Annotated in this window: 57 protein-coding genes (1 of these 57 running past the window's edge); 32 read left to right on the forward strand and 25 right to left on the reverse strand. The window is 70.0% G+C overall.

Annotated elements, in window-relative coordinates; genetic code table 11:
* The 4 genes from HQQ79_RS03995 to HQQ79_RS18560 all read right to left on the reverse strand — a co-directional run.
* On the reverse strand, positions 1 to 116 hold the start of the coding sequence (locus tag HQQ79_RS03995) for a PLP-dependent aminotransferase family protein (RefSeq protein WP_071248622.1). The gene continues 1,189 nt to the left of window position 1, outside the view; the window shows 116 of its 1,305 coding nt (coding positions 1-116); its start codon is at positions 114 to 116; its stop codon lies beyond the left edge, outside the window.
* 150 nt (positions 117 to 266) lie between these two features.
* A complete protein-coding gene (gene trxA / locus HQQ79_RS04000) occupies positions 267 to 593 on the reverse strand; it encodes a thioredoxin (RefSeq protein ID WP_017887828.1) in 327 nt (108 codons plus the stop codon).
* A gap of 66 nt (positions 594 to 659) precedes the next feature.
* Positions 660 to 1,658 carry a thioredoxin-disulfide reductase gene (trxB, locus tag HQQ79_RS04005; RefSeq protein WP_071248620.1) on the reverse strand — a complete coding sequence of 333 codons (999 nt, stop codon included), beginning with the start codon at positions 1,656 to 1,658 and terminating at the stop codon, positions 660 to 662.
* A gap of 94 nt (positions 1,659 to 1,752) precedes the next feature.
* Positions 1,753 to 5,877, reverse strand: coding sequence for a DUF6049 family protein (locus HQQ79_RS18560; RefSeq protein ID WP_254066061.1), 4,125 nt, complete (start codon positions 5,875 to 5,877; stop codon positions 1,753 to 1,755).
* 127 nt (positions 5,878 to 6,004) lie between these two features.
* Here HQQ79_RS18560 and HQQ79_RS04015 point away from each other — a divergent pair, with 127 nt between their 5' ends.
* The 8 genes from HQQ79_RS04015 to HQQ79_RS04050 all read left to right on the forward strand — a co-directional run bounded on the left by HQQ79_RS04015 (position 6,005) and on the right by HQQ79_RS04050 (position 15,047).
* A complete protein-coding gene (locus HQQ79_RS04015) occupies positions 6,005 to 7,444 on the forward strand; it encodes a CCA tRNA nucleotidyltransferase (RefSeq protein ID WP_173032566.1) in 1,440 nt (479 codons plus the stop codon).
* A 191-nt stretch (positions 7,445 to 7,635) separates the two neighbouring features.
* On the forward strand, positions 7,636 to 8,019 hold the full coding sequence (rpsF, locus tag HQQ79_RS04020) for a 30S ribosomal protein S6 (RefSeq protein ID WP_027466903.1): 384 nt from the start codon (positions 7,636 to 7,638) through the stop codon (positions 8,017 to 8,019).
* A gap of 3 nt (positions 8,020 to 8,022) precedes the next feature.
* On the forward strand, positions 8,023 to 8,592 hold the full coding sequence (locus HQQ79_RS04025; RefSeq protein WP_027466902.1) for a single-stranded DNA-binding protein: 570 nt from the start codon (positions 8,023 to 8,025) through the stop codon (positions 8,590 to 8,592).
* 50 nt (positions 8,593 to 8,642) lie between these two features.
* On the forward strand, positions 8,643 to 8,900 hold the full coding sequence (gene rpsR / locus HQQ79_RS04030; protein ID WP_017887834.1) for a 30S ribosomal protein S18: 258 nt from the start codon (positions 8,643 to 8,645) through the stop codon (positions 8,898 to 8,900).
* 14 nt (positions 8,901 to 8,914) lie between these two features.
* A complete protein-coding gene (gene rplI / locus HQQ79_RS04035) occupies positions 8,915 to 9,367 on the forward strand; it encodes a 50S ribosomal protein L9 (protein WP_027466901.1) in 453 nt (150 codons plus the stop codon).
* A gap of 619 nt (positions 9,368 to 9,986) precedes the next feature.
* The gene (gene dnaB / locus HQQ79_RS04040; protein WP_017887836.1) at positions 9,987 to 11,300 is read left to right on the forward strand and encodes a replicative DNA helicase; all 1,314 of its coding nucleotides are present in this window, start codon (positions 9,987 to 9,989) and stop codon (positions 11,298 to 11,300) included.
* 197 nt (positions 11,301 to 11,497) lie between these two features.
* Positions 11,498 to 12,547, forward strand: a complete 1,050-nt coding sequence (locus HQQ79_RS04045; RefSeq protein ID WP_173032567.1) for a hypothetical protein — start codon at positions 11,498 to 11,500, stop codon at positions 12,545 to 12,547.
* Between the two features lie 94 nt (positions 12,548 to 12,641).
* Positions 12,642 to 15,047 (forward strand): AAA family ATPase, encoded by a 2,406-nt coding sequence (locus HQQ79_RS04050; protein ID WP_216852166.1) that lies wholly within the window; start codon positions 12,642 to 12,644, stop codon positions 15,045 to 15,047.
* 444 nt (positions 15,048 to 15,491) lie between these two features.
* Here the strand turns inward: HQQ79_RS04050 and HQQ79_RS04055 are convergent, their stop codons facing one another.
* Entirely contained in the window at positions 15,492 to 15,659 is a 168-nt protein-coding gene (locus HQQ79_RS04055; RefSeq protein WP_173032568.1) for a hypothetical protein, read from the reverse strand.
* 51 nt (positions 15,660 to 15,710) lie between these two features.
* Positions 15,711 to 16,550, reverse strand: coding sequence for a hypothetical protein (locus tag HQQ79_RS04060; RefSeq protein ID WP_173032569.1), 840 nt, complete (start codon positions 16,548 to 16,550; stop codon positions 15,711 to 15,713).
* A gap of 375 nt (positions 16,551 to 16,925) precedes the next feature.
* Between HQQ79_RS04060 and HQQ79_RS04065 the strand changes: the two genes are divergently transcribed.
* From HQQ79_RS04065 to HQQ79_RS04080, 4 genes are all read left to right on the forward strand, one after another.
* Positions 16,926 to 17,396: a hypothetical protein gene (locus HQQ79_RS04065; RefSeq protein ID WP_173032570.1), complete on the forward strand. Its 471-nt coding sequence runs from the start codon at positions 16,926 to 16,928 to the stop codon at positions 17,394 to 17,396.
* A gap of 54 nt (positions 17,397 to 17,450) precedes the next feature.
* Positions 17,451 to 17,870: a MauE/DoxX family redox-associated membrane protein gene (locus HQQ79_RS04070; RefSeq protein WP_173032571.1), complete on the forward strand. Its 420-nt coding sequence runs from the start codon at positions 17,451 to 17,453 to the stop codon at positions 17,868 to 17,870.
* A 71-nt stretch (positions 17,871 to 17,941) separates the two neighbouring features.
* Positions 17,942 to 18,502, forward strand: coding sequence for an MOSC domain-containing protein (locus tag HQQ79_RS04075; RefSeq protein WP_250897974.1), 561 nt, complete (start codon positions 17,942 to 17,944; stop codon positions 18,500 to 18,502).
* A gap of 11 nt (positions 18,503 to 18,513) precedes the next feature.
* Positions 18,514 to 19,470 carry an NAD-dependent epimerase/dehydratase family protein gene (locus tag HQQ79_RS04080; RefSeq protein ID WP_367948052.1) on the forward strand — a complete coding sequence of 319 codons (957 nt, stop codon included), beginning with the start codon at positions 18,514 to 18,516 and terminating at the stop codon, positions 19,468 to 19,470.
* A 23-nt stretch (positions 19,471 to 19,493) separates the two neighbouring features.
* Here HQQ79_RS04080 and HQQ79_RS04085 read toward each other — a convergent pair whose 3' ends face one another.
* Positions 19,494 to 19,940: a MarR family winged helix-turn-helix transcriptional regulator gene (locus HQQ79_RS04085; protein ID WP_071248606.1), complete on the reverse strand. Its 447-nt coding sequence runs from the start codon at positions 19,938 to 19,940 to the stop codon at positions 19,494 to 19,496.
* A gap of 175 nt (positions 19,941 to 20,115) precedes the next feature.
* Here HQQ79_RS04085 and HQQ79_RS04090 point away from each other — a divergent pair, with 175 nt between their 5' ends.
* From HQQ79_RS04090 to HQQ79_RS04105, 4 genes are all read left to right on the forward strand, one after another.
* On the forward strand, positions 20,116 to 20,769 hold the full coding sequence (locus HQQ79_RS04090) for a hypothetical protein (protein WP_027466885.1): 654 nt from the start codon (positions 20,116 to 20,118) through the stop codon (positions 20,767 to 20,769).
* A 161-nt stretch (positions 20,770 to 20,930) separates the two neighbouring features.
* Positions 20,931 to 21,815, forward strand: coding sequence for a S26 family signal peptidase (locus tag HQQ79_RS04095; protein ID WP_173032573.1), 885 nt, complete (start codon positions 20,931 to 20,933; stop codon positions 21,813 to 21,815).
* Complete coding sequence (locus HQQ79_RS04100) at positions 21,812 to 22,666, forward strand: LamG domain-containing protein (RefSeq protein WP_173032574.1); 855 nt, start codon at positions 21,812 to 21,814, stop codon at positions 22,664 to 22,666. Before HQQ79_RS04095 ends, HQQ79_RS04100 begins: the two co-directional genes overlap by 4 nt.
* A gap of 230 nt (positions 22,667 to 22,896) precedes the next feature.
* Positions 22,897 to 23,466, forward strand: a complete 570-nt coding sequence (locus tag HQQ79_RS04105) for a manganese efflux pump MntP family protein (RefSeq protein ID WP_111056467.1) — start codon at positions 22,897 to 22,899, stop codon at positions 23,464 to 23,466.
* A gap of 82 nt (positions 23,467 to 23,548) precedes the next feature.
* Here the strand turns inward: HQQ79_RS04105 and HQQ79_RS04110 are convergent, their stop codons facing one another.
* Positions 23,549 to 23,872 carry a DUF4190 domain-containing protein gene (locus HQQ79_RS04110; RefSeq protein WP_173032575.1) on the reverse strand — a complete coding sequence of 108 codons (324 nt, stop codon included), beginning with the start codon at positions 23,870 to 23,872 and terminating at the stop codon, positions 23,549 to 23,551.
* 88 nt (positions 23,873 to 23,960) lie between these two features.
* Here HQQ79_RS04110 and HQQ79_RS04115 point away from each other — a divergent pair, with 88 nt between their 5' ends.
* Positions 23,961 to 24,317 (forward strand): hypothetical protein, encoded by a 357-nt coding sequence (locus HQQ79_RS04115; protein ID WP_173032576.1) that lies wholly within the window; start codon positions 23,961 to 23,963, stop codon positions 24,315 to 24,317.
* A gap of 29 nt (positions 24,318 to 24,346) precedes the next feature.
* Here the strand turns inward: HQQ79_RS04115 and HQQ79_RS04120 are convergent, their stop codons facing one another.
* Positions 24,347 to 25,759, reverse strand: coding sequence for a hypothetical protein (locus HQQ79_RS04120; RefSeq protein WP_173032577.1), 1,413 nt, complete (start codon positions 25,757 to 25,759; stop codon positions 24,347 to 24,349).
* 138 nt (positions 25,760 to 25,897) lie between these two features.
* Here HQQ79_RS04120 and HQQ79_RS04125 point away from each other — a divergent pair, with 138 nt between their 5' ends.
* The 10 genes from HQQ79_RS04125 (at position 25,898) to HQQ79_RS04170 (ending at position 37,047) form a co-directional block, all read left to right on the forward strand.
* Positions 25,898 to 26,620, forward strand: coding sequence for an SDR family NAD(P)-dependent oxidoreductase (locus HQQ79_RS04125; protein WP_173032578.1), 723 nt, complete (start codon positions 25,898 to 25,900; stop codon positions 26,618 to 26,620).
* A gap of 96 nt (positions 26,621 to 26,716) precedes the next feature.
* Entirely contained in the window at positions 26,717 to 27,409 is a 693-nt protein-coding gene (locus HQQ79_RS04130) for a DUF6766 family protein (RefSeq protein ID WP_367948054.1), read from the forward strand.
* Positions 27,410 to 27,538: 129 nt separating this feature from the next.
* Positions 27,539 to 28,882, forward strand: coding sequence for a sensor domain-containing protein (locus HQQ79_RS04135; protein WP_173032579.1), 1,344 nt, complete (start codon positions 27,539 to 27,541; stop codon positions 28,880 to 28,882).
* Positions 28,879 to 29,523, forward strand: coding sequence for a response regulator transcription factor (locus HQQ79_RS04140; RefSeq protein ID WP_071248572.1), 645 nt, complete (start codon positions 28,879 to 28,881; stop codon positions 29,521 to 29,523). Before HQQ79_RS04135 ends, HQQ79_RS04140 begins: the two co-directional genes overlap by 4 nt.
* A 165-nt stretch (positions 29,524 to 29,688) precedes the next feature.
* Positions 29,689 to 30,699 carry a LacI family DNA-binding transcriptional regulator gene (locus HQQ79_RS04145; RefSeq protein ID WP_111056473.1) on the forward strand — a complete coding sequence of 337 codons (1,011 nt, stop codon included), beginning with the start codon at positions 29,689 to 29,691 and terminating at the stop codon, positions 30,697 to 30,699.
* Between the two features lie 134 nt (positions 30,700 to 30,833).
* Positions 30,834 to 32,099, forward strand: coding sequence for an ABC transporter substrate-binding protein (locus tag HQQ79_RS04150; protein ID WP_173032580.1), 1,266 nt, complete (start codon positions 30,834 to 30,836; stop codon positions 32,097 to 32,099).
* 25 nt (positions 32,100 to 32,124) lie between these two features.
* Positions 32,125 to 33,078 carry a carbohydrate ABC transporter permease gene (locus HQQ79_RS04155; RefSeq protein WP_173032581.1) on the forward strand — a complete coding sequence of 318 codons (954 nt, stop codon included), beginning with the start codon at positions 32,125 to 32,127 and terminating at the stop codon, positions 33,076 to 33,078.
* A complete protein-coding gene (locus HQQ79_RS04160; protein WP_173032582.1) occupies positions 33,075 to 33,947 on the forward strand; it encodes a carbohydrate ABC transporter permease in 873 nt (290 codons plus the stop codon). The genes HQQ79_RS04155 and HQQ79_RS04160 overlap by 4 nt, the downstream gene beginning before the upstream one ends.
* Positions 33,948 to 34,000: 53 nt before the next feature.
* Entirely contained in the window at positions 34,001 to 35,278 is a 1,278-nt protein-coding gene (locus tag HQQ79_RS04165; RefSeq protein WP_173032583.1) for a family 1 glycosylhydrolase, read from the forward strand.
* Positions 35,279 to 35,364: 86 nt separating this feature from the next.
* Positions 35,365 to 37,047, forward strand: a complete 1,683-nt coding sequence (locus HQQ79_RS04170) for a CBM35 domain-containing protein (protein WP_173032584.1) — start codon at positions 35,365 to 35,367, stop codon at positions 37,045 to 37,047.
* 93 nt (positions 37,048 to 37,140) lie between these two features.
* On the opposite strand, the gene HQQ79_RS04175 is transcribed toward HQQ79_RS04170, so the two are convergent.
* Positions 37,141 to 37,536, reverse strand: coding sequence for a MerR family transcriptional regulator (locus tag HQQ79_RS04175; RefSeq protein WP_027466874.1), 396 nt, complete (start codon positions 37,534 to 37,536; stop codon positions 37,141 to 37,143).
* Positions 37,537 to 37,631: 95 nt separating this feature from the next.
* On the opposite strand from HQQ79_RS04175, the gene HQQ79_RS04180 reads away from it, so the two are divergent.
* A complete protein-coding gene (locus tag HQQ79_RS04180) occupies positions 37,632 to 38,333 on the forward strand; it encodes an SDR family oxidoreductase (RefSeq protein ID WP_173032585.1) in 702 nt (233 codons plus the stop codon).
* A gap of 84 nt (positions 38,334 to 38,417) precedes the next feature.
* On the opposite strand, the gene HQQ79_RS04185 is transcribed toward HQQ79_RS04180, so the two are convergent.
* A complete protein-coding gene (locus HQQ79_RS04185) occupies positions 38,418 to 39,068 on the reverse strand; it encodes an NAD(P)H-binding protein (protein WP_027466872.1) in 651 nt (216 codons plus the stop codon).
* A gap of 129 nt (positions 39,069 to 39,197) precedes the next feature.
* Between HQQ79_RS04185 and HQQ79_RS04190 the strand changes: the two genes are divergently transcribed.
* Both HQQ79_RS04190 and HQQ79_RS04195 read left to right on the forward strand, forming a co-directional pair.
* A complete protein-coding gene (locus HQQ79_RS04190; protein ID WP_051597019.1) occupies positions 39,198 to 39,683 on the forward strand; it encodes a DUF4126 family protein in 486 nt (161 codons plus the stop codon).
* A 120-nt stretch (positions 39,684 to 39,803) separates the two neighbouring features.
* Positions 39,804 to 40,775, forward strand: coding sequence for an NAD(P)-dependent oxidoreductase (locus HQQ79_RS04195; RefSeq protein WP_173032586.1), 972 nt, complete (start codon positions 39,804 to 39,806; stop codon positions 40,773 to 40,775).
* A gap of 9 nt (positions 40,776 to 40,784) precedes the next feature.
* Here the strand turns inward: HQQ79_RS04195 and HQQ79_RS04200 are convergent, their stop codons facing one another.
* The 6 genes from HQQ79_RS04200 to HQQ79_RS04225 form a co-directional block, all read right to left on the reverse strand.
* Positions 40,785 to 41,978, reverse strand: coding sequence for an MFS transporter (locus HQQ79_RS04200; protein WP_173032587.1), 1,194 nt, complete (start codon positions 41,976 to 41,978; stop codon positions 40,785 to 40,787).
* Complete coding sequence (locus HQQ79_RS04205) at positions 41,975 to 42,673, reverse strand: carboxymuconolactone decarboxylase family protein (protein ID WP_173032588.1); 699 nt, start codon at positions 42,671 to 42,673, stop codon at positions 41,975 to 41,977. Before HQQ79_RS04205 ends, HQQ79_RS04200 begins: the two co-directional genes overlap by 4 nt.
* Positions 42,674 to 42,733: 60 nt before the next feature.
* Positions 42,734 to 42,937 (reverse strand): hypothetical protein, encoded by a 204-nt coding sequence (locus HQQ79_RS04210; RefSeq protein ID WP_027466866.1) that lies wholly within the window; start codon positions 42,935 to 42,937, stop codon positions 42,734 to 42,736.
* Entirely contained in the window at positions 42,934 to 43,848 is a 915-nt protein-coding gene (locus HQQ79_RS04215; protein WP_173032589.1) for a helix-turn-helix transcriptional regulator, read from the reverse strand. The genes HQQ79_RS04210 and HQQ79_RS04215 overlap by 4 nt, the downstream gene beginning before the upstream one ends.
* Before the next feature lie 99 nt (positions 43,849 to 43,947).
* Entirely contained in the window at positions 43,948 to 44,826 is an 879-nt protein-coding gene (locus tag HQQ79_RS04220) for a helix-turn-helix transcriptional regulator (RefSeq protein ID WP_173032590.1), read from the reverse strand.
* Between the two features lie 55 nt (positions 44,827 to 44,881).
* On the reverse strand, positions 44,882 to 46,039 hold the full coding sequence (locus HQQ79_RS04225) for a PQQ-dependent sugar dehydrogenase (RefSeq protein ID WP_173032591.1): 1,158 nt from the start codon (positions 46,037 to 46,039) through the stop codon (positions 44,882 to 44,884).
* Between the two features lie 110 nt (positions 46,040 to 46,149).
* Here HQQ79_RS04225 and HQQ79_RS04230 point away from each other — a divergent pair, with 110 nt between their 5' ends.
* Positions 46,150 to 46,548, forward strand: coding sequence for a cupin domain-containing protein (locus HQQ79_RS04230; RefSeq protein WP_071248546.1), 399 nt, complete (start codon positions 46,150 to 46,152; stop codon positions 46,546 to 46,548).
* Complete coding sequence (locus tag HQQ79_RS04235) at positions 46,545 to 47,216, forward strand: SDR family oxidoreductase (RefSeq protein ID WP_027466861.1); 672 nt, start codon at positions 46,545 to 46,547, stop codon at positions 47,214 to 47,216. The genes HQQ79_RS04230 and HQQ79_RS04235 overlap by 4 nt, the downstream gene beginning before the upstream one ends.
* 122 nt (positions 47,217 to 47,338) lie before the next feature.
* Here the strand turns inward: HQQ79_RS04235 and HQQ79_RS04240 are convergent, their stop codons facing one another.
* The 8 genes from HQQ79_RS04240 to HQQ79_RS04275 all read right to left on the reverse strand — a co-directional run bounded on the left by HQQ79_RS04240 (position 47,339) and on the right by HQQ79_RS04275 (position 55,822).
* Positions 47,339 to 50,161: an ABC transporter permease gene (locus tag HQQ79_RS04240; protein WP_173032592.1), complete on the reverse strand. Its 2,823-nt coding sequence runs from the start codon at positions 50,159 to 50,161 to the stop codon at positions 47,339 to 47,341.
* Positions 50,158 to 50,886, reverse strand: a complete 729-nt coding sequence (locus HQQ79_RS04245; protein ID WP_173032593.1) for an ABC transporter ATP-binding protein — start codon at positions 50,884 to 50,886, stop codon at positions 50,158 to 50,160. The genes HQQ79_RS04240 and HQQ79_RS04245 overlap by 4 nt, the downstream gene beginning before the upstream one ends.
* A complete protein-coding gene (locus HQQ79_RS04250; RefSeq protein WP_216852167.1) occupies positions 50,883 to 51,476 on the reverse strand; it encodes a PadR family transcriptional regulator in 594 nt (197 codons plus the stop codon). The genes HQQ79_RS04245 and HQQ79_RS04250 overlap by 4 nt, the downstream gene beginning before the upstream one ends.
* A 178-nt stretch (positions 51,477 to 51,654) precedes the next feature.
* On the reverse strand, positions 51,655 to 52,536 hold the full coding sequence (locus HQQ79_RS04255) for an aldo/keto reductase (protein ID WP_027466858.1): 882 nt from the start codon (positions 52,534 to 52,536) through the stop codon (positions 51,655 to 51,657).
* 74 nt (positions 52,537 to 52,610) lie between these two features.
* Entirely contained in the window at positions 52,611 to 53,198 is a 588-nt protein-coding gene (locus HQQ79_RS04260) for a YdeI family protein (RefSeq protein WP_173032594.1), read from the reverse strand.
* Positions 53,199 to 53,336: 138 nt separating this feature from the next.
* Positions 53,337 to 54,908, reverse strand: coding sequence for an FAD-binding oxidoreductase (locus HQQ79_RS04265; protein WP_173032595.1), 1,572 nt, complete (start codon positions 54,906 to 54,908; stop codon positions 53,337 to 53,339).
* Positions 54,909 to 54,917: 9 nt separating this feature from the next.
* Complete coding sequence (locus tag HQQ79_RS04270; RefSeq protein ID WP_173032596.1) at positions 54,918 to 55,463, reverse strand: acyl-CoA thioesterase; 546 nt, start codon at positions 55,461 to 55,463, stop codon at positions 54,918 to 54,920.
* 122 nt (positions 55,464 to 55,585) lie between these two features.
* A complete protein-coding gene (locus HQQ79_RS04275; RefSeq protein WP_111056493.1) occupies positions 55,586 to 55,822 on the reverse strand; it encodes a hypothetical protein in 237 nt (78 codons plus the stop codon).
* Positions 55,823 to 55,857: the final 35 nt, after the last annotated feature.

A 55,857-nucleotide genomic window follows, 5' to 3' on the forward strand; every position in this document is an offset into this window, starting at 1 on the left:
ACCACTTCGGGCCGCGAGGCGACGGCGAACAGGGCTCGGACCTCGGAGGCGCTCAGCCCGGCGGTGCGCTGGGCGTAGGAGTCGTACCAGGGGTCGAGGCTGTTGCCGTTCGTCATCGAGTGCTCCGTTCAGTGGGACATTCCCGCCACACTACGACATCGGCCCGGGGAACCAGGGTTCCGCGACGGGGCCGATCGTCATCCGGTGGCTCCGGACGAGAACGGCCCCGCCCTCCGGGGAGAGCGGGGCCGTTCGGGAGGGGCGACCTACGCGAGGAACTCGGCGAGGTCGGCCTCGAGCGCGGGCTTCGGCTTGGCGCCGATGACGGTCTTGACGACCTCGCCGCCCTTGAAGACCTTCATCGCCGGGATCGACGTGATCTGGTAGTTCATGGCCGACTGGGGGTTGTCGTCCACGTTGAGCTTCACGATCTCGATCTTGCCGGCGTGCTCTTCGGCGATCTGGTCGAGGATCGGCGAGACCGCGCGACACGGGCCACACCACTCGGCCCAGAAGTCGACGAGGATCGTCTTGTCGGACTTGAGGACCTCGTCCGAGAAGGTGGCGTCGGTGACAGCCTTGGCGTTGGACATGTGTGCTCCTTCGAGAAGTCGTTCAGGGGGTACAACGGCGATGCCGTCGTGGTATTCCGAGGCGGGTCAGGCCCGCGCGGCGATGACGTCGACCATCGCGGGCTCGGTCGGGGCGACGCCCTCGGCCTCGTCCGTCAGTGCGTCGTCGAGCTCGGCGAGGTACTTCTCGGCGTCGAGCGCGGCGACCGTGCCCGAACCCGCAGCCGTGATGGCCTGGCGGTAGGTCGGGTCGATGACGTCACCGGCGGCGAAGACACCCGGCAGGTTGGTCTTCGACGAGCGGCCCTGGACGGCGATCGTGCCCTCGGGCGCGATGTCGATCTGGCCGTGGATCAGGTGCGTGCGCGGGTCGTTGCCGATCGCGATGAACAGGCCGTCCAGCGCGAGCTCGGACTCCTCGCCCGTCACGGTGTCCTTGAGCGTGACGCCCTCGACCGCGGAGTCACCCGTGATGCCGGTGACTTCCTTGTTCCAGGCGAACTCGATCTTCGGGTCGTTCATCGCACGGTCCTGCATGATCTTCGACGCACGCAGGGAGTCCTTGCGGTGGATGACCGTCACCTTGTCGGCGAAGCGGGTGAGGAACGTCGCCTCTTCCATCGCGGAGTCGCCGCCACCGACGACGGCGATGTTCTTCTGTCGGAAGAAGAAGCCGTCGCAGGTCGCGCACCACGAGACACCGTGGCCGGACAGGCGCTCTTCGTCGGGGAGGCCGAGGTGACGGTAGGCAGAGCCGGTGGCGTAGATGACCGCGAGGGCCTCGTACGTCTCGCCGGAGCCGACGGTGACCTTCTTGACCTTGCCGGTGAGGTCGACGGAGACGGCGTCGTCGTACAGGACCTCGGCACCGAACTTCTCGGCCTGTTCCTGCATCTTGATCATGAGGTCGGGGCCCTGGATCCCCTCGGGGAAGCCGGGGAAGTTCTCGACCTCGGTCGTCTTGGTGAGTTCACCGCCCGTCTCGACACTGGAGGCGACGATGAGCGGCTTGAGCTCTGCGCGCGCTGCGTAGATGCCGGCGGTGAACCCGGCCGGGCCGGAACCGATGATGATGAGCTGGCGCATGCCTGATTGCCCTTCCGTTGCGTCTGACCGGGTCAACCCATCGTACCGGCGTGGCATTCCACACGACCCGTGAGCGTGTGGTGCGCGGGTGGGATCAGCGGCCGAGCTTGCTGCGGAGCATCCGGACGGCGTTGCCGATCTCACCGTTCTTCGCGACGACGAGGGCTCCGAAGTACACGGCCACCATCGCGGCGCCGGTGAGGATGATCGTGATGAGGGCACCGGTGCGGTCGGACATCGCGAACCCGGCCTCTGAGAACGCGCCGAAGAAGTTCACGACGAGGAGCCCGACGACGCCCGAGATCAGCGCGGCGATCACGAACTGGACGTGCGACCGGGTGATGACCGGTCCCTCGATGCTGCCGAGCCGCTTGCGGACGAGCACGAGTGCGACGATCGTCTGCGCCGACCCCGCGATGGTGGTGCAGGCGGCGACCCCGATGCCGATGACCGAGGTGGGGAACGTCGACACCGCAAGGGCGCCGATGACGAACAGCACCGACTGGATGCACTGCATCAGGAACGGCGTCCGGTGGTCGTGCATCGCCCAGAAGACCCGCTGGATCACGAACAGCATGCTGAACAGGACGAGTCCGGGCATGTAGGCGACGAGCACGGCGCCGACCTGCAGGGCGCTCTCGAACGTGCCCTCGTACAGGCGGCCGAACGGGACGGCGACGACGATCAGCGCGACCGAGGCGAAGACGGTGAAGAGCCCGACGATGCGCAGGGACAGCGACAGGTTGCGGCGGACCGCGCCGAGGTCGCCGCGTTCGGCGTCGTGGCTCATCCGGGTGAAGTACGCCGTCGCGATGGAGACCGTGATGATCGAGTGCGGGAGCATGAAGATGAGCCACGCGTTGCCGAGCACGGCGTTGCCCGGACCGTCATCCCGTCCGAGCCACGCGACCTGTGACTGCACGATGCCGGCGATCTGGGTGACGAGGATCATCGCGAAGAGCCAGCCAGCGGCGGTCCCCGTCGACTTGAGGCCCACCCCGCGCCAGCGGAAGTCGGGGCGGAACGACAGGCCGGCGCGCTTCCAGAAGAACGGGAGGAACGCAGACTGGGCGAAGACACCGAGCGATGCGCTGCCGGCCAGGAGTGCGATCTTCGCCGGCGTCCACTGGTCGAGTTCGCTGCCGCTGGTGCCGTACAGGGCGATGAACACGATGAGCCCGGCGATGGCGATGACGTTGTTGAGCAGCGGCGCCCAAGTGAACGGCCCGAAGACCTGCTTCGCGTTCAGGACCTCGCCGAGCAGGGAGTACATGGCGTAGAAGAGGATCTGCGGCAGGCACCAGAACGCGAAGGCGACGGCGAGGTCGGTGGCGGCTGGACCGGAGTCCGCCGAGTTGCTGGTGTAGAACCGCACCAGCAGCGGGGCGAGTGCCGTCGCCACGATCGTGATGACGATGAAGACGGAACCACCGAGGGTCACGATCTTGTTGACGTACGCCTGCCCGCCGTCGGTGCCGGCCTTCATCGCGCGGACGATCTGCGGGATGAGCACGGCCGACAGCAGGCCGCCCGCGATCAGTGCGTAGATGTTGTTCGGCAGCTGGTTCGCGACGGCGAACGCGTTGGCCGAGGGGCTCGCGTTCTGCCCGATCGCGTACGCCAGGACGAAGGTCTTCGCGAAACCGAGGATGCGGCTCACCATCGTGCCGGCGGCGAGCATCGCGCTCGCCCGGCCGAGGCTGCGCTCGGCGACCGGCTCGGCGTCGACGTCGGACTGCGGCTGGGTGGCGCTGATGGTCGGCTCCTCGGGGTCGCGGTCGTCCGCGACGGTGCTGCGTGCGGCGTCGGACGGGAGGCCCGGCTCGGCTCCGGCACGCGCGATGGCGTCGTGCAGGGGGCCCTGGTCCACCGCCGCGGGCGGCGCAGCGGCCGGCGCTGCGGTCGCCACGGCGGCAGTGGACGCGGCCACGCTGGGTGCGGGGGCCGCTCCGGAGGGGTGATCCGTGCCTCCAGGCCGGGTGGCGGCCGCCTGCGCGCCCCCGACCGTCGGCTGGACCGCCAGGGGGCGGTTCGGGTCGTCGTCGTCGTCCTCGTCGAGCTCGCCGTTGCGGCGGCGGATGCGCTTGCGGATGCTGCGGAAGATGCCGAAGCCGAAGATGCCGAGCAGGGCGATCGCGGCGACCGCGGTGATGACCGTCTCCCACTGGGCCTGCACGTTCAGCTCGACGGTCGCGGGCTGGGCCACGGCGACGCCGGTCGGGCTCGAGAGCGACATCGTCAGCTCGACCTTGCCGTTCGCGACCGACTGCACGGGGACGGTGGCACGGGTGGAGGAGTCGGGCTGGATCTCGACGACGATGTCGTTGCGGACCACCCGCAGCGCCGAGTTGGACGGCTGCACGGACAGGTGCACCGTGACCGGGTAGTCGGAGCTGTTGCGGATGGACACCGGCAGGGATGACCGGTCGCCGAGCAGGGTGAGGCTGCTCGAGTCGACGATGCCGACCTCGGTGGTGGTCTTCGCCCAGGCGGCCGTGCGGGCCTCGACCGCGGCGGCGAGGCCCTGGTCGTCGTCGCGCCACGCGTTCGAGGCGAGCGCGAGCAGACGGAGCCGGGCCGGGGCGGTCAGCTGGTTCGGGTCGTCGAGGATCGTCGCGAACGCGGAGAGTCCCTGTTCTCCGCGCACGAGTCGCCGGAGCTGGTCGATGCGGGCCTCGCCGGTGGACGCGCTGGCGAGCGTGAGCGACCCGGCGACGGCCTTCGAAGCGGTGGAGAGGTCGGCCGGGGCGACCCAGGCGGTGCTCTCGAGGGCGTCCAGCGCCTGGCTGAGCCGCGTGGAGTCGGACGGCCACTCGCGCCCGAGGGTGAGCAGGATCGGGCCCGTGGCGGTCGCTGCACGGGCCGAGGTGGCCAGCGTCGCGGTGAGCTCGGACATCGCCGACGAGAAGGTCTGCCGGTCGGTGGCGGCCGCGGCTCGGCGGAGCATCGACGACATCGACTGGTCGGAGACGAGCACGTGGTCGTCGCCGATCTTCTCGGACGCCGTGATGGTGGTGTCCGCGCCGGCCGAGGTGTTGCCGCTCGAGACGATGGTGGTCTTCGTGCCGGCACGCTCGAGGGCGGGCAGGTCGGCGGAGGACACGGTGCCTTCGGTCGGCCAGGCGATCGAGTCCATCGAGTACGGGAAGTCGAGCAGGGACTCCGTGGTCGGCAGCGTCTCCTGCGCCTGGTCGGCGGCGTCGCCGGTCGTGGCGCCGTCGGTCGAGGTCTCGGTGGGTGCCGGGGACGAGGTCTGCCCCGGCGTGGCCGTCGGTGTCGGGGCCGGGGTCTCGGCGCCGGGGAAGTTCTCGGAGTCGACGGACTGGTCGAGGGAGATCGGCGACAGGATGCCGTCGGACCCGGCCTGGCGGAGGCCGGTGACGTCAGCGTCGGCGTAGGACAGTGCGAAGGTCTCGTTGCGCAGTGCTTCGAGACGCTGCAGCCAGGTGGTCGCGCTCGACGGGGCGTTGTCGCCGAGGAGCCGGATCGAGGCGATGATCCGCGGGTCGACGGCCACGGCGACGTTGTGGTCCTCGGCCGCGTCGAGCTGTTGCGTGAGGGTGCCGTCCACCGAGGTCGCGGCGGCCAGCACCGGGGCGGTGAGGACGCCGTCGGTCGACTTGGGCACCGTGACCGGCATCGCGACGGAGACGCTGACCGGGGCCTGTTCGAAGTCCGGGTACCAGGTGATCGCGGAGCGGTCCACGGCGAAGGCGTCGCCCGCCGTGTACTCGGCAGCGATGCGTCGGGCACCGAACGAGGAGTACCCGCCGAGCGCCACGTTGCCGGAGACGATGTCGACCGAGTCGATGGTGACCGAACGGTGCGCCGGGATCGCCGGGATGTCGACCGAGTCCATCGGGGCGCCGAGGTAACCGGTCGTGGTGGTGTCGCTCAGCCAGCTCGCCAACACGTCGCGGGTGCTCACCGAGCGGAAGATGTCGAACTCGGCGGTGCCGGCGGGCAGGGCCGCGTCGGTGTCGTTCGTGACGGTGACCGAGAGGGTGAGGTCCTGGTCGCGTTGGACGACGCCTCGGTTCGCCGGGGCGATGGAGATGGTCGCCTTGCCCGCGTCGGCGGCGGCGGGATCGGCCACCTGGCTCTTGGCGGCTGATGCCGTGGACGCCGAGGCGTGATCGAAGGTGACGGGCGCGACGACCAGGCCGAGCGCGACGAGGGTCGACGCGGCTGCGGCGAGCGTGGTGCGGAGCATCTGCATACGGGGAGCGGGCCACGGGGTCGGTTCGGGCCGAGCACGAGTGTATGAGGCGCGACCATGAACAGGTCCCGTGCGCGCGCGGCTTGTGGAGAACTCGGGGCCTCGATCTGGGAGGATGAGCACCGTCATGCAGTCCGTTGCCCAGGCCGTCGAACGACTCGACGCACTCGCCACCACCGAGCCCGTCGACCTCCTCGCTCGGGCCTTCGCCGACGCCGGACACGAACTCGCCCTCGTCGGCGGCCCCGTCCGTGACGCGTTCCTCGGCCGTCCGGTGACCGATCTGGACTTCACCACCGACGCCCGACCGGACGACATCCTGCGGATCGTCGAGCCCATCGCGAGCGCCACGTGGGACGTCGGTCGCCAGTTCGGCACCATCGCCGCACGGGTCGCCGGCGAACAGGTCGAGATCACCACGTACCGCAGCGACGTCTACGACGGCGAGACCCGCAAGCCCGAGGTCGCGTTCGGCGACACCATCGAGGACGACCTGCTCCGTCGCGACTTCACCGTCAACGCGATGGCCCTGCGACTGCCGGCCCGCGAGCTCGTCGACGTGCACGGCGGCGTCGAGGACCTGCTCGCCGCACGGCTCCGGACGCCCCAGACCGCGGTCGTCTCGTTCCGCGACGACCCCCTGCGGATGATGCGCGCCGCACGGTTCACCTCCCAGCTCGGCTTCACCGTCGACGACGACGTGCGGGCCGCGATGCAGGAGCTCGTCGCGTCGATCGACATCGTGTCCGCCGAGCGGGTCCGCGACGAGCTCGTCAAGCTGCTCAACACGGACGATCCGGTCCCCGGCCTCCGGCTGCTCGTCGACACCGGCCTCGCCGAGCGGTTCCTGCCGGAACTGCCCGAGATGCGGCTCGAGGTCGACGAGCACCACCACCACAAGGACGTCTACGAGCACTCGCTCACCGTGCTCGAGCAGGCCATCGGGTACGAGGCCGAGCGGCACGCCGGGGATCCCCCGGACACCGTGCTCCGGCTCGCGGCGCTGCTGCACGACATCGGCAAGCCCGCGACGCGCAAGCTCGAGCCCGGCGGCGCCGTGAGCTTCCACCACCACGACCTGGTCGGTTCGAAGATGGCGAAGAAGCGACTCCGTGCGCTCCGCTTCGACAACGACACCATCGCCGCGGTCTCCCGCCTGATCGAGCTGCACCTGCGCTTCTTCGGGTACACCGAGGGCGCCTGGACCGACTCCGCCGTCCGCCGCTACGTCCGCGACGCCGGACCCCAGCTCGAACGGCTGCACGAGCTCACCCGTTCGGACGTCACCACCCGCAACCGCCGCAAGGCCGACCGGCTGGCGTTCGCCTACGACGACCTCGAGGACCGCATCAAGACCCTCTCCGAGCAGGAGGAACTGGAGTCGATCCGTCCGGACCTGACCGGTGACGACATCATGCGGATCCTCGACATCCCGCCGGGGCGTGCCGTGGGCGAGGCCTACCGGTTCCTGCTCGAGGCCCGGATGGACGAAGGACCCCTCGGGTCGGAGACGGCCGAGGAGCGCCTGCGCGAGTGGTGGAGCGCCCGAGGCGACGCCAGCGCCTGAGAGACCAGCGCCTGCGACGCGACCGCCTGACGGGCGGGACCGTTCTCCTCAGGCCGGTGGCGCGCCTCCAGGCAGTCCGGTAGGCTACCCAGGTTGCCCCTCGCGCACCTGCGTGGTCTCGGGCACATGCATCAACCCTCCTGCCCCGGGAACCGCCCGGGGCCGCTGAGACCAGAGGAGGTGGGTTCCGCATGCACCAGTACGAACTGATGGCGATCCTCGACCCCGAGATCGATGAGCGCACCGTCGCTCCCAGCCTGGACAAGTTCCTGGCCGTGATCCGCAACGCGGGTGGCACCGTCGACAACGTGGACGTCTGGGGCCGTCGCCGGCTCGCTTACGAGATCGCGAAGAAGTCCGAGGGCATCTACGCCGTCGTCGACTTCACGTCGTCGCCCGAGGCCGCCAAGGAGCTCGACCGTCAGCTCGGTCTCTCCGAGGCCGTGCTCCGCACGAAGGTCCTCCGCGCTGAAGAGGGCATCGCGCAGGTCGCCGCCCAGAAGCAGCGTGACGAGGCTCGCGCGGCCCGCAAGGCCGCCAACGCCTCCGCAACCGCGACCGCGAGCGCCGAGTAACCCGTGGCCGGCGAAACCGTCATCACGGTGGTGGGCAACCTCACCGCGGACCCCGAGCTGCGGTACACGCAGAACGGGCTCGCCGTGGCGAACTTCACCATCGCGTCGACCCCTCGCACGTTCGACCGTCAGGCGAACGAGTGGAAGGACGGCGATGCGCTGTTCCTCCGCGCGAGTGTGTGGCGCGAGTTCGCCGAGCACGTGGCGGGGTCGCTGACGAAGGGCTCGCGCGTCATCGCGCAGGGTCGTCTGCGTCAGCGTTCCTACCAGGACCGTGAGGGCCAGCAGCGCACGAGCATCGAGCTCGAGGTCGACGAGATCGGCCCGTCGCTCCGCTACGCGACCGCACAGATCACCCGTGCAGCGGGTGGCAGTGGCGGCGGTCGTGGCCAGGTCGGCGGCGGCGCCAGCGCCCCCGCGGGCAACGGCGGCGGCAACTGGAACAACAACGGTGGCGGTCAGTCGGACGCGCCCTGGTCTCCCCAGGGTGGCCAGCAGGGTGGCGGCAACGCACAGTCGAACGACGTGTGGAGCACCCCCGGCGGCAACTTCGACGACGAGACTCCGTTCTGATCCTCAGCGTTCCGACGGACACACAACTTTTCTTCTAAGGACAAATCACTATGGCTGGAAAGAGCACCGGCGACCGCCGGAAGCCTCGCGGCAAGGGCGGCAAGAACGCTGCTCCCGCGAAGTCGATCAAGGTCGGCGTCATCGACTACAAGGACGTTGCGACCCTTCGCAAGTTCATCTCGGAGCGTGGAAAGATCCGCGCCCGTCGCATCACCGGCGTCTCCGTCCAGGAGCAGCGCCTCATCGCCCGTGCCGTGAAGAACGCCCGTGAGATGGCGCTCCTCCCCTACGCCGGCTCCGGCCGCTGATCGGAGGTCGACACATGTCGAAGCTCATCCTCACCCACGAGGTCTCCGGCCTCGGTTCCGCTGGTGACGTCGTCGACGTCAAGAACGGCTACGCCCGCAACTACCTCATCCCCCAGGGCTTCGCTGTCGCGTGGTCCAAGGGCGGCGAGAAGCAGGTCGAGTCGATCCGTGCCGCGCGTACCGCGCGCGAGCTCGCCACCATCGAAGAGGCACAGGACCTCAAGATGAAGCTCGAGAACGCGACCATCACCCTGTCGGTCAAGGCCGGCAAGGACGGTCGTCTGTTCGGCTCCGTCCGTCCGGGCGACGTCGCTGACGCCGTCCAGGCGCAGGGCGTCGGCTCGCTCGACAAGCGCAAGGTCGAGGTCCCCGCGACCATCAAGACCGTCGGTGACCACGAGGCCACCGTGCGCCTGCGCGAGGACATCACTGCCGTGATCTCGCTCAAGGTCGTCGCTGCCAAGTAGCACTGACGTTCCGCTCCACGACGGGCGGGTCTCCTCCGGGAGGCCCGCCCGTCGTTGCGTTCCGGGGGCGGTCGCGCGGCTTGTCCTACGGCTGTCGCCGACATGGTCACGGGCCTGGAGGCGCGGCTCGACTCGGGCTGGCTGGTTACGGTTCAGACGGGGTCACGCTGGCTGGGAACAGGCCGAGAACTCTTCCCACAGGAGGGGTGCTTGTCAAGTCGTTTTACACAGTGGAAACGTGTCAAATCGGAACCTTCAAGGGGTACTTGAATCCCACTTTTCCACACACGGTGTGCAACAGAAAACCCCAGGTCAAGTGGTCGAAAGTGTGTTCGCACGCCACTTTTTCCACAGGCTCGTCCACAGTTCTCCACACAGCGTTCCGGCGTGTTCCGCAGCCTCTCCACAGAGTTATCCACAGGGCCGTTTGTTGGGGATAACTCTGGGCCGTAGCTTGGGCGAGCGACTCGGGGATGTCGGTCGCCGGGGGTAGAAACAGGGGTGCGGGTTCCGGCCGGTGGGTGCTGTCCCGCCGGTTCAGGTCCGTGTCGTCAACAGAGGAGAGCGTGTGTCGATCGCACATCTTGAGCCCGCACCGCAGGACTACGCGGACCGCGGCATGGAACGCACCCCGCCGCACGACATGCTCGCGGAGCAGTCGACCATCGGTGGCATGCTCCTGTCGAAGGACGCCGTCGCCGACGTCATCGAGACCGCCCGCGGCGTGGACTTCTACGTCCCCAAGCACGAGGTCATCTTCGACGCCATCCTGTCGCTCTACTCGCACGGTGAACCCACCGACGTCATCGCCGTCACCGACGAGCTGACCAAGACCGGCCTGCTGTCCCGTGCCGGCGGCGCCGAGTACCTGCACAGCGTCACGAGCATGGTGCCGACCGCCGCGAACGCCGGCTACTACGCCGGCATCGTCGCCGAGAAGGCCGTGCTCCGTCGTCTGGTCGACGCCGGTACCCGCATCGTGCAGATGGGCTACGCGTCAGAGGGTGAGGTCACCGACCTCGTCAACAGCGCGCAGGCCGAGGTCTACAACGTCGCCGGTGGTGTGCAGACCGAGGACTACGTCCCGCTGACCGACGCCATCTCCGCCGCGCTCGACGAGATCGAGGCCGCCAAGGGCCGCGACGGCCAGATGACGGGCGTGCCGACCGGGTTCGCGCAGCTCGACGGCCTGACGAACGGCTTCCACCCCGGACAGCTCATCATCGTCGCCGCGCGCCCCGCCCTGGGCAAGTCGACGCTGGCGCTCGACCTGTGCCGAGCCGCCGCGATCAAGCACGACCAGACCGCCGCCTTCTTCTCGCTCGAGATGGGTCGTGCCGAGATCGCGATGCGTCTGCTCTCAGCCGAGACCAGCGTGCCGCTGCAGAACATGCGCAAGGGCACCGTGGACTCCCGCGACTGGACCACCATCGCGCAGACCCGCGGCCGCATCAACGACGCCCCGTTCTTCATCGACGACTCCCCCAACATGACGCTCGTCGAGATCCGCGCCAAGTGCCGTCGACTCAAGCAGCAGCACAACCTGAAGCTCGTGGTCATCGACTACCTGCAGCTGATGACCTCGGGCAAGAAGGTCGAGAGCCGCCAGCAAGAGGTCTCCGAGTTCTCGCGTGCCCTGAAACTGATGGCCAAGGAGCTCCAGGTGCCGGTCATCGCCCTGTCGCAGCTGAACCGTGGTCCGGAGCAGCGTGCCGACAAGAAGCCGGCGATCTCCGACCTCCGTGAGTCCGGCTCCATCGAGCAGGACGCCGACATGGTCATCCTGTTGCACCGTGAGTCGGCGTACGAGAAGGACAACCCGCGTCAGGGTGAGGCGGACCTGATCGTGGCGAAGCACCGTAACGGACCGACGGACACCATCACCGTGGCGTTCCACGGGATGTTCTCGCGGTTCGTCGACATGCCGCAGTAGGCGCAGGTTCCTCTCGGCGGACCAACTAGATGGTCCCTCCCGGTGCAACGGACCATGCTTCCGGCGGGCGACGGCCTGACGATCGGATTCGCGCTATCAGCGTTCAACCCTCCGAACCCGCACCGGTGCGTACTGTTCAGGCTTGCCTCTGGGCGTCGTGCAAGCGGTTGAGAGAAGACCAACCAGGAGGAATGCTGATGAACCACGATGAGCCTGAAACAACAAGGCCAGCCCGCTCGTGGGTTCTCCATGTTTGCTCGTTGCTCATCGGCGCAGCGATTGGGGGAGCGGTTGCTCTCAAGTGGGAGGCGTTCTTTGATGCCCACAACGTCGGGCAGTTCGCGGTCGTCTTCTTCACAAGTGCTGGCTTTGGAGGCCTAGCAACGGTAGTCGCCGCCTTCGTCGCAGTGTTCGGGCTGGGCCGTCAACTTCGTCAGACCGCGTCGATTGCAGAGAAGGAGCGACGACGCCTCGATCGAACCGCACGGGATGCAGAGTGGTGGCGTGCATTCGAGTGGGCGACGTCGAAGGTCTTTCCTTCAACCACATCATCGGCTGCGGCTTTCGGAGACGATCTGGCGTACAGCGTGGCAACCGGACTGCGTGAGCGCGCGCGAACGGACGACCAGAAGCACGTCTGTGACGCGCTCGTCGAGCAGATCTCATCCCGTCGGCGAGTGCCCCCTGTTGATCAGGATCCGGAGGCCGCGCCAGTCGATGGGGAGGGTAGCTCGTCGTCCGCAGCACCCGAAGCGTTCGCTCTGCAGTCCTACCTTCGGTCCGCGGCCAGCGGTACCGACGTTCCCCGTGACTTCCGGATGGCCGAACTCCGGCTGCTTGAACTATACGCTCAGGAGGCTGTCGACGAGTTGACGCGAAGGGACGTAGTGGTCCAAGCCGTCGACAGTACATCGCACGGCGCTCACCTAGGGCGTCCGGACATCACACTACTTATCGACGGGCGCGAGGCCATTGTGGAACTGAAGCGCTACAGGGATCCCGCGCCGGGGATGATTCGCCGTGCAGCAGCCGGCGTAGAGCAACTGGCAGCCGGTCGGCCCGCTTTGCTGATTGTGTCAACCGGCTCACCACTGTCGCCTAAAGCTATTGCCATCATTCAGCGAGAGTACCCCGGGGTTCAGGTACGTTTCGTCTCAGATCATGTGCTCGAAACGAGTTCTCGCGAAGAACTAAGTCACGTCATCGGAGAATGGGCTAGCATTGTCCGGAACGAGTCCTATCAGTAGAAACACTGCTTGCGCTCCAAGGTGATTCAACGCCACAGGCTGACAGAGACGTCCCGCCACTTCGACGAAAGGTTTCACATTGCGACTCTCCTCGGTGTACGCACGGTTCTTCCGCTCGCTGAACTACGACTATGTGCGGTTGTCCAACCCCGACTATCGTCCCGACCCTTGGGATGGAACTCCGACCGGGGCACACTATCCCTTCGTGCGGCTTCGCCTAGAGGGGGACATCACTACTGTTGTGGGCGGCAACGAATCTGGCAAAAGCCAGGTCCTCGCAGCGGTACGCGCGGCGTTGACCGGGAACGGGTACGAACGTAGTGACTTCTGCCGCTACTCGCCGTTCTTCTCAGTAGACAGGACGCTGACTCTGCCTGAGTTTGGTGCGGAGTTCCGAGATCTGACTGCCGCTGACACGGACGCATTGCAGCGGGCCACCGGCAAGGGTGAGCTTGCGGGGGCTGAGCGCGTCGCGCTCTTCCGAATGAACACCAGCCCTCAGCTTCGCCTCTACGTCCACGCCAATGGCGAATGGCAGGAGCCCGTACACGTGAAGAAGCCAAGCAGCCTGCCCGATGCTGGTGTTCCGGTCCCGTTTCTGATCGACGCGGATGTGCCGCTACCGGACAGCGTGCCACTGGACTACCTAGCTACAGGAGAAGCAGTGGCCTCAGTGGGACGCTCCGCACTACGAGGTATTTGGGATGTTCTAAGCAATAACGCTAACTGGTTTGCGTCGAAGGACTCCGTCATCTCGCAGGCCGACAAGATCCACGAAACTTTCGGCCGACCGGCGCTGACCGACCCGGCACGCTTGCGGCAGTACGAACTCGCAGCCGACCTCCTGCTGAAGGTCGCGGGCTTGGACCGTGAGCAGTTCGCGGAACTTCAGCGTGCGGTGCGGACCAAGAACGGGTACGCCAACAGCATCGTCGACACAATCAACAAGGAACTCTCGAAAGCCCTCAATTTCCCCCACTGGTGGTCGCAGGACAGCCAGTTTGAGTTATTCGTCGCGCTCTTCGAGTACGACCTCGTCTTCATGATCCGCGACCGCACGGGCCGCTCCTACGGGTTCGATGAGCGCAGTGATGGACTGAAGTACTTCCTCAGTTATTTCGTTCAATACCTCGCGCACGACTCCCCCAACAGCGGACGGCCCGAGATACTCCTCATGGACGAGCCAGACCGATTCCTCTCTAGCTCCGGTCAGCAGGACCTGCTGCGAGTCTTCGCGGACTTCGCGGATCCTGAGGACCCGGAACGCACCGCGGTGCAGGTGCTCTACGTCACCCACTCGCCGTTCCTCATAGACAAGAATCACGCCGAGCGGATCAGAGTCCTAGAGAAAGGCGAGCACGATGAGGGGACACGGATTGTCGCGAGCGTTGCGCAGAACCACTACGAGCCGCTTCGATCCGCGTTCGGGAGCTTCGTTGGGGAAACCGCATTTATCGGGACCTGCAACTTAATGCTCGAAGGCCCCTCCGATCAGATTCTTCTCGCTGGCATTTCAAGCTGGCTCGGCCGCCATCACGTGCCGACCCTCGAGCGGCTGGACTTGAACCGAATCACGCTGGTGCCGGCTGGCGGAGTCGGTCAGGTGCCGTACTTGATTTACTTAGCGCGAGGTCGCGATAGCGAGCAGCCGGCCGTCATCGCTCTCCTAGACGGCGACCAAGCCGGCAAGGACGCGAGGTCGGCAATCCGCCGCGGAGGAGCACGACGTAAGCCCCTCATCGAGGATGGACTGGTTCTGCTGCTTTCGGATCCGGAGCTGGATCGCATCAGTACGGATAACCCCCACGGCCGGGTCGCAATCGAAGACCTCATCCCGCTACCCATCGCCGCGGCGGCCACGAAGAGTTACTGCATCGAATTTATGCCGGACGTTCCCGTGGCTTCGATCGAACTCGACGTAGCTGCAGTCTTTGGGCAGTCGAATTCGAACGCCGCCGATGCGCCTGGTTCCAAGGGGACCATCGATGCACTCGAACGAGCAATTCGTGTCGCGACCGGTAATGAGCGATTTGAGGTCAATAAGATTGGATTCGCCAGGAGCGTCCTAGCGGAACTATCCGGAGGAGAGCACAACGCGGAGGACGTGACGATCCTGCAGGACAACTTCCGACTGGTATTCCGCTCCTTGGGCACGCGACAACGTGCCGCTGTCCGAGCTGAAACCGTCGACCGAATCTCGAGTCGGATCAATCGGACGCGGGACCGTTTTCTGCGTGACCACCCCTCGACGGCCAGCCGGGAACACGTTCAGCTACTGATCGAGGAGATCGAAGGTCAGCTCGACGCTTCGGATGAAGCCGAGGACGTGCGCTTCGCTCTGCGAGGCTGGCGCGGCCGCTTCCGTCTCGACGAGGACCCGCGTGAAGCGATCGACGACTTTGATGGTCTCAGCGACGCCCTGCGGTCCGTCGCGTATGTCGGCAGACGGTCGGCGTCAAAGGAACCGACGCTTGCCCCGGGATCTCAACCGGCACGCTGAGGCGGCTCCGCGCTCTGGGCGGCTTCCACCGGTGCACGCTCCCAACGACGGCCCTTGAGTGGGGGAATCGGTCGTGTCCCGGACTGAAATTCCTCAGGTGTGGCTGCCGGAGGTTCTAACGGACGGGTGCCGCAGACGTAACGGTGGCGGAGAGATCATTGAGCGTTGAGTAACGAACCATCGGGAATACCTGTCGACAGTCGTCCCACCGTTAAACTCTTCGATCGTTGCGATCGATCAGTAGCGACAGATCGCGGCGTTCACGTTGCCCGAGCTCGGTCGCCCATCTCGAATGTCGTCGGGCCGCGAGATAGCTAATCCCCACGGACGCTCTTCACCGACGGGAACAAAGCCCGGCCACTCACGGTGGTCGGGCTTCGGCACGGAAGGGTGCTGGGGATGAACTTTCACCTTCATGTCGTCGTAGCCGGCTCGCTCTGTCAGTCAGTCGTCGGGTCCGTTGCGGTCGCGCCGCACCAAAGAACTCAGCCCTACGGCAGCAAGGAGCGGACCGAGGAGCGCGATCGGAAGCGGCGTTGACAACGCAATCAGCGTGAGGGCGATGACGCTCGCGCCCACGACCAATGCCAGGATCGCGAAAGCTGGTTGCACGTGCCGCTCCTTTGTTCGAATGTAGACGGCGGCTGAGCCGTTCCGGCGGGATCAGTAGATGAAGTCGAACGGCTGCGTCGACTTCTGCAGCTCCAGGGTGGAACCGGAGGTGCTCACGGAGAAGTTCCCCCACGACGCCGAGACATTGCCGACCGCGCCGTTCTCGACAGCATGGTACGAGAAGGCCGCGCGTCCTTCGTAGTGGTTCTTCGGGCAGCTATCCGCGTCCAGCCACGCCAAGGCGGCCCCAGAGTCGGCCTGGTTGCCAAAGCCCTTCTCCTTGTCCTCAACGTTCCAGATGGGCGCGTTCGCACCGAGATTCGCGTCGCGCAACGAGCCGAGCTTGGTCGACTTGCCGCTGGTGTCGTACGTCGCCATGTCGAGGTTCTGGAGCTTTGCGCACTTGTTGATGTCGAACTCCAGGGTCGCGACGTCGTCCGGATCGGTCTGCCCAGCGAAGTAGTTTGCGAACTTCCAGTGGCCTCCGAACTCCCACCCGTACAGAGTGTTGACTTTCACGACCCAGACCTTGAAGACGTCTGTCGGGAGCGACGAGAGTGTCGTCGCCTCCTGTCCGCGACGAACCGAAGCCGCGTCTGCAGCATCCTTCTGGCGCTGGGCTGTGGTGCCGTCAACGAACGTCGATTGCCCTTCGAACCGCACCTGGATGTGCGTGCCGAACAGGCGCATCGCTTCGGCGTCTTGGGCAGCGAGGTCGTCTGGGTGTTGCTCTTGGAACTGCGTGAATTCACGAACCGGCGCCGGCGCGGATGCTGATGTTGCCGACGGGGGTGTGGGAGATGATGCCTGTGCTGCGTCCGTGGAAGTGAGCCCCGCAAACAGCAGAGCAGCAATGGCGGCCGATGCGAGTGCGGCCGATTTCTTCTGCATGATGTTCCCCTCTAGACCGATGGCTCCCCGTGAGACCAGCGCTTCGAAGCCAACCAAGGGACGGGGGCAGGGACAAGAATCCTTCGAGCGCTCGAAGCTCACGATCCGGTAACACACCACTCCGGCTGGTGCTCACCCGCGGTCCGCACGAGCCCGCGCGACCGCCAGGCCCTACTCTGCCGACGCGGTGAGCACCGGGTCGGCGGTACTCGCGGGGTCTGCTGGAGCGACTCGAGCACATGAAGAGCAGTACCGGCGTTCTCGGTCCACAGAAATCCGATCGGCTCGGCGAGGGGATCGCCAGTGAGGCCGGCGTGCTATCGCCCACTCGACACATCGACGTGTTAGGTTGTGCACAACCTAATGGAGCACAACGTGAAATTGACCAGCTGGATCGACCTCGTCACCGGTGGCCTGCTCGCCGGGCACGGCATCAGCACGTTTCGCCGCACGCGGCTGCGCTCACGAGCCCAGCAGATGCAGCGCCGGGGCTTCGAGCCGGGCGTTCCACACGCACTCGGCATCCCGGCTCTGGAACTCCTGTCCGGGCTCGGACTCGCCGCTGCAGTGTTGCGCCGTGCCCCCGGGAGTCACCGGGTCGGCACCGGCTCCACCATCGCGGCGACCGCCCTCGGCGGGACCCGGCTCGTGATCGACCTCGAAGACCGGCAGGCGACGACCACGACCGGTGCTGCCGGGGCACTCGCACTCGTCGGCGCACTGCGACTGGCCGCCTCGACACGCGGCCGTCCGGTCGCCCGGATCCTCACGCTCGGCGCCGCCGCTGCCGCGATCACGTTCGAGGCCGCACGCCGACGCCGAGTCCTCCGCAGCCGCAGCCGCTGACCTCGGCTCCCCACTCCACCGAATCCCACCACGATCGTGAAAGGCACCACCCCGATGGCAAACCGCACCCCCGCAGTCCGCTCCACCCGCCCCCGGACCATCGTCCGCATCCTGTTCGGCGCGATGCTCACCTGGGCCGGCATCAGCCACCTGACGGTGGCACGTGAGGAGTTCCAGGCGCAGGTGCCGAAGTTCGTGCCGCTGCCGACCGACGTCACGGTGATCGCCTCCGGCGTGGTGGAGATCTCCCTCGGAGCTGCGCTGATGCTCCTGGCTCGGCGTCAGGTGACGGTCGGGTGGGTCGTCGCGGTGTTCTTCCTGGCGGTCTTCCCCGGCAACATCGCGCAGTGGATGCACCACCGCGACGGGTTCGGCCTGGACACCGACACCAAGCGCTTCGTCCGCCTGCTGTTCCAGCCCGTGCTCATCGCCGTCTCCCTGTGGGCCACGAACGCGCTGCGCAAGCGCCGCTGAACCGGCCTGCGCGAGCGCCGCTGACCGACGCTGCACTCGCGCGGCCGTGACCGTGGGGCAGAATCGGCCCCATGAGCGGGGACGACATGGACCAGCCGCGCGTGGTCGCGGTGAGCAAGGACGGCGAGCACCGGTTCAGCAAGCCGTTGGTCGACGCGGTGACGCTCGTCGCGGGGTGGGGCATCGAGGGTGATGCCCACGCCGGCACGACCGTGCAGCACCGCTCCCGGGTCGCCCGTGACCCCTCGCAGCCGAACCTGCGCCAGGTCCACCTGCTGCACGCCGAGCTGTTCGACGAGGTCGCTGAGGCCGGGTTCAGCGTCGAACCGGGCCAGATGGGCGAGAACGTGACGACCAGTGGCGTCGACCTGCTCGGACTGCCCGAGGGGGCGGTGCTGCACCTCGGTGACGACGCTTCTGTCCGGGTCACCGGCCTGCGGAACCCGTGCCAGCAGATCAACGGCTTCGAGCCCGGACTCCTGCGAGCCGTGCTGGGGCGCGCCGAGGACGGCACGGTCGAGCGCAAGGGCGGCGTGATGAGCGTCGTGCTCACCGGTGGCACGGTCCGGCCGGGCGATCGCATCCGGGTCGAGCTCCCGGACGGCGAACGACGACCCCTCCAGCCCGTCTGATGACCCAGCGCGTGCGACGCGTCCTGGTGCTCGGCGGCACCGGTTGGCTCGGACGGACGATCGTCGACGAGCTGTTGGCCGAGGGCGCCGACGTCACCTGCCTCGCCCGGGGCGCCACCGGCAGCGTCCCCGAGGGAGCGCGCTTCGTCCAGGCGGATCGAGCCCTGGCCGGCGCGTACGAACAGGCCACCGGTGACTGGGACGAGGTCATCGAGCTCGCCAGCGCCCCCGAACTCGTGGCCTTGGCACTCGACGCCCTCGCCGACCGGGCCGCGCACTGGACCCTGGTGTCGACGGTCTCGGTGTACGCGGACAACGACCAACCGGGCGCCGACGAGTCCGCTCGACTGGTGGAGCCGAGGGACCCGTCCGTCTACGCCGACGCGAAGGTCCTCGCCGAACGCACCACCCGGCTCCGCCTCGGGTCGCGGCTGCTCATCGCGCGACCGGGGTTGATCGTCGGGCCCGGCGACCCCAGTGACCGGTTCGGGTACTGGCCGGCACGCTTCGACCGCGGTGGGCCGGTGCTGGTGCCGACGACGGCGGAGCGTTTCGTCCAGGTCATCGACGTCGCGGACCTCGCCGCCTGGCTCGTCCGTGCCGGGCGCGACGGGTTCGTCGGCACGGTCAACGCCGTGGGCGCTCCGACGCCGATGCAGGACTTCTTCCGGTGCGTGGCCGAGGTCACCGGCTTCGACGACGAGCTGGTCACGGTCGACGACGACGTCCTGCTTGCACACGACGTTGCCTACTGGGCCGGATCGCGATCACTCCCCCTGTGGATCCCGGTGTCGGAGGCCGGGTTCGCGCAGCGCTCCGCGGTGGCGTTCACGGACGCCGGCGGGGTGACCCGACCCCTCCGGGACACCGTCGTGCGGGTACTCGAGGACGAGCGTGCCCGCGGGACGGATCGGGAACGCCGTGCCGGCCTCACCTCGACCGAGGAACGGGCGATCCACACCAGGTAGACGCGCGGTCCGCACGAGCGAGATCAGGACGCAGCGGCAGCCTGCTCGTACAGACTCGTCGCCAGGTCGTTGAGCACCTCGTGCAGCTCGCCCTTGTGCGCCCCGTCGACGGCCCGGAGCATCGCTGCGTACCGTTCCTGGTAGTCCGACACGACGACATGGCCCGGGGGAAGCAGCCGCAGCAGTGAGCCGCGGCGATCGGCCGGGTTCGGTGCGCGCTCGAGCAGGCCGGCGGTGCTCATCCGGTCGATCATGTTCGTCACCGCGCCCGAGGTCAGCCCCAGGTACCCGGCGACCTCGGTCGGCGTGGAGTACCCGGTGTCACTGATGAGCACCAGGGCGCGGAGGGCGTTCTCGTGCACGCCCGCCCGGGCGCTGAGCTGACTCACCAGGCTGGCGTTCGCACGCACGACGGCGGTGAACGCGGCCATGAGATCGGCGGCGTCGTCGTCGTTCGGTGCTGCTGCCACGAGGGCCTTCTTCCGTGTCGGGGACCGGGGGACAAGGTGCGTCCCCCGCACTGGGGTGAGTATACGAGTGGTCAACTTGGTGAATCACTGACTATCTTAACCATTGAAGCAAAACAGCCCGAAGGTCTTGCTTCCCCCGACTTCCTGAAACCACCACCGAACGAAGAGGTACCCCGTGTCCACCAAGCTCCGCACCTCCGCACTGAAGCGGATCCGCTTCGCCCCCGTGGCGCTCCTCGCGGGTATCTTCGCCGCCGTCCTGCTCTCCCTCTCGCTCACCGGCACCCTCTCCGGGTTCGCCGCGAGCATCACCAACAGCAGCAACACCGCCGGCAGCGGCACGTTGATCATGCAGGAGCAGAACGCCGGCGCGACCGTCACCTGCCTCAGCACCGACGGCGGCTCGGTCTCGACGAACTCGGCGACCTGCTCGACGATCAACAAGTTCGGCGGCAGCACGACGATGACCCCGGGCAACACGGTCAACACCGCGATCTCGATCAAGAACACCGGCACCGCGAACGCCAGCACCTTCACGCTGAACCCGGGCGCCACGTGCACCCAGTCGGCGAACGGTTCGGCCAACGGCACCGCGACCGACCTCTGCGCCAAGATGAACCTCGTCGTCACCTCCGGCTCGACCACCGTCTTCAGCGGCACCCTCGCCAGCTTCAAGGGTGCGGCGGCGTCGGCCTTCACGATGCCGCAGGCTCCGGCCGCCGGCGCGAGCGTCCCGTTCAACTTCGCGGTGACCCTGGACTCCTCGGCCGGCAACACCTACCAGGGCCTCGCCGCCTCGGTCCCGATGACCTGGACCTTCACGGCCTGATCTGACCCCCCATCACCCCTCCCCCAGACCGGCGACGCTCGGCCGACCCCCCTCCGGCCGAGCGTCGCCACCCCGGCAAGACCAGCAAGACCAGCACGACCAGCACGACCCGCACGACCAGCCCCACCCCCGCCCCACCCCGACCTCCCGGAGCAGAGCCCATGAGCCAGACCGCAGCGATCCCGCTCAGCGGCATGCTCGACCGCCCGGTCCTCCGCGGCCGTCAGGTCACCCGCTCCGAGACGGTCCTCGCCTGGTCGGTCGCCGCGATCGCCGCACTCCTGCTCACCGCCGCCGTCCTGTTCCTCTCCGCCGGCGGCCGCTGGTTCGTCGTCGAGACCCCATCGATGGGCGAAGCCGCCCCGGTCGGCACCCTCGTGCTCGACCTGCCGGTGGACGTCGCCACGCTCAGCGTCGGCGACATCGTCTCGTTCGAGACCTCCGCCAACCCGGACGTCGTCTACACGCACCGCATCGTCTCGATCGACGCGGACGGCGGCATCCACACCCGCGGTGACGTCAACGGCGCCACCGACCCGTGGACGCTCACCCAGACCGACGTGATCGGCACCCCCGCGCTCCTGGTCCCGCGCATCGGCTGGCTGCTCCGTGCCGCCCCGATCCTGCTCATCGGCACGCTGATCATCCTGACCCTGACCAGCGCGTTCACCGACCGGGTGACCCGCACATGCCTGCGGATCGCGGGCAGCGCCCTGACCGTTTCGTACGCGGCGTTCGTGTTCAAGCCGTTCGTCAACGTGACGACGATCACGAACACCTCGAGCCCGACGGGTGTCGAGGCCACCGTGATCTCGTCGGGGATCTTCCCGGTCCGTGTCGACGCCCACGGCGGCAACAGCGTCCACCTGGTCGACGGCGAGATGGGCCGGGTCGTCATCCACGAGCTGACGAAGAACGGGCACTACCAGCTCATGTCGAACATCGACCTCGACCCCCTGGGTTGGGTCGCGCTGATCGCCGTGTGCCTCGTGCCGCTCGTGGCGTGCCTGGCGGTCGGCCGCGTCGAGGCGGTGCGTCCCTCGTGATCCTCCGTCGCCTGCGCGACGGTCGCGTCGTCGCCGTCCTCCTCGTGGTCGCCCTGGCCGTCGTCGTCCTGCTGAACCAGTTCGCCCCGACCCGCTCGGCGTACACCGCCCGCGTGACCAACAGTGCGAACACGGCCGCGACCGCCCCGTACTTCACCTGCACGGGCGCCGTCGGTGCGGACACCGCGAACGCGTTGTTCGCCTACCGCCTGACCGAGGCTTCTGGCTCGAAGACGGCCACCGACTGGTCGGGTCGTGCTGCGAACGGCACCTACCAGGGCACCATGACCGCGACCACGCCGAGCCCGAACGCCTGCCCGCGTGACAGCGGGAGCGCCTACGCCCTCAACGGCTCCACGAGCTACGTCTCCACTCCGCGCTCCTACGCCAACCCGACGACCTTCAGCGAGGAGGTCTGGTTCCGCACCACGGTCGCCGGCGGCATGCTCATCGGCTTCGGCAGCAGCCAGACCGGAGCGTCGAGCCAGCACGACCGGAAGCTCTACCTGACCACCAGCGGCCAGCTCGCGTTCGGCACGTTCAGCGGCACCACGCAGGTCCTCACTTCGCCGAAGGCCTACACCGACGGCGCCTGGCACCACACGGTGGCGACGATGTCGCCCACCAACGGCATGCGCCTGTACGTGGACGGCACGCTCGTCGCGTCGAACACGGCCTTCAAGAGCCCCGAGAACTTCACCGGGTACTTCCGCGTCGGCTACGACGTCGTCAGCGGGTGGCCGGGTTCCACGAACAACCCGTACTTCACCGGGTCGATGCGGTACGCCGCCGTCTACGGCACCGAACTGACGGCCAGTCAGGTCGCCGCGCACGCGGCCGCCGGTTCCTGACGCACTGACTGCCGGCCTGGAGGCGCGTGGCCGTGCCCGCCACGGGCCTCCAGTCCGTCCCCTGGTCACGTCGACGACGTGGGCCGGGTTGGCGGACCGGGCCCACCAACCCGCGGATTCGGGGCGACGAATCCCGCTGATCAGGCCTTTTCGTGCCCTGGACCGTGCCAGGATCGTCAGGTCCTGAGACGTCGGAGTCTCCATCCGACCGTCTCGAAAGGCGCCACCCCATGTCCTTCTGGGCCCTGTTCCTCATCGCGCTCGGCGTCTCCGCGGACGCCTTCGCCGTCGCCCTCGGCAAGGGCCTGCACATGAAGCGCTTCGACGTGCGGCACGCGATCGTGATCGCGCTCACGTTCGGGGTGTTCCAGGCGGTGATGCCGTTGCTCGGCTGGCTGCTCGGGTCGGCGTTCGCGCAGTACATCGCGGCCTTCGACCACTGGGTCGCGTTCGGGCTGCTCGCGCTGATCGGCGGGAAGATGCTGTGGGAGGCGTTCTCGAAGCACGAGGACACCGAGCAGGACACCGATCGGCTGCCGATCCGGGAGCTCCTCGTGCTGGCGGTCGCGACCAGCATCGACGCCCTGGCGGTCGGCGTCACCCTGGCGTTCCTGCCCGTCTCGATCGGCGGCGCGGTGCTGCTCATCGGGATCACGACCGCGGTGCTGTCGTTCGTCGGGGTCCTGGTCGGTCGCCGTGTCGGTGCCCGCTTCGGCAAGCCGGCGGAGATCGCGGGTGGTGTCGTCCTGATCCTGATCGGTCTGAACATCGTGCTGGAGCACACCGGCGTCATCGGCTGAGGCCGCGGGTCAGAACCGACCCCGGACGAACCGGAGGCCCGTGGCGAGCTGCCACGGGCCTCCGGTCTGGTGCTGGTGGGCGTCAGTACCCGCTCGTGGAGCCGGTCGCGACGACAGCGATCAGGAAGATGATCCAGATGATGCCGAAGACGAGCGACAGGGCGCTGATGATGACGCCGGCGAGGGCCAGGCCGCGGCCGCGCTCCCCGGTCTTCTTGATCTGCGAGAGCGCGATGATGGACACCACGAGGCCGGCGATGTTCACCACGAAGGCCAGGACGAACCCGACGATCGCCATGACGTTGAAGCGGTCGGACGACGGCTGCATCGGAGCACCGTAGGGCTGCCCGCCGGCGGCGTAGGGGTTCGGGTTCTGCTGGTTGTACTGGGGCGTGCCGTCACTCATGGCGCCGCGTCCTCTCTGATCAGGGGGATGTCTACACAGGAAACGTACAGGACCAACGGGCCGCGATGTGCGGTGGGATCATCGGGGCATGGGATGGCTGCGCCGACACCTGCTGCACGGCGGCCGGTACGACGAGCGGGACCGACGTGACCAGCTCCGGCGGTACGTGGTCCGCGGTGACCGGCTGGTCGCCTTCCTCACCGAGCACGACGACCCCCACGTCGTCCGGGTGCAGGAGCGTGTGGACCATGCGCGTGGGCTGCTCGAGCGCGGATGGGACCGTGGCGACCTGCTGACGGTCGCCGCGCCGGTGCGGGCACCGTGGCCGAACGGCAAGGGGCGTGATGCGGGGGAACCTGCTCCGGAGTACGCCGACCGGGCGGACGGGTTGATCGAGGACCTGAACGCCGTGGCGCTCGAGCTGCGGGCCGTCGCCGAGGTCTGATGCGGCACTGACCGGCAGTGCAGCACCCGTCAGATGTCGAGCACCCCGTCCACCGCGCCCGACCGGTCGGCGATGTGTCCGCTGTCGATGTCCTCGTCCAGGTGCACGCCGACGTACGGCCGGTCCTGCACGTGCCCGGCATCGTCGAACACCCGGTAGCGCCGACGGAGCCGCAGGTACGGCACGGCGCTGTGCTCGAACGACACCACGACCTCGGTCGCGGGCCACTCCCCCTCGACGGTGATCTCGACGGCCCGGTAGGCGCTCGCCGACCGGTGGAGCGCGGGGTGTTCGCGGGTCCACCGGATGTCGGGTTGGTCGAGTGCCTCGAACACGCCCACGAGGTCCGCGACCGCGCGCTCCCGTGCGGCAGCGTCCAGGTCGTGCAGCGGCCAGCGCGCGCCCTCGACGTCGGTCAGGTCGAACCGCTCCGTCCACGGTGCGAGGGCCGTTTCCTGTCGGTCCTGCTCGTCCTCCCACGACGTCTCGTCCTCGTCGTTCGCGGGGCGGGACGGCAGGTCCCCCGTGGTCACGGTGGCGGGCAGGCCGCCGGTCACGTCGAGGTCGACCTCGCGGGAGACGTAGACGACGTTCCGGAACACGGACGCGTCGGGTTCCCGTCGCGGACCGGTCGGTGCGTACCGGATGGTGAGGACCGAGCCGGTACGGCGGACGTCTTCGACCAGGTGGTCGACGGCGATCGTCGTCCGGCTGCCGTCGGTCCGCACGAGCACGAGTTCGGTCGGCGGGGTCGGCTGGGGTGGCGCGGGAACGGCCGGTGCTCCCGACCGACGAGGGAAGTCGTCCTCGTCGTCGTCGGCGTCGGGTCCGGCACTCCAGGAGTAGCGGGGGCCGTCATCGTCCTCGTCGGCGTCGTCCAGCAGCTCGGGGTCGTCGTCCTCCGGCTCCTCGCCGGCCGCCAGCGTCGCCGCCCACTCCTCCGGCGACGGCCAGAACGGCTCCGACGGCGCCCACGGCAGGGTCTCCGGGTCGACGCCGTCGAGCGGGTCGTCCGAGTCCCCGTCGTCGTCCTCCGGATCCTCGAGGCCCTCGTGCTCGGAGTCCTCGTCCTCTCCCATCCACATCGACGCGTCACGCGGGTCGCCGATCCACAGCCCCTCGACGTCCGCCCCGAGCACGCGTCGATCACCGAGGTCGACCGCGCACGTCACCCCGGTCGGCGTGACGTGCACGGCGGTCCGGGACATCTCGTCGAGGTCGTCGCCCACTTCCTCGAGCGATCCGTAGACGACCCAGGCGCCCCCGTCGGTCGCGAGGACCCCGACCTCGTCGACCGCACCGTCCGGCAACGGGGCGTCCGGCCACGTCACCCACCGCACGTCGTCGCCCGTGACGACCGCCGCGACCGGTCGCGTGGCGTCCGGCACGATCGTCGCGTCACCGACGCCGACGGCGTCGATGGGCTCGAGGAAGCTGCTCATGCAGCGACCGTACCGCGGCCCTGTGGCCGGCCCGTGAACAGCCGGGAGGCCCGTGGCGGGCCCGCACCGCGCCTCCCGTCCGCCCGTTGCCGGTCCACCTGCCGGACCCGCCGCAGCCGCCGGGCGCATGATGGGCGGATGGCACGCATCCTCGTCACCGGATCCACCGACGGCCTCGGGCGGGGAACCGCCGACTCGCTGCTCCGCAGCGGACACGACGTCGTCGTCCACGCGCGCAACCGGGCCCGCGCGGAGGCGGTCGCCGACCTGGTGGAGCGCGGCGCCGAACTCGTCGTCGCCGACCTGGCGGACCGCGACGCCGTGATCGGCACCGCCCGGGAACTCGACGCCGGCACCCCGCTCGACGCCGTCGTGCACAACGCCGGCGTGATCTCCGGCCGTTCCCTGGTGCCCGTCAACGTCGTGGCGCCCTACCTGTTCACCGCGTTGCTGCGCTCGCCGGGGCGGCACGTGTACCTGAGCAGCGGGATGCACCGGGGCGGCCGTCCGCGCCTGGACACCGTCGACTGGACCGGCGCTTCGGAGACGAACTCGTACTCCGACACGAAGCTGTTCGTGACGGCGCTCGCCGCCGAGGTGCCGCTCCGACGCCCGGGCGTGCTGAGCAACGCCGTCGACCCGGGCTGGGTGGCGACCAAGATGGGCGGGGCCGGCGCTCCGGACGACTTCGAGCTCGGACACCGCACGCAGGAGACGCTCGCGACCGACCCGGACCAAACCGTGACGGGTGGTTACTGGTTCCACGGGGAGCGGCAGGAACCGCACCCGGCGGTCGCCGACCAGCGGTTCCGCACCGAACTGCTCGACGCGCTGGCGACGGCCACCGGCGTCACGCTCTGAGTCGCTGACGGACCGGCGCGACCGGTCGGGTGCTCCTGCGAAGGCGTTCGTGGCGTCCGGACCAGGATGGGCTCGACACGACGAACGGAGGACCCGGTGACCCTCGGCCTGCACAACGGATCGAGTGGGTGGCAGCGTGTGCGACGGCACGGCCTGCTCCTCGCGAACGTCGCCGTCTTCGTCGTGTGCTTCGTCGGCATGGTGTTCGCCGGGTGGCGGGTGTCCGCGGCGGACGCACTCCAGCACGGCGAGGCGGCCGTGTCGCTCTGGGGCTTCCTGACGAGCGGTGACTTCGCCGAGGCCACCTTCGAGAACTGGGAGAGCGAGTTCCTGCAGATGGGCGCGTACATCGTGTTCACGGTGTTCCTGTTCCAGAAGGGGTCGAGCGAGTCCGAGCCCCTGGACGAACAGAGCCCGCAGGACGAGGACCCCCGGGAGCACGCCGACGACCCGAAGGCCCCGTGGCCGGTGCGCCGGGGCGGGATCGTGCTCGTGCTGTACGAGAACTCCCTGCTGATCCTGTTCGCGGTGCTGTTCCTCGGCAGTGTCGTGGGGCACCTGATCGGTGGTGCGGCGGCCTACAACGAGGAGCAGCTCGAACACGGCGGCGATGTCGTCACGGCGTGGGGCTACCTGGGCACGAGCCAGTTCTGGTTCGAGTCGATGCAGAACTGGCAGTCGGAGTTCCTGGTCATCTCGGTGATGGTGATCGCCACCGTGTCTCTGCGGCAACGAGGGTCGAGCCAGTCGAAGCCCGTGGCCGCACCGACCGGGCAGACCGGGGCCTGACCGGACCCTGCTGACGACGATCGCGGGGTTTCCCCACCGACCACGGGGGGCAGCACCGGTGTGCGGACGGACCCCCGCGGCGAGGCTGGTGTCGGGCAATAAGCTCGTCACCGACACGAAGAGGTCCGCATGTACACCGCCGTCGCCACCCCGGGCGCACCCACCACCGTCCCCCGGTTCCGACCGTTCCGAGCCGTCGCCGACGGCAGCACCTGGCGGGCCTTCGCGTTCCACGCCGCGCACCTGCCGATCGCGATCGCCGCGCTGGCCTGGTTCGTCGTGGTGCTGGCCGTCGGCATCCCGGTGTCGCTGACCTGGGTCGGCCTGGTCGTCGCCGCGTTCCTGCTCGGTGGGTCGCACTGGTTCGCCGCGGTCACCCGCCGGATGTCCGCCGCGCTGCTCGGGCAGGTCGTCGTCGCCCCGGCACCGCCCCGTGCAGGTTCGACGCCGCTCGGCACCGCGTTCGCCCGGCTGTCGGACGGCCCCACCTGGCGGGCGTTCGCGTACCTGCTCGCGGGGTTCGTGCTGACCACCACCACGTTCGCCGTCTCGACCGCTGTGCTCGTGAGCGGTCTGGGCACGATGACCCACGCGGCGTGGGGGCACTTCCTGCCGGCGCAGCGGGGCGCGGACGGCGAGCTCCACAGCGGTGCGCAGTTCCTCGGCGTGTACGTCGACACCCCGCCGCTGCAGGTCGCGTTCGCGGTGCTCGGCCTGCTCATCGTGCTGTTCCTCTGGCCCGCGGTGAACCACGGGCTCGCGGCACTGCAGCGTGTGGTCATCCGCGCCCTGCTCGGTGCCACCGCCCGCGACCTGCGGCTCCGCCAGGTCACGGCCTCGCGCGACGCCGCCGTGCTCGACGCCGACACCACCCTGCGCCGCATCGAGCGGGAGCTGCACGACGGCACCCAGGCCCGGCTCGTCGGCCTGGCGATGACCCTCGGCGACGCCCGTGACCGCCTGCAGACCGGCGCCGACCCGGACGCGGTCACCGCGCTGGTCGACCGGGCGCACGCGTCGACGAAAGAGGCGCTGGTCGAGCTCCGCGCCCTGGCCCGCGGCATCCACCCGCCCGTCCTCGACGAGGGGCTCGAGGCCGCGCTGACCTCGGCGTGCTCCCGGACCCCGTTCCCCGTCGCGCTGTCGGTGGACCTGCCCGTCCGGCCGTCCCGCGTCGTCGAGGGGATCGCGTACTTCGGGGTGCTCGAGCTGCTGACGAACGTGTCGAAGCACGCCGGAGCCTCGGCCACGGCCGTCCGGGTCGGCATGCTCGGCACCGACCTGCTCGTCGAGGTCGAGGACGACGGCCACGGCGGGGCACACGTCGCGCTCGGCACCCCCGACGGTCACGGCACCGGCCTGGCCGGGGTGCTCGAACGGCTGCGCGCCGTGGACGGGGACCTGCAGGTGGACAGCCCCGCCGGCGGCCCGACCCGCATCCGGATGCGCATGCCGAGCGGAGCCGAACGGTGAGGATCGTCGTCGCCGACGACAACACGATCGTGCGCGAGGGGCTGACGTCCCTGCTGCGCGGTCGCGGGCACGAGGTCGTGCCGGTGTCGGACGGCGACGCCGCGGTGGCCGCCGTCGCGCACGGCGCGGTCGACGTCGTCGTGATGGACATCCGGATGCCGCCGACGCACACCGACGAGGGCGTCCGTGCGGCCATGCGGGTGAAGGACGTCCGGCCCGACGTCGGGGTGCTCCTGTTCTCGCAGTACGCCGAGGCGCAGTGGGCTCGGGCGCTGCTCGACGTCGCCACCGTCGGGGTCGGGTACCTGCTGAAGGACCAGGTCGCCGAGGTCGGCACCTTCATCGACTCACTGCACCAGGTCGCCGCGGGCAACGTCGTGCTCGACCCCGAGGTGGCTGCCGCACTGGTCCAGGCGCCGCGTGCCACGAGCGGTCCGCTCGACTCGCTCACCGCCCGCGAGACCGACGTGCTGCGCCTGATGGCCGAGGGTCGGTCGAACGCCGCGATCGCGGACACGCTGTTCCTGTCCGGCGGGACCGTCGAGAAGCACGTCACCGCGGTCTTCACCAAGCTCGGGCTCGAGGCGACGCCGAACGAGAACCGGCGGGTCCTCGCGGTCCTGCGGTTCCTGGCGGACTGAGCGGGGCCCTGGACGGGCCGACGGACCGGACGGGAGGCCCGTGGCCGGCCCGCCACGGGCCTCCCGTCCGGTCCCAACCACGCTGGTGCGGTAGGTTCCTGCGGAACGCAGTCCGCACGTGAGAGGGGGCGCCCGATGGCGCAGGGGCACCGCTCTCCGCCCACGATGAGCGACGTCGCCGCCGTGGCGGGTGTCTCGAAGAAGACCGTCTCGAACGTGCTGTCCGGCTACGAACACGTCTCCGTCCGTACGCGCGACCGTGTGATGGCCGCCGTCGACGAGCTCGGCTACGAGCTCAACGTCTCGGCCCGGAACTTCCGCGCCGGACGCTCCAAGGTGCTCGGGCTCGCGGTGCCGGAACTGCGGCAGGCGTACTTCGCCGAACTCGCCGACGCCGTCATCCGCGCTGCCGGAGCCGTGGGCTACACGGTGCTCATCGAGCAGACCGCGAGCGGCGTGCGCGAGGCGGACGCGATCACCCGGATGCGCGAGCACTCGATCGACGGCATCATCTACAGCCCCCTGACCGTCCGGCCGAGCGACGCCGCCGCGCTCGAGGTGAAGTTCCCCCTGGTCGTGCTCGGTGAGCCGATCCCGGACGCCCCCGTGCCGTTCATCGCCATGTCGAACGCGGACGCGCTGCGGGACGCGACCGCGCACCTGCTCGACGCCGGTCGGCGGTCGATCGCGTTCATCGGCTCCGACCCGTCGGGCCCCGTGCGCACGGCCCAGGAGCGACTGCGGGGCTACCGTGAGGCGCTCGACGACCACGGCGTGCCGTTCGCACCCGAGCGGGTGGTGCCGACCGCGCTGTGGCACCGGGCCGAGGGGGCGGCGGCTGCACGGCAACTCCTCGACGCCGGCGTGCCGGTCGACGGGATCGTCTGCTGCAACGACGCGCTGGCGCTCGGGGCGATGAGTGCCCTGCAACTCGCTGGCCGGACCGTGCCGGACGACGTCGCGGTCGTCGGGTTCGACGACATCGAGGAGTCGGCGTACTCGACCCCGGCGCTGACCACGGTGTCGGCCGACCTGGACCGCGTCGCGGCGACGGCGGTCGGGGTCCTCGTCGCCCAGCTCGAGGAGGGCGCCCCGGCGACACCGGGGGTGCTGCGCTCGCCGCACGCACTCGTCGTCCGGGCGTCGTCCGGACCGTTGCGCTCGGTCTCTGCCTGACCCGGTGACCACGGGTGCTCCCCGACCCCTTGACCGGGCGGTCGAGCACCGGCTACTGTCCACATTTACACCGGTGTAAATCCGGCATGGACGAGGTCCGCACACCGACGTGCCGGACGGATGGCAGGTTTTCGATGAAGAAGCACATCGCGGTCGTCGCGCTCGCAGCAGCGGCGTCGCTCTCCCTCGCCGGGTGCGCCGGCTCCCCCGGGTCGTCGGGTGACGGCGGCCACGTCGACCTGACGTTCTGGCACGGCTACACCGAGGCCGACGGCAAGGTCCTGGACGGCATCGTCAAGGACTTCAACGCCTCGCAGGACAAGGTCACCATCACGACCCAGACGAAGACCTGGGCCGTGATCGACGACACGATGCTCCCCGCCCTGTCCGCGAAGAAGGGCCCGGACCTCGTCGCGATGACCTCCGACCGGCTGCCGGTCTACGCGCAGAAGAAGGCGCTGGTCGACCTCAGCGACTTCTACGCCGACGATGCCAACAACACCGGGGACCTGAAGGAACAGGCCGTCGCGATGGAGCGGGTCGACGGCAAGGAGTACGGGGTGCCGAGCGGGTTCGTCCCGCTCTCCGTGATCTACAACAAGAAGCTGTTCGCAGCGGCCGGCATCGACTCCTTCCCGACCACCTGGGACGAGTGGGTCGCCGACGCGAAGAAGCTCACGAAGGACGAGAACGGCGACGGCACCCCCGAGCAGTACGGGCTCGTGCTGCCGGACCACCAGACCGTCGGCAACGGCATCTGGCCGAGCCTGTTCGCCGGCAACGGCGGATCGATCACGAACGAGGCGGGCACGAAGTCCACCATCGACTCCGCCGCGAACGCCGAGACGCTCGAGTACTGGGCGAAGGCGGTGCGCGACGACAAGATCTCGCCGACCGGTGTCGACGGCATCGCCGCGGACAAGCTCTTCACCGCCGGCAAGACCGCCATGGAGATCGGTGGCCCCTGGATGGCCGGCGTCGCCCGGGCCTCGGACATCGACTACGGCATCGCCGCGATCCCGGCGGGCCCCGAAGCGCAGGTGGCCTCGGCCATCGGCATCTCGCTCGGTGTCACGGCCCAGACCGACGACGCGAAGCAGGCCGCAGCCGAGCGGTTCCTGCGCTACTTCAACGAGCAGTCCGTCGCGACGAAGTGGGCCCTCGGGTCCGGCTGGCCGCCGCTCCGCACCGACGTGACCGCCGCGGACGTCGACGAGAACCCGACCGTCGCGACGCTCACCGGGCTGCCGGGCACCACGATCCCGCTCCTGCCCGGCGTGGTCGACAGCGCTGACGTGCTCACCGCCGTGGACACCGCGACCCAGAAGGCGATGGCGGGCGGGGACCCCGGATCGCTCCTCGCCACCGCCGACGCCGACGTGCAGTCGGCCCTGAAGTAGCAGCAGCGGCCCTCGGAGGACCCTCGTGACCACGCAGCAACTCGGCCGACGTCGTCGGTACCGACCACCGGGCCAGCTCGGCGGACGATCGCCCCTGAACGGCACGTTCCGCCGCCGCGCCACCATCGTCGGGTTCCTCGCACCCGCGATCGTCATCCTCGGGGCGTTCGTGCTCTGGCCGATGCTCTCGGCGCTCCGGCTGTCGTTCACCGACGCCAGCGGGTTCGGCGACCCGTCGTACATCGGGTTCGCGAACTACGTCCGGGTCTTCACCGACCCCGACGTCCTGCGGTCCATCGGCAACACCGCGCTCTACTCGGTGCTCTTCACCCCCGTCGCGATCGTCGTCGCCCTGGTGCTCGCCCTCGTGCTGAACCACCCGGCCCTGCCGTTCCGCGGGTTCTTCCGGTCGGCGTTGTTCCTGCCGTTCATCGTGTCCCTGGCCGTCGCCGCGTTCGCGTGGTCGTACCTGCTCGACCCGCAGATCGGCCTGCTGAACCACTGGCTGCAGCTCGTCGGCATCCGACTCGGCAACGTGCTGCAGGACCCGACGCTCGCGATGCCCACCGTGGTGCTCGTGGCCGTGTGGAAGAACTTCGGCTTCTACATGGTGATCTTCCTGGCCGGGCTGCAGGAGATCCCCACCAGCCTGTACGAGGCAGCACAGCTCGACGGGGCGAACGGCCGCCAGCGGTTCGCGAACGTCACCTTCCCGATGCTGAGCAACACGATGGCGTTCGTCGTGATCGTCGCCCTCGTCGCCGCGCTGCAGGCGTTCGACCAGATCTACGTCCTGACCGGCGGTGGTCCGTACCGGTCGACCGAGACGATCGTCATGCAGATCTACCAGTCCGGCTTCAAGGACCTCGACCTCGGGTTCGCGAGCGCCCTGGCGTACGTGCTCCTCATCGCGACCCTGCTGCTCAGCCTCGTGCAGTTCCTGTTCTTCGGGAAGCGCGGAGAGGACACCGCATCATGACCGCGCTCCCCCGTCCCACGACCGTCGTCCGACGCAGCGCGGTGGCCCGTCGACAGCCGTCGATGCGCTGGCTCGGCTTCGCAGCCGTGGCCGTCGTGACCCTGGCGGTGCTGCTTCCCGTGCTCGTGATCGTGTTCACCGCGTTCAAGCCGGCGAGCGAGGTCAACGCCTACCCGCCGACGCTGTTCCCGCACACCTGGACGCTCGACAACTTCCGGGCGATCTTCACGCAGCTGCCGTTCGGACGGCTCATCCTGAACAGCTTCGCCTTCGCCGGCGGTGTGACGGTGTTCGCGCTGGCGTTCGACGCGCTCGCCGCCTACGCCCTGGCACGGCTCGACTTCCGGGGCAGCAAGGTGCTGCTCATCGTGATCGTCGCCAGCCTGATGATCCCGTTCCAGGCGACGCTCATCCCGATCTACCAACTGGTGTCCGACCTCGGGTGGGTGAACACGTTCGCGGGGCTCATCGCTCCCCGGGCGGCCGACGCCTTCGGGATCTTCTTCCTGCGGCAGTTCTTCGTGTCGCTCCCCCGCGACCTGGACAACGCGGCGCGGATTGACGGGGCCTCGGAGTGGCGGATCTTCCGGAGCGTCGTCCTGCCGAACGCCGTCCCCGCCCTGCTCACCCTCGGCATCTTCACCTTCGTCAACAACTGGAACGACCTGCTCTGGCCGCTGGTGTTCACCACCGACCAGGACATGGGGACCATCACGTCCGGCCTCACCCTGCTGACCGGACCCGGCGGGATCATCCCGCAGGGCGTGATGATGGCCGGCGCCCTGATCGCCGTGCTGCCCCTCGCCGTCATGTTCCTGCTCGTGCAACGCCGCTTCATCGAGAGCGTCGCCAGCACCGGGCTCAAGTGACGACGACACCGCACGAGCCCGGAGCGGCCGTGCCCACCACGAAACGAGACACCATGCACTGGTCCGACGACGGCAGGCTGCACTTCGCCCTGGGCATCGAGGACACCTTCGTCCCGCAGGCCCGACCGGGTGAACGGCCCATCGACGAGTACGAGCTCACCGACCACTACCGGCAGTACGCCGCCGACCTCGGGCTGGCGGTCGACGTCGGCGCCGAACTCCTGCGATGGGGCGTCCCCTGGTACCGGGTCGCCCCCGAGCCCGGCGTCTGGGACTGGTCGTGGGTCGACGGCGTCATGGCGCGGTTCCGCGAGACCGGCCTGCGGCCCGTGGTCGACCTGCTGCACTACGGCACACCGCTGTGGCTCGACGGGCAGTTCGCCCACCCCGACTACCCCGCGCACGTCACCGAGTACGCCGCCCGGTTCGCGGCGCGGTACGGCGACGTCGCCACCGACTACACGCCCGTCAACGAGCCCGTCATCCACGCCCTGTTCTCGGGTGAGTACGGGTACTGGCCCCCGTACCTGACCGGCGCCGAGGGGTCGGCCCGGATCGCGTCCGCCCTGGCCAAGGGGTTCGTCTCGACGCAGCACGCGATCACCCGCGAACTCGGCGACGCCGCCACCTTCGTGCACGTGGACGCCGGCATCCGGTACGTGGGCGACGTCGACGCCCCGGAACACCGGGACACGGTCGCCCGCCTGCGCGCCCAGACGTTCCTGGTCGAGGACCTGGTCACCGGGGGCGTCGACGACGCGCACCCCCTGGTCGGTCGGCTCCGGTCGGGGGGCGTCACCGACGCCGACCTCGACTGGTTCCGGCAGCACGCGGTCCGGCCCGACGTGATGGGCGTCAACTACTACCCGCTGCACTCCACCGAGGTGTTCGAGGCGGGGGTGCACCACGGCGGCGGGTTCGCCGACCCGCGGCCCTACCAGGACACCGGGGTCGAGGGGCTCCGCGACGTGCTCACCACCTACGCCGAGCGCTACGGTGCCCCGGTCATGCTCACGGAGACGTGCGTCACCGGTTCGGTCGAGGAGCGCATCGGCTGGCTGGACGCGTCGGTCACGGCCGTGCGGGAGCTCCGCGACGAGGGGGTGCCGGTCGTCGGCTACACCTGGTGGCCGCTGTTCGACATGTACGAGTGGACCTGGCGGCACACGGACGCGCCTCGCCAGGAGCACCTGCTCACGATGGGCCTCTTCGACCTCGTCGAGGACGGCGCCGGCGGCCTCGACCGTCGTCGCAACCCGGTCGCCGACGCGTTCGCCGCGCAGACGCGACAGGAACGGGCCGTGGCAGCGGCCCTGTCCGCGACCCCGTGACGGTCTGGAGGCGCGGGTCGGGTCGGTCCCGCGCCTCCAGTCCGCCTCCGCGCACCACCACTGCACCACCAACCGAACGGAGCACCATGTCCCTCCGCCTCGGCGCCGCTCCGGCGCCTCGTCGACGCCGAACGCTCGCGCTCGTCGTCACCGCTGCCGCCGCCGCGGCAGCCCTCGTCGCCGGCGTCGCCGGCCCCCTCCCCGCCCAGGCGGTCACGACCGGCAACGGAGCCCTCGTGTACTCGCCGGCAGCGGGTTCCTCGTTCAACCCCGAGGGCGGCCGCGCTGCCGGCACCACCTACGCGAAGAACATCGTCCTGAAGAACAGCGGATCGGCCAACGGCCAGCAGTTCGTCACCTTCGACCAGCTCGTGCTCGAGAACGGCGTGCAGGTCTACCCGATCTACCGGAGCACGGACAACGGCACCTCGTGGAGCCGCGTCGCCACGGTCAAGCCGAGCACGCAGTTCCCGACGCTCACCCGCACCGCGCAGCCGTCGCTGTACGAGACCCCGGTCCAGCTCGGCACGATGCCGGCCGGCACGCTGCTGCTGAGCGGCATGATCATGCCCACCGACCGTTCGAGCAGCCGACTGGTGATGTACAAGAGCCTCGACCACGGGCTGACCTGGTCCTTCGTGAGCACCGTCGACACCGGCGGTCCGGCCACCTACGACCCGAGTCCGACCTCGACGACATCGACGGTGTGGGAGCCGTCCGTCGCCGTCGATGCGAACGGCGGGCTGGTCACCTACTTCTCGGACGAGCGGCAGAAGGCGAACAACGTCCTACAGGCCGTCAGCTACCGGCGCTCGACGGACGGCGGCCTGACCTGGGGCGGCCTGGTCAACGTGTCCGCACCGACCAACAAGAGCGACCGTCCGGGCATGATCACGGTGACGCGGATCCCGAACGGCAACTACGTGGCGACGTTCGAGGTCGTCAACCGGCCGAGCCAGACGAACAACACGGCGCCGGTGTACTTCAAGACCTCACCGGACGGCCTGAACTGGAGCCCCGAGACGAGCATCGGCACCAAGATCGCGCTGCCGGACGGCCGTGGCGTCGGGTCGTCGCCCGAAGTGCGCTGGGTCCCGACCGCGGGCAACGCCAACGGCATGATCGTCGTCTCGTCCAAGTGGTCCCTCGACAGTGCGGGCAACATCGACGGTGGCCAGAACTTCGTCGTGAACCGCAACCAGGGCACGGGTTCGTGGGAGCAGCTCCCGTACGCGGTGACGTACGACGCGCGGGACGCCGAGGGCGGGACGTTCAGCGGCTTCGCCCAGGGCTTCGACTCGAGCGCCGACGGCAAGACGCTGTACCAGGCGACGAACGTCGAGAACCTCACCACCACGTACAACGACGTGCGGGTCGGGTCGATCCCGATCAACGCGCAGCGGTACGAGGCCGAGTCCGCGGTCCGGAACGACACGAGCACCGTCACCCAGGCCGACGCCGTCGGTGGCGCGAAGGTCGGGAACATCAACAACGCGACGAGTTCCGTGCAGTTCACGGTGCAGGCCGCGACCGCGGGGACGTACACGGTGAACGTCCGGTACGACAACGGCACGGGTGCGACGAGCACGCACGCACTCGCGGTCAACGGGACCTCGGCCGGTCCGGTCAGCTACGCGCCGACCGTCAACTGGGGCCGGTTCGGATGGGCGCAGAAGACGGTCACCCTGAAGGCCGGCGCGAACACGCTCACCTTCACCAAGGGGACCGGGTTCGCGGAGCTGGACCAGATCCAGGTGTTCCAGCCCTGACGCCGCGCCCGCGGTCCTGGTCGTGACCGGGATGCGGACTGGAGGCCCGTGGCGGACCCGCCACGGGCCTCCCGTCCGTCCCGGGGCCGCGTCTCAGGCCGCGACCGGCTCCGCAGGCCGGTCACGCAGCGCCGGGCAGTGCTCGGCGGTGGGGTGCTCGGTGATCGCGATGACCTGGTCGAGCCGCCCCCGGACCGCCTCGAGCTCGGCCAGCTGCGCGGTGATCCGGTCCCGCTCCGCGATGAGCAGCGCGAACGACTCCGGCGTCGACTCCCCACGGTCGACGCAGGGCAGCAGCTGCACGATCGTGCGGCTCGCGAGCCCGGCGGCGAACAGCTGCTGCACGAGCTGGACCCGCTCGACGGCTGCGTCCGTGTAGATCCGCTGCCCGCTCGCGGTGCGCGACGCGGTGAGCAGTCCCTGCTCCTCGTAGTACCGCAGCGAGCGGACGCTGACGCCGGTCTCGGCCGCGAGGTCGCCGATGCGCATGTGTGCTCCGATCCGGGCTTGCCCCTGACATGGATGTGAGGTCTTAGCGTAGCCGAGCCGCTGCGGGAGACACCCGCGCGGCAGGAGGAGACACCATGGACATCGCTGGATCGGTCGCACTCGTCACAGGCTCGAACCGCGGCATCGGACGCCGCTTCGCCCTGGAGCTGCTGGAGCGCGGGGCGTCGAAGGTCTACGCGACCGCACGCCGTCCCGAACTCGTCGACGTCGAGGGCGTCGTCGCGCTGCCCCTCGACATCATCGACCAGGCCTCGGTCGACGCGGTGGCCGCAGCCGCGGGCGACGTGACGCTGCTCGTGAACAACGCCGGCATCTCGACGCAGGGCTCCCTGGTGACCGACGACCTGACCATCGTCCGGAAGGCCATGGACACGCACTTCTGGGGCAGCCTGTCGATGATCCGTGCCTTCGCGCCGGTGATCGAGCGGAACGGCGGCGGCGCGATCGTCAACGTGCTGTCGGCACTGTCCTGGTTCGCGGCGCCAGGCGCCGGTGGCTACGCCGCGGCGAAGGCGGCCGAGTGGAACATGACGAACGCCGTCCGCCTGGAGCTCGCCGACCGGGGCATCAGCGTGCAGGGACTCCACCTCGGTGCGGCCGACACCGACATGATGGGCGACTACGACGGCCCGAAGACGGACCCGACGGACGTGGCCCGTGCGGCACTCGACGGTGTGGAGCGCGGCGCGGCCGAGGTGCTGGTCGACGACTGGAGCCGGATGGTGAAGGCGTCGCTCGCCGAGGCACCGGAGCGCTTCTACGCGCAGATGGTCTGAGCGCCGCGGCGACGCGACGGACAGCTCGGGGTCGCGGCGGGAGGACCGTCGCGACCCCGTCCGTCCGTGGTCTGCCGGTCCTGGTCAGACCGCGTCGGCGCGCAGGAACTCCGCCACCGGGGTCGACCCCGTGTTGAACCGGAAGGTGTTGCCGGCCGTGCCGGGGTTCTCGACCACGTCGGCGACCACGTGCGCCACGTCACCGCGCGGCACCTGGGTGGACGAGCCGTCCCAGTCGACGGAGCCGGTCGGCTCGTCGTCGGTCAGGGTGCTCGGGGCGACGATCGTCCACTGCAGCCCCGAGTCGCGGAGCACGGCGTCGGCGATCATCTTCGACTGCGCGTACGCGAAGAAGTCCTGGTCCTGCGGGATGCCGTGGTCGAGCTGCGAGCCGGACCACGACACCATCACGTACCGGTCGACGCCGGCCTGCTTCGCCCCCTGGATCGACAGCACCGCAGCGTCGCGGTCGATGGCCCAGGTCCGGTCGACGGAACCGCCACCGGCACCGGCCGACCACACCACGGCGTCGTGCCCGCGGACCAGTTCGGCGAAGTCGTTCAGGGACTGCTGCTGGATGTCCGCGACGTGCGGTTCGCCGCCGTGCGCCCGGATCTCGTCGGACTGGTCGGCGTTCCGGATGACGGAGGTGACCGTGTGTCCGCGCTCGGACAGGATGCGGGTGGCGAGGAGTGCGACCTTGCCGTGGCCGCCGAGGACGATGACGTTGCTCATGCGCCGGACGCTACTCGGGGAGGCTCCGTACCCGGGGAACGCCGGACGTCCGCCCGGCGATCGCTCGCGATGCTCGGAACACCCGAGGTCACCGTGCGTACCGTCGGGGGCAACACGACAGGAGTCACGATGAGCAAGCAGCACGAGCAGCACACCCTGGTCCGCACCCTGGTCCTCGGCATCATGAGCGGCGGCCGGAGCGCCACCCCGCTCGCCGTCCTCGCACTGAACCACGACCGGTCCTCGCTGAAGGGTTCGTGGCAGCAGTGGAAGGTCTTCAGCACCCCGGTCGGCCGTGGGCTGCTCGTCGCCTCCGCCGTCGGTGAGCTCATCGGTGACAAGCTGCCGAAGACCCCGAACCGCATCGCCCCCTCGGCGCTGCTCGGACGTGTCGCGTCCGGTGCCCTCGCCGGTGCCGCACTGGGCACCACGGGCAAGCGCGACCTGCGGATCGAGGGCGCGATCCTCGGTGGCGTCGGTGCCCTCGTCGGCAGCTTCGTCGGCTGGGGTGTGCGCAAGGCCCTCGGGGGCGCGGGCTTGCCCGACCCCGTCGTCGCGCTCGCCGAGGACGCCGCGACCATCGCCGGCTCCGTGAAGGTCATCACCGCCGACTGAGCGCCGCGGGCGCGCTGCGGGCGCGCTGCGGGCGCTTCGTGAGCAGGAACGGTCGGGTCGCACCGCCGCACCCGACCGTTCCTGCTCACGATCCGCACGCCTCGGCCTACGGTGGCCCTCATGCACATCGTCGTCATCGGAGCCACCGGCCACATCGGCTCGTTCCTCGTCCCCCGTCTCGTCCGCTCGGGGCACCGCGTCGTCGCCGTCACGCGCGGCACGAGCACCCCGTACGCCGACGCCCCGGAGTGGCAGCAGGTCGAGCGGATCACCGCCGACCGCGAGCAGGAGGACCGTGACGGTACCTTCGGCAGCCGCATCGCCGCGCTCGGTGCCGACGCCGTCGTCGACCTCGTCTGCTTCACCGAGTCCTCGGCCGCAGCGCTGGTCGACGCGCTCCGCGGCACCGGCACGCACCTGGTGCACTGCGGTTCGATCTGGCGCGCCGGTGTCTCGCACGTGCTGCCGATCACCGAGCAGAACGCCACTCCACCGTTCGGTGACTACGGCGTCCAGAAGGACGCCATCGCCCGGATGCTGGGGGAAGAAACCGCATCAGGCGGTTTGGTCACGACGTCGCTGCACCCCGGTCACATCAGCGGTCCGGGCTGGACGCCGATCGGTCCGCTCGGCAACCTCGACACCTCGGTGCTGACGAAGCTGTCCGCCGGCGAACCGCTCGAGGTCCCCGGTCTCGGCGCCGAGACGATGGCCCACGTGCACGCCGACGACGTCGCGCAGGCGTTCCAGCTCGCGGTCGAGCACCGCGACGCGGCGGCGGGCGAGGACTTCTTCGTCACGGCTCCGACGGCGCTCACCGTGCGCGGGTACGCCCACCTGGCAGCGTCGTGGTTCGGCCAGGAGGCCCGGCTCGACTCCGTCACCTGGGACCGGTTCCGCGAGACCACGGCTCCGGAACACGCTGACGCCAGCTGGGAGCACCTGTCCCGCAGCCAGGTCTTCAGCACCGAGAAGGCGAGTCGTCTGCTCGGCTACGCGCCGGCGTTCACCGCCGAGGAGACCGTGCTGGACGCCGTGCGCTGGCTCGTCGACCACGGCGAGCTCGAGGTCACGAACCCCCTGGTCCGCTGAGCTCCACGGTCAGGCCCGCTCCGGCTCGACCACGAGCCCACGGTTCCGGTGCACGACCCAGACCGTCGCGGCGAACCCCGCGAGCACCGCGGCGCCGATCGTGACCGCCGTCCAGCCCCCGGCGTTCCACAGCACCGACGCCAGGGCCGAACCGATCGCGCCGCCGATGAAGTTCGAGGTGACGAACGCCGTGTTGAGCCGGCTCCGCGCGGCCGGGTCGACCGAGAAGAGCCGGGTCTGGTTGAGCACGTTCGCGGCCTGCACGGCGACGTCGAGCAGCAGCACGGCGAGCAGCACCACGACGATCGAGTGCGCACCGATCCCGGCGACGACCAGGGAGACGAGCAGGAGCACGATCGCTCCCCCGGTGACGGGTACCGACAGCCCGCGGTCGTGCAGTCGTCCGACCCGCTGCGCCGCCACGGCACCCGCGAGCCCCACCAAGCCGACCAACCCGATGCTGCTGGTGGAGAAGTCGTAGGGGTCGCTGCTCAGCAGGAACGTCAGGGCGGTCCAGAACATCGTGAACACGGCGAACACCGCGGAGCTGATCACCAGCGTGACCTGGACCGTCCGGTGGGTCCGGACGGCACGGAACACCGACAGGATGAGCTGCGGGTACGCCACTTCGCCGCGGGCGTCGAGCTCGGGGATGGCCCGCCGCAGCAACACGGCGAGGACGACGGCGACGACGGCGGCGAGCACGTAGATCGCGCGCCACCCGAACGCGTCCGCGACCAGGCCGCTGATCGTCCGCGACACGAGGATGCCGGTGAGCACCCCGGACGCGATCGTGCCGACGACGCGTCCGCGCTGCGCGGGGTCGGCGAGGTCCCCGGCCAGCGGGATGAGGAGCTGCCCCGCGACCGTCGTCAGCCCGACCAGCGCCAGGGCGACCAGGAGCGTCGCGAAGGTCGGTGCGATCGCGGCGAGCAGCAGCGCGACGGCGGAGGCGACGAGCACCCAGGGGATGAGGCGTCGGCGGTCGAGGACGTCCCCGAGCGGCACCACGAGCAGGATGCCGAGGGCGTAGCCGACCTGGGTCAGCGTGACGAGCAGCCCGGCGAGCGACGCCGAGGTGCCGAGCGACGATGCGATGTCGTCGAGCAGCGGCTGCGACCAGTACAGGTTGCCGACCGCTGCTCCCCCGGCGACGGCGAAGAGCAGGGTCCGGCCCGTCGACATCGAGTGGTCCGTGCTCATGCTGCGGGTGCTCCCTCGTTCACGTCGGCCAGGGCGTTCAACGTGCGCGGGTAGCCGATGAGCGGGACGAGCACGGTCAGGACGTCCAGCATCTGCTGGCGGGTGTTCCCGACGTTCAGGTTGCCGGCGACGTGCCCCTGCACCTGCGCGTCGGCCCCGCCGAGCGCCGCGAGCAGCGCGAAGGTCAGGAGTTCACGGGTGGGCAGCGACAGACCGTCCCGGCCGACGGTGTCCCCGAAGCAGTTGCCGGACAGGAACCGCTGGAAGTGCACGGCGTCCGCGGGGGCGTTCTCGTACATGGCGTCGACGCGGGCCGCACCGACGACGGAACCCTGCACCGCTCGGCCGCGCTCGAGCCGGTCCGCCGGGGTCGTCGTCGACTGCCCGGGCAACGGCAGAGCGACCCCGCGGGCGACGAGCACGGCGTTGGTGATCGACAGGAAGTCACCGACGCGTGCGGAGCCGACGTAGGCCACCGCCTGGTAGACGATCTCCTTCGCTTCGGTGGGCGAGAGCGGGCCGTCGAGCGCCGCCTCCAGCAGGTCGCGGAACGCCGTCGGTGCCCCGGCCGCGATCGTCGCACCGAGCTGGACGACCACACGGTCGTGCTCGCTGAGTGAGGCGTTCCGCAGGGTCTCGTCCACGAAGTCGGCGTGGTACCGGGCGAACTCGGGGTCGGTGTCGGCGAAGGTCATGTCCTCGACGCTAGGGCCGACCGCGGGGCCGTGACAGGTGCTGTCCTCCCCCCTCAGCCGTCACCGCCGACGGAACAGCTCCCCCAGGTGCCACGGCCCGGGCGCGAGCCGCACGGCTGCCTCGGCTCGAACCCGTTCCTCGAGCTCGCGGTCACGGGTGAGCTCGTGGATCTCCTGCTCGGCGCGCAGCCGGAACCGCAGTCGGCTGACGAACCCGGTCGACGGAGCCGTGATGACGGTCTCGACGGACTCGGTCTCGTTCACGCGTCCTCCGCCGCCGCAGTGGCAGTGGAAGTGGCAGCCGACGCAGCCGCCGCACCGGTCGCACCGGTCGCGCTCGTCGCCGCGAGGTTCGCCAGCAGCTGCAGCCGTTCCTCGGACGCCGACCCGGGTTCCGTGCCGTACACGACCATGGTCAGCCCCGAGTCCGTGACGAGCTCCATCGTCTCGTAGCTCATGTCGAGATCGCCCACGTCCGGGTGGTGCACGCGCTTGACACCGCTCCGGTGCCGCATCACGTCGTGTGCGGCCCAGTGCCGCCGGAACTCGTCACTGCGGGTGGAGAGTTCCCCGATCAGGTCGGTCAGTCCCTTGTCGTACGGAGAGCGGGCCGCCTCGGCGCGCAGGGCGGCGACCACGTCGCCGGCGACCGCGTCCCAGTCACGCCAGAACTGCTGGCCGCGCGGGTCGAGGAACGCGAAGCGCGCGGTGTTCGGGGTGCCGGCGGGCGAGAGGAACAGCGGCGAGTACACCGCGCGGGCGAGTGCGTTCCCGGCGAGGAAGTCGAACCGGCCGTTGCGGACCCAGGCGGGGGCGCTGATCGAGTCGAGCACCCGCTGCACGTTCGGTCGGACCTTCGACGTCGGGATCGTCCGGCGCGAGCCACCCGAAGCGTTCTGCAGACGGGCCAGGTCGAACAGGTGCGCGTGCTCGGCATCGTCGAGACGCAGCGCACGGGACAGCGACTCGAGGACGCTCTCGGAGACCCCGGTCAGGTTCCCGCGCTCGAGGCGGACGTAGTAGTCGACGCTCATCCCCGCGACCAGTGCGAGCTCTTCGCGCCGGAGTCCCTTGACGCGGCGGACCCCACCGAAGTCGGGCAGACCGACCTGCTGCGGCGTGACCCGCTCGCGGCGTGTGCGGAGGAAGTCACGCACTTCGCTTCTGGTGTCCATGCGTCAACGGTACGGCCGGCCGGGTGCCGCAAGCAGGGGTTGCTGGTACCCGTCAGCAGGGAACGGCCCGGACCCGGACGGGTGGTCGCCACCACCGCCTCAGGCGAGCTGGCGCGCCCGCTCCGCGATGCCCTCGGTCGCCGCCCACGAGGCCAGCACCCGCAGGGCGTCGGCCGTCGGGCTGCCCGGGGTCGCCGGGTAGATGGTGAGCGCGAGCCCCGGGTCCTCGGCGAGTTCGAGCGTCTGGAAGTGGAGTTCGAGCGGCCCCACGACGCTGTGCCGGAACGACTTCACGCCGGCGTAGTGGCGTCGGACGTCATGCGCTGCCCAGAGGCCGCGGAAGTCGTCGCTCCGCATCGACAGCTCGCCGATCAGCGCAGCGAGGTCCTTGTCGTTCGGCGTCCGGCCCGCTTCGCGGCGAAGGATCGCGACGTTCGTGTGCGCGGCCCGCTGCCAGTCCTGGTAGAAGTTCCGCGCCTGCGGGTCCAGGAAGATGAAGCGCGAGAAGTTCATCGGCCGCGCCGGTGCCGCGACCAGGTCCGAGTGCATCGCGAAGCCGAGCGCGTTCGCGGCGACGATGTCCTGCCGGTTGTTGATGATCATCGCCGGGGCGTCCGTGACCACGTCGAGCAGGTACTGCAGCTCCGGTCGGACGGCAGCGACGGGCACGACACGACCGGCGCGACGCGGGGTCTCGTTCTGGTGCCGCGACAGGTCGCGCAGGTGCTCCTGCTCGGCGGGGTCGAGCTGCAGGGCCCGGCCGATGGCGTCGAGCACGCTGTCCGAGACCCCCTGCAGGTTGCCGCGCTCGAGCCGCGTGTAGTAGTCGATGCTGACGCCGGCCAGGCGTGCGACCTCTTCGCGACGCAGCCCGGTGACGCGACGCCGCGTGCCGAAGGTCTCGACGCCGGCCTGCTCGGGGGTGATGCGGGCGCGACGGCTGGAGAGGAAGTCGCGCGCTTCGTCGCGGTGGTTCATGCCGTCACGGTACTTCGCCCCGTCCGGCGCGAGCGAGGGGCTGCGGGAACCCCTTTCACGTGCGCGTGAACGGGACGGAGACGATCCGGTCGTCCCCGCTCGACGGCGTCCCGCGGCCGTCGGTGTTGTTCGTGACGAACCACAGGGTGTCCGACGGGCCCTCGAGCACCGTGCGGATGCGCCCGAAGTCACCCGCGAAGTACTCGGTCGCGGTGCCGGGGTCGTCGGCCGGGACCGCCCGGAGCACCTCGCCCCGCAGGTTCGCGACGAACACCGTGTCGTCGACGACGGCGAGGCCGCTGGGGGACGCCTCGTCGGTGGACCACTGCTGCACGGGGTCGACGAAGCCCTGGTCCTCGCCACCGGTGCCCTCGACCTCGGGCCAGCCGTAGTTCGACCCGGGCTCGATCACGTTGAGCTCGTCGTGGGTGTTCTCACCGAACTCCGATGCGAACATCGTGCCGTCCGACGACCACCCCATGCCCTGCACGTTGCGGTGCCCGAGGCTCCACACCGGCGACCCGTCGATCGGGTTGTCGGCGGGGACGTCGCCGTCCGGGGTGAGCCGCAGGATCTTGCCCGCGAGCGAGTCCTCGTCCTGCGCGTCCGTGCTCGCACCGGCGTCCCCGACGCTCGCGTAGAGCATGTCGTCGGGCCCGAACGCGATCCGGCCGCCGTCGTGGAACGTGTTCTTCGGCAGCCCGTCGATGATCGTCGTCGCGTCCCCGAGCCCCCACGACCCGGTGTCACCGGTCAGCTCGTACCGCTGGATCCGGTTGCCGTCGTCGGCCGTGGAGTACACGAACAGGTCGTCGTCGTGCAGCGCGAGCCCGAGCAGTCCGCCCTCGCCGCCGTGGCTGACACCGTCGACGGTGCCGACCTGGCGGGTGGTGCCGTCGGACCGCAGCTCGAGCACCCGGGCCGAGTCGCGCTCGCTGACCAGCGCGTCGCCGTCGTCACCCGTCAGGACCACCGACCAGGGGGCCTCCAGGCCGGTGACCACGTCGGTGGTGTCACCGTCGAGCGCTACCTGACCGGCCGACAGGTCGGCGGGCGCGGTCGCGCGCGCCGACGGCGAACCGCCCCGGTCGGACCCGTCCTGCTCCGTTCCGTCACCGCTAGTGCAGGCGGTGAGGGCCAGTGCGGCGACGGCGGTGAGGCCGGCCACCGACCAGAGGCGGCGGTTGCGGGGCGTTCGGGCGGGTGTGTCCACGATGATCCTCCCGGGGTCGTGGGTCGATCACACACGCTGCGTTCGGGAAACCCCTGAGGGGGTCTGTCGGCACCTCCCGACGGTGCGCACGGCGGCCTACCGTCGTCCGCATGCAGATCGAACCGAAGCAGCCGACCGTCAAGAACCCGCCCGAGCAGTTCACGGGCGACGTGTACCTCGACGCCATCGCCTCGCCGAAGGAGCCCGGTCAGACGATGACCGTCGCCAAGGTCCGGTTCCTGCCCGGCGCCCGCACCGCGTGGCACTCGCACGCCAAGGGCCAGACCCTGCACGTCACCGAGGGCGTCGCGCGGATGGGCACCCGGGACGGCCGCGTCATCGAGGTGCAGGCTGGACAGACCGTCTACACCCCCGCCGGCGAGGAGCACTGGCACGGCGCGACCCCCACCGACTACATGGAACACCTCGCGATGCTCGAGGCCGCCGACGACCCGGCGACGACCACCACCTGGCTCGAGCACGTGAGCGACGAGGAGTACACCGCATGACCACCATCGCCATCGTCGGGGCCGGCAAGGGCCTCGGCCTCGCCGTCGCCGAGCGCTTCGCCCGTGAGGGCTTCGCCGTCGCCCTGATCTCCCGCAACCAGGACCGGCTGGACGGCCTCGCCGCCGAACTGCGTGAGCGCGGCCACACCGCCGCCGGGTTCGCCGCGAACGTCCGTGACGGGGACTCCCTGCGCACGGCACTCGAGCGCGCCACCGAGCAGCTCGGCCCCATCGAGGTGCTGCAGTACAGCCCGCTCCCCGCCAAGGAGTACATGCGCCCGGTGCTCGAGACCACGGCGGACGACCTGGTCGGCCCGATCGAGTTCTCGGTCTACGGCTCGGTCAACGCCGTCCGCCAGGTGCTGCCCGGCATGCGCGCGATCGGCCACGGCACGATCCTGTTCGTGAACGGCGGCAGCGCGGTCCGACCGGGCGCCCGCGTCACCGGAACGTCCGTCGCCTTCGCGGCCGAGAGCGCCTACGCGCAGCTGCTGCACGACGCCGTCCGCGACGAGGACGTCCACGTCGGCCAGCTCATCATCCCGTTCGGCATCGACGACGGGCAGCCCGAGCACTCCGGGGAGTCCATCGCCGACCGCCTGTGGGCGATCCACACGGAGCGTGGCGACTTCCGCACCTACGCGGAGGCGCTGCCCGAGCTCGCGTGAGCGCGGCGCTCGCCGCTTCGTGAGCAGGAATGGTCGGGTCCGGCACAGCGACCCGACCATTCCTGCTCACCATGTGACGGACTGGAGGCCCGTGGCGACGCCGCCACGGGCCTCCCGTCGCGTCAGTGCGCCCGTCGCACCGTCACCCGCCGCCGACCCCGCGAGGTCAGCCAGGCCCCGGCCGTCACCACGAGGGGCAGGCCGACCGCGAGCAGGGCCAGCACCGGCCAGTCCGGCACGAACGGCATGTGGTTCACCCCGACCGGACTCTCGGTGAACCGCAGGGTCAGGGCGCGGATCGGCAGGAGCCCGAGGAGCGTCCCGATCACCGAGCCGACCGTGGCCAGGATCGCCGCCTGCCAGGTCGACACCCCTCGACGCAGGCGTGGTGCCGCACCGACGGCGTCGAGCACCTCGTCGTCCCGCCGGCCGTCGGACCGTGCGAGTCCGATCGCCACCGCCGTCGCACCGATGGTGACGGCCGCCGCCAGTGCGAGCACGATCGCCCGGATGATCGCCTCGTTGTCGACCGGACCGGCTTCGTAGGTGAACGACGGGCCGCTCCACCGTGCACGGTCGTCGCCGCCGAAGCTCTGCCACGCCGAGCTCAGCTCGTCTGCCTGCGCCGGGTAGAGGTCGTGCGGCAGCGTCGTGACGAGCATGCCGTCGACCACCGGGACGCCGTACCGTTCGGCGGTCGCCTTCGTCATGAAGACGCCGACCTGGATCCGCGGGGTCTGCACGTCGAGCACGGCGGGGATCGAGACGCTCGCCGCCGGTCGGCTCCGCTCGGTGATGGGCTCGCTCTCCCACGTCCGGTCGTGGAAGGTGTCGACGCGGACCGCGCCGTCGTGGGCGTACTCCGGCCAGAGCGACACCGCGCGACCGCCTTCGAGCGCGCTCCGGACGGCGGCGGACGGCCGGTGCCCGGTGAGCACGGCGTAGTCGTCGACGGTCCCGGCCCAGATGTGCGGACTCGACGCGCTCGCCGTGTCCAGGTAGTACGAGCAGCTCGTCGTGTCGTTCGCGGGGCAGTCGTACGCGCTCCAGCGGTGCGGGATCGTGACGGTCGAGGGGGTGTCGCCCGGCTGCTCCTGCGCGACACCGAGCACCCGGATGCGGTCCTGGTCGAAGACCCCGGACACGACCTTCGCCGCGTGCGCAGTCAGCTCCGCGTCGTGGCGACCGGTGTTGCCGCCCTCCTTCGTCTCGGTCTGCACCTCGGCCCTCGCGACCCCGACCGCCGTGGAGTACTCGTAGCCACGGACGTACTGGGCGTGGCTCGACGCACTCCACGTGATCACGACCGACGCAACGAACACGACGCTCATCACGCTCGCCAGCACCGGCACCGTGCGGACCGGGTTGCGGCGGGCGTCGCGGGCGGCGAGCCGTGCGGACAGCCCCGCGCGGGCGGTGAGCCGGGTGACCAGGGCGAGCAGCCACGGTGAGCAGATGGCGATGCCGAGCTGCATCAGGCACGGCCCGATCGCGACGCCGGCACCGACGACGTACGCCCACCGGTCCTGCTGAACCGCACGGTCGTTGAGCATGAGCACCCCGACACCGCATGCCAGCGTCATCACGGCGCCGAGGACCACGAGCAGCGGCCCCCAGATGCGCCGACGACGGCGGGCCGGACGGCTGACGGGCACCGGACGGAGCGAGCCCCGCAGCGCCGCGAGCACGTTGATCCGGGTCGCCGACCGTGCGGCGACGAGCGCGGAGACGAGTCCGGCGAGCACCCCGGCGGCGGCGATGGACAGCAGCAGGAGCGGCGGCACGTGCAACCCGGGGAACGACGCCACGTTGCCGTTGTCGATCAGTCGGTAGGCGAGCACGCCGATCCCGGTGCCGGCGGCGACCCCGAGGACCGCGCCGACGAGGCCGAGCACCAGGCCCGACCCGGCGACGATCGTGCGGACGAACCGCTTGTCGCCGCCGACGCTCGTGACGATGGCGTACGAGCGGGTGTCCGCCCGGGTGCCGACCAAGAACGCGGCCCCGGCGAGCAGGGCGACCTCGAACATCGCGAAGACGCCGAGCAACCCCATCGCCCCGAGGTACCAGCCGAGCGTCGAGCTCAGCTGCCCACCGGGGAGCCGGGCGTCCGGCGGGTCGAGCACGACCGGACGCGACTCCACGATGATGCCGTGCGCGTTGAGCTGCCGGATCTCCGACCACGTCGGGGCGTCCGACGGCAGGTACACGGTGACGTCGTCGAGCCCGACGTCGTCGGTGGTGTCGGTCGTCGAGAGCGTCGTGCCCCAGGGCAGGAACACCCCCTGCGTCCCCGGGTCCGTCCCCAGGTCGGTCATGGTCCCGGTGATCGTGAAGCGCCTGGTGACCGGGTCGGTCAGGTCCACGGTGTCGCCGATCCGCGCCCCGAGCCGGTCGAGCGTCGCGGGCGTGACCATGAGCTCACTGCGGGTGGTCGGCCTGGAGCCGTCGAGCACGTGCCAGTGTCCCTCGAGCGACGGGTCCCAGACACTGCCCTCCACAGCGGTCAGTCCGACGGGGCCGCGCGCACCCTGCACCACGACGGGCGTGCCGCCGACCGGGATCGCCAGCGCGCCGTCGGGCACGTGGGCCAGGACGTTCGTGAACGGTGAGTCCTCGTCCGACTTCGTGACGGGGCTGTTCCGTTTCGAGTCGGTGAACTGCCACTGCACCGGGTCCTGCACCATGCCGGGCAGGTCCGGGCCGGACACCCGCATCTGCGCCGATGCCTGGCCGAGGTCGTAGTCGAGCCGCTCGGTCGCGGTGGCCTGCGTGGACTGCACCACGACGGCGACGGCGGCGAACCCGGCGGTGGGGATCCCGATGAGCGCGATGATCAGTGCCGCACGGCCCGCCTTCGCGAACGCCAGACGACGCCCCAGACGGAGCGCCGGTCGGAGGGCGAACGGCGTCCGGCCGGTCCCGGCACGCCGACCCCGGCTCACGAGGCGGTCCGGTCCGTCAGCGCCGCCTCGACGCCCGAGTACACGGTCTCGTCGACGACCCGACCGTCGCGCAGGAACACGATCCGGTCCGCCCAGGCTGCGTGCCGGGCGTCGTGGGTCACCAGGAGGGCGCCGGCCCCGGCGTCGACGTGCCGACGGAGCATGCGGAGCACGACCTCGCCGGTCTGCGAGTCGAGGGCTCCGGTCGGCTCGTCGGCGAGCACGAGTCGACGCTCCCCGACCACGCCGCGGGCGATCGCGACGCGCTGCTGCTGGCCACCGGAGAGGTCGTCCGGGTAGGCGTTGGCGCGGTGCGACAGCTCGACGTTGTCCAGCGCGAGTTCCGCGGCGCGGCGGGCCTGCGAGGCCTTCCACCCGTCGAGCTCGAGCGGCAGTGCCACGTTCTCGACCGCGGTCAGCGAGGGGATCAGGTTGAAGTCCTGGAACACGAACCCGATGAGACGGCGGCGCAGCGCTGCGAGCTCCTTGGCGGGACGGTCGGACACGAAGGCGCCGTCGATCAGCACCTCACCGCTCGTCGGCGGCAGCAGGGTGCCGGCGCAGGCGAGCAGCGTCGACTTGCCCGACCCCGAGGTGCCCATCACGGCCACCATCTCGCCACGCTCGACCCGCAGGTCGATGCCGGCCAGGGCCGTGACGGCCTTCGCGCCGGAGCCGTAGTGCACGCTCACGGCGTCGAGCTGCAGGAGCGGCGAGGCGGTCACCGTGCGCTCCGCGAAGCGGAAGCGGAAGCGGCAGCACCGGCAGCCCCGGTGGCGTCGGGCGCCGCTGGGTGTTCGTCCGGTCGGTACCGCGCCACGCTCGACTCCACGTGGTCGAGCCAGCGCACCTCGGCCTCGGCCTGGAACACCATCGACTCGAGCACGAGCGACCACGCCAGGTCCGTCGACGGGTCGGTCGTCCGCTTCAGCCGCGTCAGGTCCTGCAGGTTCCGGATCGCGGCGCCGCGCTGCACCTGCACCAGCCGGGCGACGTCGACCCCGGGCACGGTCACGGCGAGGGCGAACTTGATCGCCAGCTCGTCGCGGCCGCGCTTGGCCGGAACGGGCTCGCTGAACCAGCGCGCCACCTCGGCGCGACCCGCGTCCGTCGCCGTGTAGACGACGTGTCCGTCGTCGTCGGCGTCACCGCGGGCCACGAGGCCGTCGCGTTCCAGGCGGTCCAGGGTCGTGTAGACCTGGCCGATGTTCAGCGGCCAGCTCCCGCCGGTGCGGTGCTCGAACTCCCCCCGGAGCTGGTAGCCGTAACCGGGTCCCCCCACCAGCAGCGCGAGTACGCCCATCCGAACGCTCATGACACTTCCCCCGTCTCGGGCCACCGTGGCCATACTGAGTATGCACATACCCGGTATGCCTGCGCAAGCACGGATCTGGACCGGGCAGAAACACGGACGGGAGGCGCGGTGCCAGCTGGCACCGCGCCTCCCGTCCGACCGGGGGTCGCGTTCGCGACCCGCGGTCGCGTCCTCAGGGTCAGTGACCCAGCTTCGCCAGCTCCTCGAACTCGTCGTCGGTCAGCTCGACGGTGGCACCCGCGAGGTTGTCCTCCAGGTGCGCGACGCTCGACGTGCCGGGGATCGGCAGCATCACCGGGGAGCGCTTGAGCAGCCAGGCGAGCGCGAGCTGCGCCGGGGTGGCACCCTTGCGCTCGGCGATCTCGGTGAGCGGCGAGTCCTCGCCGGTCAGGCCACCCGTGGCCAGGGGGAACCACGGGATGAAGCCGATGCCCTGCTCCTCGGACCAGTCGAGCAGCTCCTCGGCGTCACGCTTCTGCAGGTTGTAGAGGTTCTGCACGGAGACGATCGTGGCGATCTCCTGCGCGGCCTTGACCTCGTCGACGGAGACCTCGGACAGGCCGATGTGGCGGATCTTGCCCTCGTCCTGCAGCTTCTTCAGCTCGCCGACCTGGTCCTCGAGCGGGACCTTCGGGTCGATGCGGTGCAGCTGGAACAGGTCGATGCGCTCCAGGCCCAGGCGGCGGAGGCTCATCTCCGCCTCTTGCCGGAGGTACTCCGGGCGGCCGACGGGCGGCCAGACGTTCGGGCCGGTGCGGGTGAGGCCGGCCTTCGTGGCGATGACGACGTCGTCGCCGTAGGGGTGCAGGGCCTCCTTGAGGAGCTCCTCGGCGACGTAGGGGCCGTACGAGTCGGCGGTGTCGAAGAAGTTCACGCCGAGCTCGACGGCGCGCTTGAGGACGCGGATCGCCTCGTCGTGGTCCTTCGGCGGTCCCCAGACGCCGGGGCCGGTGAGCTGCATGGTGCCGTAGCCGAGCCGGTTGACCTCGAGGTCGCCGCCGATGCGGAAGGTGCCGGAGGACGCGGCCGGACGGTTCGTGGTGTCAGTGCCTGTGGTCATGTCCCCGGTCTACGCCCGGTGCGTTGCCGGTCCCTGAGTCGGTGTCCCCCGACCGCTTTCCGGGTTCGCAGGGTCTACGGACGGGTGGGCCGCGGGTACGGGGTCTCGCCGCGTTCGAGTCCGCCGACGAGCTTGGTGAGCCGGTTCGTCCGCACCGTCGCGTTCGGGGCGGTGGTGATGCGGTGCAGCACGGCGTACCGGTTCGTGGCGTCGAGCTCGGCGAACAGTGCGGCGGCTTCCGGGGCGGCGTCGAGCGCGGCTTGCAGGTCCTCGGGCACCGTGGCCGTGGCGGAACCGGCGTAGGCGCGGTCCCACCGGCCGTCACCCTTCGCGCGCTCGATCTCGGCGTGCCCGCGCTCCCGCATCCGTCCCTCGGCGATGAGTGCCGCGACCAGGCCGAGGTTCCGCTGCGACCACAGCGAGGCCTTCCGGCGCGGGGTGAACCGCTGGCGGTAGGTGGTGTCGTCGCGCCCGCGCCGCTGCCCGTCGATCCACCCGGAGCAGAGCGCCTCGTCGAGGGCCGTGTCGTACGTCAGCGTCGTCGGTTCCGTGACGCCCTTCTTGGCGAGGACGAGCCACACCCCGTCGGGTTCGTGCTCGTGGTCGTCGAGCCAGGCACGCCACGCGGCGACGTCCGGCAGCACCAGGTCGACGATGTCCATGCGGTCATCGTAGGACCGGCCGGCCGTGGGCCGGGGGCCGGTCGAGTTTCGCGCTGAGCGACAGTTCACGGGGTGCGGGACGCGTGAAGAGTCGTTGGGGCCGAAACCCGGACCGCGCGGACCGTGCCCGGGCCGACGTCAGACCCAGTGCGGCTGCGCGAGCACGCCCGCGGGGTCGGCCTGCTCGGCGATGCGGTGCAGACGCGTGGTGTTGTCGCCGAAGTACGCGGACGGGTCGGTGATCGATGCATCGCAGTAGTTCGCGTACGCGGCGTCGCCCCACGCCGGTCGCATCGCCTTCCGGAACCCCCGCACGTACGCATCGAACGGCGCGGGATCCGCCCCGTCCGCGAACACCGCCGTGTACTGCACGGTCATCAGCGCCGACCGCCAGGGGAAGGCCGAGTCCCCTGCACCGACGTCCGCCACGGCGCCGCCGAGCGCATCGAGCGCCACCCCGCCCTCGAGGTTGCCCGTCACGTCACCCGCCGCGGCCGCCTGGGCGACGAGCACGTCGATCTGCGGGTCGGTGAGCTTCGCCGATCCGATCGACGACGTCGCCGCCTCGGACACCCGCTGCGGCTTCCCCGCCAACGCGGACATCGCGGCGCCGTAGGTGAGCACCCGCCCGTCGTGGGCGAGCGGCTTCGCGCCGGTGGCAGCGATGAAACCGTCGACGGAGGTGTCGGCGCCGGTCTTCGATCCGGTCCACACGCCGGTCACGGTGACCGTCGGGGCGGAGTGACGACTGCCGTTCAGCAGCTTGAGCGTCGACCACAGCTCCCGGTCGGCGGTCGGCGCCCAGTCCTGCCAGGCACGCACCACGGCAGCGGCGGCCGACCACGCGAACGTGATCGTGAAGAGCAGGACGGGAGGCGCGGCGTGCGTCCGGAACGTCAGTGCCGTCACGACGCCGACGGTTCCACCGCCCCCACCGCGGCAGGCCCAGAACAGGTCGGGTTCGCGGGACGTCGACACCCGGTGCACGGCCCCGTCCGGGGTGACGAGGGTGGCCCCGGTGAGCTGGTCGCAGGTCAGACCGAAGGACCGGACGAGGACGCCGACTCCACCACCCAGGGTCAGTCCGCCGATGCCGACCGTCGGGCACGAACCGGCGCCGATCGCCCGTCCGGCCTTCGCGAGCTCGGCGTACACGTCGCCGAGCCGGGCACCCGGGCCGATCGTGACGGTCCCGTCGTCGTGCAGGTGGATGCCGTCCAGGTCCTGCGTGCTGATGACCAGCGATCGCGGCACACCGGTGCCGGGCGCTCCGCCGGCCGACCACCCCGTGTAGGAGTGCCCGCCGGCCCGGAGCGCCACCGGCGTCGAGGTGGTCCGGGCGAAGGCGAGGCCAGCCTGCACGTCCGCTGTGTCCGCCGCCCGGAGGATCCCCCGCGGGTCGGCGTCGTCGAAGCGCGGGTTCTCGAGCACGCGGGCGTCATCCCACCCCGCGGCGCCCGACCGCAGCACGGTGCCGGACACCGCGGCGGCCAGGGCATCCCACGAGTCCGGGCCGCGGTCCGGGGAGTCGCTCGGTGCAGGGTCCGGGGTCTGCGAGCGCGTCGGAGCGGCGCTCGGTGACCGGCTGGGCTCGGGCCCCGGCCTGCTGCAGGCGGCGAGGATGCCGGCGACACCGAGACCGACCCCGCCGGCGATGAGCGCGCGGCGCGAGGTGGCGGTCGTCCGGTGGGAGCCTGCTGGTTCGGTCACCGGACCTGTCTACGCCGCGCCACTGCTGATCCGGGTCACACTCGCCCAGTCGTGCACCCAGTCGGGCACGGTCAGGTCGCGGTCCGCGCCACCCGCGGCCTGGAGCAGGTCCGCGGTCGGCACCGTCCCGCCGGAACGCCGCAGGAACCGGGCCTGCACCACGGCGCGGGCCATCACGGCACCCTGTCGCACGAACGTCTGCTCCAGGTACACGGCACGGTCGTCGACCCCGAGCACGTGGGTGCGGAGCTCGAACCGCTGCCCGAGCGTCAGCGACCGCTTGTACGTGATCGTCTGCGCCGAGACGACGGGGTACCAGCCGTGCTCGGACAGCGCGGCCCAGTACCCGGAGCGGAGCATCAGGTCGAGCCGACCGAGGTCGAGCATCGACAGGTACTTGCCGTTGTTGACGTGGCGCAGCGGGTCGAGGTCGGTCGGGACCACCCGGAACGGTGTCCGCACCTCGTCCCAGAGCGACGCCCGGCGGCGTCCACCGACCCGAGCGCGCAGACGTGTGCGCAGCTGCAGCAGGAGCAGTCGGAAGTACAGGTTCACGGGACGATCACACCAGTGCGCGGAGCAATCTTGCGAGCACCTTGGAGGAACCTCACGAAGCGCGGGCAGCTCGGGTCACCGCGATCCGCTGCTTCGCACAACCGCCGGAGCGGCCGGGTGGGTCAGCCGGAGAACATCCCGCTGGAGGCGCTGCCACCCGGGTGCGCGGTCCTCGACACCCCTTCGGCCGTCGATCGAGCGGCGTCGGCCTCGACCATGGCACGTGACCCGGCGGTGGGGTCGGAGAAGTCCTCGAGGTCCTCGAGCGCTCGCCGCCGACGGCGGTTCTGCACCTCGAGCACGACGAGCAGGGCGCCGAGCACGACGACCACGGCGATGACGATCCAGATGACGACCATGACACTCCCCCGAGCCCGGGGCGTCTGCCCCGTCC

Origin of the sequence: Curtobacterium sp. VKM Ac-2852 (genome assembly GCF_013205045.1) — a bacterium.
Classification (GTDB): domain Bacteria; phylum Actinomycetota; class Actinomycetes; order Actinomycetales; family Microbacteriaceae; genus Curtobacterium; species Curtobacterium flaccumfaciens.

Bases quoted from the DNA above. Each gene is read 5' to 3' on its own strand.
- trxB (WP_071248620.1), bottom strand. From the start codon at position 1,658: ATGCGCCAGCTCATCATCATCGGTTCCGGCCCGGCCGGGTTCACCGCC.
- rplI (WP_027466901.1), top strand. From the start codon at position 8,915: ATGTCGAAGCTCATCCTCACCCACGAGGTCTCCGGCCTCGGTTCCGCT.
- HQQ79_RS04200 (WP_173032587.1), bottom strand. From the start codon at position 41,978: ATGAGCACGGACCACTCGATGTCGACGGGCCGGACCCTGCTCTTCGCC.
- HQQ79_RS04150 (WP_173032580.1), top strand. From the start codon at position 30,834: ATGAAGAAGCACATCGCGGTCGTCGCGCTCGCAGCAGCGGCGTCGCTC.
- HQQ79_RS04045 (WP_173032567.1), top strand. From the start codon at position 11,498: ATGAACCACGATGAGCCTGAAACAACAAGGCCAGCCCGCTCGTGGGTT.
- HQQ79_RS04255 (WP_027466858.1), bottom strand. From the start codon at position 52,536: ATGACCACAGGCACTGACACCACGAACCGTCCGGCCGCGTCCTCCGGC.
- HQQ79_RS04195 (WP_173032586.1), top strand. From the start codon at position 39,804: ATGCACATCGTCGTCATCGGAGCCACCGGCCACATCGGCTCGTTCCTC.
- HQQ79_RS04160 (WP_173032582.1), top strand. From the start codon at position 33,075: ATGACCGCGCTCCCCCGTCCCACGACCGTCGTCCGACGCAGCGCGGTG.
- HQQ79_RS04135 (WP_173032579.1), top strand. From the start codon at position 27,539: ATGTACACCGCCGTCGCCACCCCGGGCGCACCCACCACCGTCCCCCGG.
- HQQ79_RS04250 (WP_216852167.1), bottom strand. From the start codon at position 51,476: ATGAGCGTTCGGATGGGCGTACTCGCGCTGCTGGTGGGGGGACCCGGT.
- HQQ79_RS04185 (WP_027466872.1), bottom strand. From the start codon at position 39,068: ATGAGCAACGTCATCGTCCTCGGCGGCCACGGCAAGGTCGCACTCCTC.
- HQQ79_RS04190 (WP_051597019.1), top strand. From the start codon at position 39,198: ATGAGCAAGCAGCACGAGCAGCACACCCTGGTCCGCACCCTGGTCCTC.
- HQQ79_RS04260 (WP_173032594.1), bottom strand. From the start codon at position 53,198: ATGGACATCGTCGACCTGGTGCTGCCGGACGTCGCCGCGTGGCGTGCC.
- HQQ79_RS04095 (WP_173032573.1), top strand. From the start codon at position 20,931: ATGAGCCAGACCGCAGCGATCCCGCTCAGCGGCATGCTCGACCGCCCG.
- HQQ79_RS04205 (WP_173032588.1), bottom strand. From the start codon at position 42,673: ATGACCTTCGCCGACACCGACCCCGAGTTCGCCCGGTACCACGCCGAC.
- HQQ79_RS04145 (WP_111056473.1), top strand. From the start codon at position 29,689: ATGAGCGACGTCGCCGCCGTGGCGGGTGTCTCGAAGAAGACCGTCTCG.
- HQQ79_RS04275 (WP_111056493.1), bottom strand. From the start codon at position 55,822: ATGGTCGTCATCTGGATCGTCATCGCCGTGGTCGTCGTGCTCGGCGCC.
- HQQ79_RS04235 (WP_027466861.1), top strand. From the start codon at position 46,545: ATGACCACCATCGCCATCGTCGGGGCCGGCAAGGGCCTCGGCCTCGCC.
- HQQ79_RS04120 (WP_173032577.1), bottom strand. From the start codon at position 25,759: ATGAGCAGCTTCCTCGAGCCCATCGACGCCGTCGGCGTCGGTGACGCG.
- HQQ79_RS04075 (WP_250897974.1), top strand. From the start codon at position 17,942: ATGAGCGGGGACGACATGGACCAGCCGCGCGTGGTCGCGGTGAGCAAG.
- HQQ79_RS04215 (WP_173032589.1), bottom strand. From the start codon at position 43,848: ATGGACACCAGAAGCGAAGTGCGTGACTTCCTCCGCACACGCCGCGAG.
- HQQ79_RS04115 (WP_173032576.1), top strand. From the start codon at position 23,961: ATGGGATGGCTGCGCCGACACCTGCTGCACGGCGGCCGGTACGACGAG.
- HQQ79_RS04060 (WP_173032569.1), bottom strand. From the start codon at position 16,550: ATGCAGAAGAAATCGGCCGCACTCGCATCGGCCGCCATTGCTGCTCTG.
- HQQ79_RS04170 (WP_173032584.1), top strand. From the start codon at position 35,365: ATGTCCCTCCGCCTCGGCGCCGCTCCGGCGCCTCGTCGACGCCGAACG.
- HQQ79_RS04105 (WP_111056467.1), top strand. From the start codon at position 22,897: ATGTCCTTCTGGGCCCTGTTCCTCATCGCGCTCGGCGTCTCCGCGGAC.
- HQQ79_RS18560 (WP_254066061.1), bottom strand. From the start codon at position 5,877: ATGCAGATGCTCCGCACCACGCTCGCCGCAGCCGCGTCGACCCTCGTC.
- HQQ79_RS04165 (WP_173032583.1), top strand. From the start codon at position 34,001: ATGCACTGGTCCGACGACGGCAGGCTGCACTTCGCCCTGGGCATCGAG.
- rpsF (WP_027466903.1), top strand. From the start codon at position 7,636: ATGCACCAGTACGAACTGATGGCGATCCTCGACCCCGAGATCGATGAG.
- HQQ79_RS04175 (WP_027466874.1), bottom strand. From the start codon at position 37,536: ATGCGCATCGGCGACCTCGCGGCCGAGACCGGCGTCAGCGTCCGCTCG.
- HQQ79_RS04230 (WP_071248546.1), top strand. From the start codon at position 46,150: ATGCAGATCGAACCGAAGCAGCCGACCGTCAAGAACCCGCCCGAGCAG.
- trxA (WP_017887828.1), bottom strand. From the start codon at position 593: ATGTCCAACGCCAAGGCTGTCACCGACGCCACCTTCTCGGACGAGGTC.
- HQQ79_RS04220 (WP_173032590.1), bottom strand. From the start codon at position 44,826: ATGAACCACCGCGACGAAGCGCGCGACTTCCTCTCCAGCCGTCGCGCC.
- HQQ79_RS04110 (WP_173032575.1), bottom strand. From the start codon at position 23,872: ATGAGTGACGGCACGCCCCAGTACAACCAGCAGAACCCGAACCCCTAC.
- rpsR (WP_017887834.1), top strand. From the start codon at position 8,643: ATGGCTGGAAAGAGCACCGGCGACCGCCGGAAGCCTCGCGGCAAGGGC.
- dnaB (WP_017887836.1), top strand. From the start codon at position 9,987: ATGGAACGCACCCCGCCGCACGACATGCTCGCGGAGCAGTCGACCATC.
- HQQ79_RS04015 (WP_173032566.1), top strand. From the start codon at position 6,005: ATGCAGTCCGTTGCCCAGGCCGTCGAACGACTCGACGCACTCGCCACC.
- HQQ79_RS04125 (WP_173032578.1), top strand. From the start codon at position 25,898: ATGGCACGCATCCTCGTCACCGGATCCACCGACGGCCTCGGGCGGGGA.
- HQQ79_RS04070 (WP_173032571.1), top strand. From the start codon at position 17,451: ATGGCAAACCGCACCCCCGCAGTCCGCTCCACCCGCCCCCGGACCATC.
- HQQ79_RS04180 (WP_173032585.1), top strand. From the start codon at position 37,632: ATGGACATCGCTGGATCGGTCGCACTCGTCACAGGCTCGAACCGCGGC.